We start from the raw sequence: 57,671 nt of genomic DNA on the forward strand, positions 1-57,671 counted from the left end.
CCTTGCCAGCAAAGGAAACAGCCGCCGAACGCCGCCGCCCAACTCGTAACTTCGGGCTAGCGGACGACCTCGTCCAGGCCCTGCAGCGCCTCCTCGAGGTAGCCGAGCAGCCGCTGCAGGTGCGGAACCGTCCGCCGGCAGCCGGTCAGGCCGACGTGCACCTGACCGGCGTAGCTGGTCAGCGTGATGTTCAGGGCCTGCCCGTCGAGGGGGATGGACAGCGGGTAGAGCCCCTGCAGCCGCGCGCCGTTCCAGTACAACGGCTCACGCGGACCCGGCACGTTGGAGATGATCAGGTTGAACGGCGGCGGGGCCACCTTGTGCAGCGCCAGTACCGAGTTGAGCAGCAGCGGCGCCATCACCAGCCCGGAGAGGGCGGTGACCTGCGTCGGGTTCAGCCGCGCCAGCGTCGCCTTGCCCTGCTGCATCGAGGCGCGTACGGCGACCAGCCGGGCGCCGGGGTGCGCGAGGTCGGTGCCCAGGTTGCACAGGATGGTGCCCACCGCGTTGCTCGTCTCCGGGCTGTCCTCGGTCCGCAACGACACCGGCGTCATCGCGACCAGCGGACTCGCCGGCAGGGCGTCCAGCTCGAGCAGGTAGGCCCGCAGCGCACCCGAGCACATGGCCAGGACGACGTCGTTGAGCGTGGCGTCGCCGGCCGTGGCGATCCTGCGGAGGCGCTCGATCGGCCAGGACTGCGCCGCGAACCGCCGGCTGCCGCTGATGCCGACGTTGAGCATCGTGCGGGGCGCCTGCAGCGGCAGCGCGGCGGCCTGATGCCTCAGCGCGTCGTTGGCCAGCGACGTCAGCGTCGGGACCAGCCCGACGACGTCGCCGATCAACTGCAGCGCCGCCCTCGGCAGCGCGAGCCGCGAGGAGGGCTTCTCCTCGCGCGGGGGGCCGGTCGGGGCGCGGCGCGCCCACGGGACGGGGACGTCGCGCGCGTCGGGGTCGGGCGACAGCGTCCGCTGCAGCAGCCGCAGGGCCGAGACGCCGTCCATCAACGCGTGGTGGAGCTTGGTGTAGACCGCGAAGCGGTCGCCCTCCAGGCCCTCGACGAGGTGCGCCTCCCACAGCGGACGCCTGCGGTCGAGCAACGTGCCGTGCAGCCGGGAGGTCAGGGCCAGCAGCTCGCGTACCCGGCCCGGCTCGGGCAGCGCGGAGTGCCGGACGTGGTGCTCGAGGTCGATCGCCTCGTCCTCACGCCATACCCACTGGCCAAGGGTCAGCGGGGAGCGGTGTGGCCGTCTGGTGAACAGCGGCGCGACGTCCTGCACCTGGATGCAGTCGCGGTAGAGCTCACCGAGGTAGTCCTTGCCGGCACCCGCCGGCAGGTCGAACAGCTGCAGGCCACCGACGTGCATCGGCTGCTCGCGCGATTCGGGAAGCAGGAAGACCGCGTCGGTGACGGGCATCAGGGCCACGCTTCCCACCTCTTCCTGTCCAAACCGGGAGCCTAGACGCGGCAGCTCAGCCAGCCCCGCCGGGCGCCGACACCGTCGCGAGCAACTGCCCGACGGCGACCTGGTCACCTACGCGGACCGGCAGCGCCTCCAGCACCCCGTCGAAGGGAGCACCCAGCGCGTGCTCCATCTTCATCGCCTCGACGACCAGCAGCACGTCCCCCTTCCCGACGGTGTCGCCGACCTCGGCCCCGACCGCGATGACGGCTCCCGGCATCGGGCTGCGGACCTCCCCGTCGTGCGTCCCCGCACCCGCGCCCACCCGTTCCGGCGGCACCTCGTGCAGGGCGTACGTCGCGCCGTCCAGGTGCAGCCAGGTCGTCGCTCCATGGACGGTCAGCAGGACGCGTCCGGTCCGGCCGTCCACCGTCAGCAGCAGGCCGTCCGGCAGTGCTGTGCCGGCAGCCTGCAGCGGCTCGCCGGCACCGACCCGGACGGTCGCGGCGTCGGTCGTCCCTGTGGCGGTGATGCGCAGCGGCAAGCCGTCCGGCCCGGCGACGGTCCAGCTGCTGGGCGCGGTGCCGGACAGCCGCCAGCCGCCGACGGCCTCCCACGGGTCCCCACCCGGCCGCTGCTGCAGGCGGCAGAGTGCGAACGCGGCGTATGCCGCCGGCGGGACCGCTGCGCCGACCAGCCCGGCGAGCTCCCGCTCGACCAGGCCGGTGTCCAGCCGGCCGGCCCGGACCTCGGGGTGCCCGAGCAGCGCCCGCAGGAAATCGGTGTTGGTGCCGACGCCGAGCACGACGTTGGCGGCCAGGGCGCGGTCCAGCCGGGCCAGTGCGGTGGCCCGGTCCGGTCCCCACGCGATCACCTTGCTGAGCATCGGGTCGTAGGTCGTACCGACCTCGGCGCCCTCGAGCAGCGAGCTGTCGACCCGCACGCCCTGCTCTGCCGGCTCACGGACGAGCAGCGCCGGGCCGCCGGTCGGCAGGAAGCCGCCAGCGGGATCCTCGGCATAGATGCGCGCCTCCACTGCGTGCCCCGTGAGCCGGACGTCGTCCTGGGTGAAGGCCAGCCGCTCGCCGGCGGCGACCCGCAGCTGCTGCTCGACCAGGTCGAGGCCGGTGACGAGTTCGGTGACCGGATGCTCGACCTGCAGCCGGGTGTTCATCTCCATGAAGAAGAACTCGTCGGGCGCGTCGGCCGAGACGATGAACTCGACCGTTCCGGCGCCCGTGTAGCCGATCGACCGGGCGGTGTCGACGGCCGCCGCGCCGATCCGCGTCCGGCCGGCCTGGTCGAGCAGCACCGACGGAGCCTCCTCGATGATCTTCTGGTGCCGGCGCTGCAGGCTGCACTCGCGCTCGCCGAGGTGCACGACCGAGCCGTGCGTGTCGGCCAGCACCTGCACCTCGAGGTGCCGGGGCAGCCGGACGAAGCGTTCGAGGAACAGCGTGTCGTCCCCGAAGCTGGACGCGGCCTCGCGGCGGGCACTGACCAGAGCCGCTGGCAGCTCGGCCTTCTCGCGTACCAGACGCATCCCCTTGCCACCGCCGCCGGCGGACGGCTTCACCAGGACGGGGTAGCCGACCTCGTCCGCTGCCGCGTGCAGGTCGGCGTCGGTCATCCCCGGATCGGTGCGGCCGGGGACGACCGGCACACCGGCCGCGCGCACCGTCTGCTTCGCGCGGATCTTGTCGCCCATGACCTCGACGGCTCCCGCCGGCGGGCCGACGAAGGCCAGTCCGGCGTCGGCGCAGGCGCGCGCGAAGGCGGAGTTCTCGGCGAGGAAGCCGTAGCCGGGGTGCACCGCCTGCGCCCCGGTCCGGGCGGCCGCCTCCAGCAGCCGTTCCACACTCAGGTAGGACTCCCGGGCCGGCGCCGGACCCAGCCGCACGGCGACGTCGGCCTCCCGCACGTGCCGCGCCCCGGCGTCCGCGTCGGAGTAGACGGCGACGGCCCGGATGCCGAGGCGGCGCAGCGTCCGGGTGATGCGGACGGCGATCTCGCCGCGGTTGGCGACCAGAACGGTGTCGAACATGTGGGTCACATCCGGAAGACGCCGTAGGAGACCGGAGCCAGCGGCGCGTTCGCGCAGGTGGACAGGGCCAGACCGACCGCGGTGCGCGTGTCGAGCGGGTCGATCACACCATCGTCCCAGAGCCGCGCGGTCGAGTAGTAGGGGTTCCCCTGCTCCTCGTACTGCTCGCGGATCGGCGCCTTGAACGCCTCTTCCTCCGCTGCGCTCCAGCCGTCGCCGAGCTGGTCACGGCGGACGGTGGCAAGCACGGAGGCGGCCTGGTCCCCGCCCATCACCGAGATCCGCGCGTTGGGCCACATCCACAGGAAGCGCGGCGAGTAGGCCCGGCCGCACATCGAGTAGTTGCCGGCGCCGAAGGACCCGCCGATGACGACGGTCAGCTTCGGGACCCGGGCGCAGGCGACGGCGGTGACCATCTTCGCGCCGTGCTTGGCGATGCCGCCCGCCTCGTACTCGCGCCCGACCATGAAGCCGGTGATGTTCTGCAGGAACAGCAGGGGGATCGAGCGCTTGTCGCACAGCTCGACGAAGTGCGCGCCCTTGAGGGCGCTCTCGCCGAACAGCACGCCGTTGTTGGCGACGATGCCGACCGGGTGCCCATGCACGTGCGCGAATCCGGTGACGAGGGTGGCGCCGTACTCTGCCTTGAACTCCGCGAAACGGCTGCCGTCCACCAGCCGCGCGACGACCTCGCGCACGTCGTACGGCGTCCTCGGGTCCGCGGGGACGACGCCGTAGAGTTCGGCGGGATCGACGGCCGGCTCCTCCGGATCGCGGGTCTCCCAAGGCTTCGCGGCGCGCGGCCCGAGAGTGGAGACGATCCGGCGGACGATGCGCAGCGCGTGCCGGTCGTCGTCGGCCAGGTGGTCGGTCACCCCGGAGGTCCGGCTGTGCAGCAGGCCGCCACCGAGGTCCTCGACAGTGACGACCTCACCGGTCGCGGCCTTCACCAGCGGGGGTCCACCGAGGAAGATGGTCCCCTGGTCCCGCACGATGACGGCCTCGTCGGCCATCGCCGGGACGTACGCGCCGCCGGCGGTGCAGCTGCCGAGCACGGCGGCGATCTGCGCGATGCCCTGGGCGCTCATCGTCGCCTGGTTGAAGAAGATCCGGCCGAAGTGCTCGCGGTCGGGGAACACCTCGTCCTGACGGGGGAGAAAGGCACCGCCGGAGTCGACGAGATAGACGCAGGGCAGCCGGTTGTGCAGAGCCACCTCCTGCGCCCGCAGGTGCTTCTTCACCGTCATCGGGTAGTAGGTGCCGCCCTTGACGGTCGCGTCGTTGGCCACGACCACGCACTCGCGGCCGGAGACCCGCCCGATCCCGGTGATCAGCCCGGCGCCCGGCGCCTCGTCGTCGTACATCCCGTCGGCCGCCAGCGCCGACAGCTCCAGGAAGGGGCTGCCCGGGTCGAGCAGCGTGTCGACCCGCTCGCGCGGGAGCAGCTTGCCCCTCGCGGTGTGCCGCTCCCGGCTCCTGGGCGGACCGCCGAGCCGCGCCTGCTCGACCCGGCTGCGCAGGTCGTCGGCGAGCCGTCGCAGGGTGTCGGCGTTCTGCGCGAAGCCGGCGCTGCCGGGATCCGCACAGCTCTGGAGCCTGGCCTCGTCCACGGGCGAAGGTTAGCCGTCAGGCAGCGCCGGAGGGCCGGACCGGACGTGCGGGTCGGGCGGCCGCGTCCCCGGTCCTACACCGGCGGCTCGGCGCTCTTCGACAGGTCACCGTAGGACGACGGCGCCCGGCGCTCGACGGTCACCGAGCGCTGGCCGAGGCCGCCGACGGTGATGTCGTCGACGGCCAGCAACGCGCCCACCTCGTCGAAGTGCAGGACCGACATCTGCAGCGGCAGCGCCTCGCCCTCGTCGAGCGTGCGCAGCCCGGCCCCACCGGAGGATCCCTGGGTCAGCTCGAGGGTTCCGGCTCCCGTGCGGTGCCGCCGCTCGTGCGTGTGGCCGTCCAGGATCAGCGGCACCCTGCCGAAGAGCGGCTCGGCCACCTTCGGGTTGTGCACCAGGACGACGTCGACCGGAGCCGGGTCGTCATCGATCGCCGCCAGCAGCCGCTCCCCCGCAGCGAGCAGCTTTGCCTCGTTGGCCTCCGCGTCACCCTTCTGTGCCTTGTTCGGCCGGAACAGCGGGTCGCCGATGCCGGCGAAACGGATCCCCGCCACCTCGACCACCTCACCGGCCTCGAGCGCGCGGGCGTTCGGCTGCTTCTCGATGAAGGCCTGCGTGACGATGCGCGAGTCGTGGTTGCCCCGGGCGTAGAGGTAGGGCACACCGAAGGTGCCGATGCGACTCAGCAGGCGGTTCTCGACCTCGCTGCCCACGTCGACGATGTCGCCGGTGTCGACGATCGCCGAGACGTCGAACTGCTCGAGAAGCTGGCTCATGACCGTGAAGCTCTGTGGATTGTTGTGGATGTCGGACACCCACAGCACCCGGGTGCTGTCCGCGGGCGGCGCGGCCGGCAGGGTCGCCAGACTGCCGTAGACCCCGGCGACGTTGGCCGTCAACTGCGCGAGGCGCTCGCTGTAGGCGTCGAAGTCCTGCACCCGGCCGATCAGCGCAGGCGCCTGGATGAGCAGACCGTCGAAGGTCGGCTCGTTCAGCGCCTCCGTGCGCAGCGTCGTGGCGGCGACGGTCGCCGACGCAGCGAGTGCGAGCGCGGCCATCGCCGTGCCGCCGAGGACGGCTCGGCGGCGACGGAACACCACCGCACAGGTGAGGGCCGCCGCGGCCAGGGCCACCAGCAGCGAGCGCGCCGCGGCGGCGGCCAGCGCGTCCTGGGAGTCCGCGGTGACTTGTGCCGTCACGGTGCGGCCGGGGTTGCTGGCCCCCAGCAGCGCGCGTGCCCGCGCCGGGTCGATGCCGGTGACGGTCGCACTGACCTGCAGCGGCCCCGCGTGTGTCGGCAGCTCCAGCCGCCCCAGCGGCGGCACACCGACCGTGATCCCGCCGGACAGCGAGGGTACGAGCGACAGCCGCGTCTCGAGCGGCCCGATGTCGTGCGAGATGGTTCCCCACGCGGTCATCGCCGCGGCCGCAGACAGCAGCCCGACCGCGGTGACCGCCGCCCGACCCTCCAGCCACGGCCTCAGGCGCGATCGGCACCCGCGCTCCTCCACGGCGTCACAGTAGCCGCGGTGGTGATCAGACGCCGACGGCGCTGAAGCCCCCGTCGACGTAGACGACGGTGCCGGTGGTGGCCGGGAACCAGTCGGACAGCAGGGCCACGCAGGTGCGCGCGACAGGCTCCGGGTCGCGTACGTCCCAGCCCAGTGGGGCGCGCTCGGCCCAGGCCTGCTCGAACTTCTCGAAGCCGGGGATGCTCTTGGCCGCCATCGTCTTCAGCGGCCCGGCCGCGACGAGGTTGGCCCGCACACCGTGCGGGCCCAGGTCCCGGGCGAGGTAGCGGTTCGCCGACTCCAGGCCGGCCTTGGCCACACCCATCCAGTCGTACGCCGGCCAGGCCACCCGCGCGTCGAAGTCCAGGCCGACGTACGACCCGCCGCGGGTGAGCATCGGCAGGCAGGCGCCGGCCAGGGCGGGGTAGGACCAGGTCGACACGTGCAGCGCGGTACCGACGTCGGCCCAGTCGGTCTGCAGCACACCCGAGCCGAGCGCCCCCGCCGGCGCGAAGCCGATCGCGTGCAGCACACCGTCCAGCCCGTCGACGTGCTCACCGACGCGCTTCGGCAGCATCTGCAGGTCGTCCGGCGAGGTGACGTCCAGCTCGACGACCGGCGGCTCACCGGGCAGCCGGCGGGCGATCCGGGTGGTCAGCGACATCGCCCGGCCGAAGCCGGTGAGCACGACGGTGGCGCCCTGCTCCGCAGCGGTACGCGCCACGGAGAAGGCGATGGACTGCTCGGTCAGCACACCGGTGACCAGCAGCCGTTTGCCCTCGAGCAGCCCGGTCATGCGGAGACCCGCTCACGGCGCGACAGCAGCCGTTCCACCCGGGAGTCCAGCTCGGCCAGCACCAGGGAGAGGTCCCCGCGCGCCTCCTCCGCCTCCGCCGGCAGCCCCTCGAGCTCGAAGATGTCCCAGTAGCGCAGCAGCGGTGCGACGACGTCGTCCCGGTGCACCTGCAGGTCATAGATGCCGGCCTTGGCCACGACAGCGGCCCGGCGGGTGAAGCCCGGGATGCCGGTGCCGGGCATCGTGAAGCCGGCCACCTCCTGGACGATCGCGCGCAGCGCCGCAGCCGGCTCGGCCTCGAGCGCCGCCTGCATCAGGTCGCGGTAGAGCACCATGTGCAGGTTCTCGTCCGTCGCCACCCGGGCCAGCAGCCGGTCGAGGCCGGGGTCGTCGGAGAGCCGGCCGGTGTTGCGGTGCGAGACCCGCGTGGCCAGCTCCTGGAAGGCGACGTACGCGATCGTGCGCAGCAGGTCCTTGTCCGGCGCGCGGAAGCCGCCGGAGACGGTCGCCATCCGGTCGACCTCGAGTGCGACCGGGTCGACGGCCCGAGTGACGACGAGGTAGTCGCGCAGCACGATGCCGTGCCGGCCCTCCTCGGCGGTCCACCGATCGAGCCAGGCCCGCCACGGCTCGGAATCGCCGTAGATGCGTACCAGCTCGCCGTGGTAGCCGGGCAGGTTGTCCTCGGTCAGCAGGTTGAGCGCGACGGCGGCGCGTACGGGTGCGGTCAGCCGGCTCTGCGTCTGCTCCCACGGCAGCTCGGCGTAGTCGCTGCCCTGCTCCCAGGGCACGTACTCGTGCGGGAGCCAGTCCTGGGCGATCGACAGGTGCCGGTCCATCGCCTGCTCGAGGCGGTCGGTGAGGTGCTCGGACAGCGTGCCATTCATGAGGCCTCCGAAAAATGTCGGGCCAGGGCGTCGGCGGCGTGCGCCGGCGCCGTCCAGAAGACGCCGCCGGCGGGGAGGGTGACCAGGGCGGCGTCGGGGAGTGCGGCGGTGAGCTCGACGGCGAGCTCGAGGGCGTGCAGCGGATCCTCCTCCTGCGCCACGACGAGGGCGGGCGCTCTGACGGTGGCCAGCACGGCCCGGTCGTGCACCGGCCGGTCCGGCCGGCGTGGCCGGGGGGCCGGCCGGGTGACCAGCCCGGCCGCACGGCGGCGCAGCAGCAAGGCCACTCCGCGCCGGGAGCGGACGTCGGGCGGCAGCTCGGCGAGCAGCAGCTCGGTGACGGCGTCGATGTCCTGATCGTCGATCGCCTGGCCCAGCCGGCGGATCGCCAGGGTGGCACCGTCGTCGCGGCCCTCGTCGATCGCCGCCGGCATCACCATCGCGATCCGCTCGAACCGCTTCGGGTCCCGGGACAGCACCCGCAGCAGCGCGCCGGAGCCGACGGACAGCCCGACAGCCTGGGTGGCGCCGCTGGCGTCGGCGACCGAGAGCAGATCCTCGGCGAGCAGGTCGTAGTCCCAACCGTCCTCCAGTGCGTCGCTCGCGCCGTGGCCGCGGAAGTCGAGCAGCACCCGGGTGCCGGGGACGCGTGCGGACAGCGGTCGCGTCTCGGCCGACGACCCGCCCAGCCCGTGCGCGAAGACGGTGACCGGGCCGCCGCTGCCGTGGACGGTGTAGGCGACGCCGCCGAGTGTGCCGGTGGTCGGGAGCAGGGTGGAGCTCACAGCGACGGGGGCCGGTGGTCGTTCCGGTGCCGGTTCTGCTGCCCGCCCGGCACCTCGTCGCGGCTGGTCATCGGGTGAGCACCAGCGAGACGTCGTGGCCCCCGAAACCGAAGGACGTGCTGAGCGCGACCTCGTGGGGGTGCCGGCGTCCGACGGTGCGGACGGCGTCCACGTCGGCAGCGTCGTCCAGGTCGTCGAGGTTGCGGATCGCCGGGACGACACCGGACTTCAGGGCCAGGACGGCGGCGATCGCCTCGACGGCGCCGGCTGCCCCGAGCAGATGCCCGGTGCAGGACTTCGGCGCGGTGACGGGCGGGCGGTGCGCGCCGAGGGCGATGTTGAGTGCCCGCGCCTCGGCCAGGTCGCCGAGCGGGGTGGAGGTGGCGTGCGCGTCGATGTGGCCGACCTCGTCCGGACCGACACCGGCGTCGCGCAGGGCGGCGGTGATGCTCCGGGCCGCGCCCGCCCCACTCGGATCCGGGGCGGTCACGTGGTGGGCGTCGCTGGCCAGGCCGGCGCCGGCCAGCCGGCCGTGCACGGTGGCTCCACGGGCCGCGGCGTGCGCCTCGGTCTCGAGCACCAGCACGCCGGCGCCCTCCCCGAGCACGAAGCCGTCGCGCCCCTTGTCGTACGGCCGGCTGGCGGCCTCGGGAGCGTCGTGCCGGGTGGACAGCGCGCGCATCTGCGCGAAGCCCGCCAGCGGCAGGGGGTGGACGCACGCCTCGGCGCCACCGGTCACGACGACGTCGGCACGACCCGAGCGCAGCAGCTCGAGCGCCACCGCGAGCGCCTCGGCGCCGGAGGCACAGGCACTCACCGGGCAGTGCACACCGCCGCGGGCGCCGATCTCGAGGCCGACCGTCGCCGCCGGTCCGTTGGGCATGAGCATCGGCACGAGGTGCGGGCTGACCCGGCGGGGGCCCTTCTCGCGAAGCACCTCGTTCTGTCCGAGGATCGTCAGCGCCCCGCCGATGCCGGATCCGATCACGACGGCGAGCCGCTCGGGAGCGACCTCGGGCGCGCCGGCGTCGGACCACGCCTCACGCGCCGCGACCAGCGCGACCTGCTGGACCCGGTCGAGCGTGCGCGCCTCGACCCGGTCGAGCCGGTCGGTCAGGTCGACGGTGGCAGCCAGCCGCGCCGGCAGATCAGCGAACTCCGGCCCGTCGAGCAGCCGCACCCCGGAGCGCCCGCTGAGCAGGCCCTCCTCGAGCGCATCGACGTCGGGACCGAGCGGCGTGAGCGCGCCCAGGCCCGTGATGGCGACCCCGCGGGTCGGTGTTGAGGTCACTTGTCCGCCCCGGAGATGTGGTCGACGGCGTCGCCGACGGTGCGCAGACCCTCGAGGGCCTCGTCCGGGATCCGGACCTCGAAGCGCTCCTCACAGGCCACGACGACCTCGACCATGGTGAGTGAGTCGATGTCGAGGTCGCCGTCGAAGGTGGCCGTCGGGACGACCTTGTCGGCCGGTGTGCCGGCGACCTCCTCGAGTACCTCGGCGAGTCCGGCGAGCAGCTCGGCCTTGGACATGGTGGAAGCGGTGGTCATGAGATCTCCTTGGTGTATGTGGGGTTCAGGGACATGTGTTCAGGGACAGTGGACGACGGAGCCGGCAGCGGTGAGCCCGGCGCCGAACCCGAGCAGCAGGACGGGGTCGCCGCGGCGCACCGCCCCCTCCTCGACGAGGCGGGTGAGGGCGAGCGGGATGGAGGCGGCGCTGGTGTTGCCGCTGTCCACCACGTCGCGGGCGACCACGACCGACGGCGGCAGGCCCAGGCTCTTGACGACCGACTCGGTGATACGCAGGTTGGCCTGGTGCGGGACGAAGGCCGCCAGCTCGGCCGGCTCGATGCCGACCTGCGCGCAGGCCCGGCGGGCCAGGCCGGGCAGGGCGGTGGTCGCCCAGCGGTAGATCGCCCGCCCGTCCATGCGCATCAGCAGTGGTGAGCCGTCGATGACCAGCCGGTCGGCCTGTCCCCCGTCGTTGGCCCACACGACCCGGCCGATGCCGTCCTGCTGCGTCGGCCCGACGACGGCCGCGCCGGCCCCGTCCCCGAACAGGAAGGCCGTCCCGCGGTCGTCGGGGTCGACCAGCGGGAGCAGCTTCTCGGAGCCGATGACGAGCACGTGGTCGGCGGTACCCACCCGTACCGCATCCGCCGCCAGGGCCAGGGCATAGGTGAAACCTGCACAGCCGGCGCCGATGTCGGAGCCGCCGGCGTGGTGGGCGCCCAGCCGGTAGGCGATCTCGGGGCTGCCGCCGGGCAGCGGCCCGGGCATCGAGCAGGTCGCGAGCAGGACCAGGTCGACGTCGGCCCCGGTCACACCGGCGGCGGCCAGTGCCTTGCCGCCGGCGGTGACGGCCATGTCGACCACCGACTCGTCCTCGCCCGCGACGCCGCGCGTGACGATGCCACTGCGCTCGCGGATCCACGCGTCGCTGGAGTCGATCCGCTCGGCGATGAGCACGTTGTCGACCCGCAGCGCCGGTCGGTGCGCCCCGACGCCGAGCAGACCGACGCCTCTCACGCCGTCACCAACAGGTCCTCGGGCGTACGCAGCGCGGTCACGGTCAGGTCCGGCCGGCCCCGCTTGACCAGCCCGGCGAGAACTCCGGCCGGGGCGAGCTCGACGGCCGGCCCGGTCGCCGCGGCCAGGCAGAGGTCGAAGCGGACCGGGCGGGTCAGCTGGCCCACCAACCGGTCGAGCAGCGCCCGCCCGTCCCGCAGCGCTGCGCCGTCGGCATTGGCCAGGACGTCGCACTGCGCCTCTCGCGGGTCAAGCTGGGCGACGAGGGCGGCGAAGTCGGGCACCGCCGGCGCCATGGCGGTGGTGTGGAAGGCGCCGGCGACGTCCAGGCGGCGCACCCGTGCGCCGCTGGGCGGCCTCCAGGCGTCGAGCGCCTCGACCGGACCCCCGACCACCAGCTGACCCGCGACGTTGACGGTGGCCAACTCGAGCCCGGCCTCGGCCAGCGCATCCTCGTCGAGCGAGCCACCGAGCACAGCCGCCATGCCGGTGGGCCGTGCCGCCGCGGCCTGGGCCATCAGCCGGCCACGACCGGCTGCCAGCACGACCGCCTCGTCGTCGGTCAGCACGCCGGCCAGCGCCAGCGCCGACAGCTCGCCGACGCTGTGGCCGCAGACCTGCGTGGGACGGTTCCCGCCGAGCAGCGCCCGGCCGCTCAGCAGGGCGAGGGCCGTCAGCAGCGGCTGGGCCACCTCGGTGCGGCGGACGACGTCGGCCGGCGCGGCGGTGCCGAGCTGGAGCAGGTCGAGGTCGCTGAGTTCGGACCAGCGACCGATCGAGGCGGCGGCATCGGGGAACTCGAGCCAGGCGCGCAGCATTCCGCTGGACTGGGCGCCCTGACCGGGCGAGAGAAGGAGAGGCACCCCTACAGACTGCCCGCCGTACGGCCGGAGGAACGCAGCCGGCCCAGACGGAGAACCGCGCCAGGGATTGTCCGTAACCTACAACGCCCGGACACGCCCGAGGAGCAGTGCGAGCCTGACGACCAGCCCGTCACGGGGAGTCGTGATGTCGTGACCGGTCACCTCGGCCAGCTTCCTGAGCCGGTAACGGACAGTGTTCGGGTGCAGGAAGAGCGTGCGCCCGGCGCCCTCGACCGAGCCCCCGCCCTCGAGGTAGGCGGCCGCGGTGGCCAGCAGGTCGCCGCCCGCACGTTCGAGTGGCCTGTAGACCTCCTCCAGCAGCCGGCGGCGGGCCGCCTCCTCGCCCAGAACGGCCCGCTCGGCCAGCAGCAGGTCCGAGGCGACGGGCCGGGGGGCCTGCGGCCAGGCCCGGACAGCCGCCAGGCCGGCCAGCGCCTCCTGCACCGACGGCGACGCGGTGGCGAGCTCGGACGCGAGCGGGCCCACGACGACCGGGTCCGCCGGGAGCGCCGCGGCGAGCTGCGCCACCGCGGACTCCACCGAGGTGGTACCGCCGACGACGAGCACCAGCGCCGCGGCGACCTCACCCGTCAGCAGGGACAGCCCGCTGTGCCGGGCGCCGGCCCGCAGCTGGGGCAGGTCGAGGTCGGGTGGCGCCGGCGCAGCGAGGGCGACCACCCAGTCCACCCGGCTCCAGCCGAGGGACGTCGCCCGCGAGAGGGTCAGCTCGCCGGCGTGGCCACGCACCAGCGCATCGACGATGCCGGCCTCGACCCGCGAGTCCCAGGCGCCGCGCGACTCGGCCGCCGCGGCGTAGACGTCGGCCGCGGCGAAGGCGATCTCGCGGGAGTAGCGGAGCACCGCCTCCGACAGGACCGCCTCGTCACCGGGAGCAGCCAGCGACGGCACCGCCTGCTCCACGACACCGACGACCACCCTGATCAGCTGGACGGTCTGCTTCAGGTTGACCGAGCGCGCGAGCTCGCGGGGTGCGGCGGCGAACACCTCCGGCCCGACCGGCAGCGGCTGGCCCGGCCGGCGCAACCACTGGGCAAAGGCCGACAACCCGGCCTGCACGACCAGCCCCACGTACGACCGCTGTTCGGCCGGCAGTGCCCCGAACCACGGCAGGTCCTCCATCGCCCGGACACAGGTGCTGCTGAGCGCGGACGACGAGCGCTGTACGCGCTGCCAGGTCGCCTGCGCCACGCCACCTCCTGATCGGTTCCGGTCGTGCCAGGACTGTGCCAGAGGCGCGGACGGAGCGTCCGGTCAGCTGCAATCAGGTGGTCCGGCGGCGGGCCGGGGTGCGTCCGGTGGGCTGGGCCGGCGGCGTCTCGCCGTTGGTCCGGTGCTCCAGTGGCCGGGTCACCGGGTCACCGGCCTTCAGCTCGAGCTCTTCGTCCAGGTGCCGGACGACCAGCAGCTCCTCGCCACGTAGCAGCTCGTAGCGGACCGACTGGGGCAGGACCTCGACGTGCAGCACGCCCGTGCCGCGGACCAGCCGGAACGCGAGCCGGTCCAGACCCTCCGGCAGGCCGGGATCGAAGAACAACATCCCTGCCTCGTCGCGCATCCCGCCGAAGCCGGCGACGAGCGCGGTCCAGCCGCCGGCGAGGGAGGCCATGTGCAGGCCGCCTGCCGTGTTGGCATGCAGGTCCCGCAGGTCCATAAGCAGCGCCTCGGCGGCGTAGTCGTAGGCCAGGCCGAGATAGCCCACCTCGGCGGCGAGCACCGCCTGCGTGCCCGACGAGAGCGAGGAGTCCCGCACCGTGAGGGGCTCGTAGTAGTCGACGTTGCGCCGCTTCTGCTCGGGGGTGAAGGCGTCCCCGCACAGCTGCATCGCGAGCACGAGGTCGGCCTGCTTGACGACCTGCTTGCGGTAGAGCTGGAAGTACGGGTGGTGCAGCATCAGCGGGTACTCCTGCGCGGTGGTCGCCGCGAAGTCCCACCGGGCGTGCGCGGTGAAGCCCTCCGACTGCGGGTGCACGCCCAGCACCTCGTCGTACGGCACATGCATCGCGGCCGCGGCGTCCCGCCAGGCCGCGACCTCCTCGGCGCCGACGCTCAGCAGCGCGGCGAGGTCGGGATGGCGGGCCGCGACGTCGGCGGCGGCGCGCAGGTTGCGGGCCGCCATGAGATTGGTGAACACGTTGTTGTCGGCGACCGCGCTGTACTCGTCCGGGCCCGTGACGCCGTCGATCCGGAACGCCCCGCTCATCGTCCGGTGGCCCAGCGACAGCCACAGCCGTGCGGTCTGCACGAGCAGGTCGACGCCGATCTCGCGTTCCAGCGCGATGTCTCCCGTTGCCGCGACGTGCCGGGCGAGCGCGACGGCGATGTCGGCATTCACATGGAAGGCCGCAGTGCCGGCCGGCCAGTAGCCCGAGCACTCCTCGCCGTTGATGGTGCGCCACGGGAAAGCAGCCCCGCGCAGCCCCAGCACGGCCGCCCGTTCGATCGCCAGGGGCATTGTCGAGTGCCGCCAGCGCAGGACGTCGGCAGCCGCACCGGGGGTGGTGTGGGTGAGCACCGGCAGCACGAACGTCTCGGTGTCCCAGAAGGCATGTCCGTCGTAGCCGGGACCGGTGAGGCCCTTGGCCGAGATGGGCCGGCGCTCGCCGCGCGCCCCTGCCTGAAGGACGTGGAAGAGTCCGAAACGGACCGCCTGCTGCAGCTCGGGGTCGCCGTCGACCTCGACGTCGGCGCGATCCCAGAAGGCATCGAGATACTCCCGCTGATCGGCCACCAGCGCGTCCCATCCGGTGGCGCAGGCAGCCGTCAACGCAGCAGCGACCTGGTCCCGGACCGCGGGCAGTGAGCGGTGCCCTGACCAGCCGTAGGTCACCAGTTTGATCACCCGGAGCCGCTGGCCGGGCTGGAGCCGGGCGGTGATGCTGGTCCGGGCCCAGTCCTCGACCGCGTCGGCGCCGATGTCGACCACCACCCCGTCGGGTGCCTGCACGACGTGCTCCATCGCCGCGGCCACGCGGATGCCACTCGACCGGGTGCGGTGCACGAGGTGCCCGCTGGTGCCGGCCGCCGAGAACTCCTCGGAGATCAGCGGGTGGGCCAGGGCGGCTGCCGCTCGAGGGTCGCCCTTGGCCAGCTCGACCAGCTCCTCGTCGGCCACCAGCTCCGACTGGATGACCACGCGCGCGGGGGCGCCGACCGGCTCGACCTCATAGCAGAGCGCGACCACGGCCCGCTGGGTCAGCGACACCATCCGGCGTGACCGGACGAGGACCTTTTGGCCCGCGGGTGAACTCCACTCCACCTGTCGGTCCAGCAGGCCGGCCCGGAAGTCCAGGCAGCGCTCGTGCCGGCGCAACTCGCCGTACCGCACGTCGAACGGCTCGTCGTCGACGAGCAGCCGGACCAGCTTGCCGTTGGTGACGTTGATGACCGCCTGACCCGACTCCGGGTAGCCGTAGCCGCCCTCGGCGTGCGGCAGCGGGCGGTGCTCCCAGACCGAGTTGAGATAGGTGCCCGGCAGCACATGCGGATCGCCTTCGTCGAGGTTGCCGCGCAGCCCCACGTGGCCGTTGGAGACGGTGAACAGCGACTCGGTGCGGGCGAGCCGTTCGAGGTCGAGCTGCGGCTCGCGCAGGCACCATGGCTCGACCGGGAAGCCTTGCCGGTTCATGCAACCTCCAGCAGCTCGTCGAGCTCGCGCACGACGCGGTGGGCGCCGGCGCGACGCAGCGCCTCCGCCTGGCCTGCGCGGTCCACGCCGACGACGTACGCGAATCCTCCCGCAGCGCCGGCCTGCACGCCGGCAAGCGCATCTTCGAAGACCGCCGCGTCGTGCGGCCCACCGCCGAGGCCGGCCGCTGCGGCCAGGAAGGTGTCCGGCGCCGGTTTGCCGGCCAGGCCCTGCTCGCGCGCGACCAGCGCATCCATGCGCAGGTCCAGCAGCGGGGCCAGACCGGTCACCTCCAGCACCTGCCCGGTGTTCGCGCTGGAGGAGACGACCGCCGTGCGCAGGCCGGCGGCGCGTACCGCCTCGAGGTAGCGGACCGAAGGCGCGAAGACCTCCACTCCGTCCCGGTCGATCAGCGCGAGCACCAGCTCGTTCTTGCGGGCACCGAGCCCGTGCACCGTCTCCCGGTGCGGGCCGTCGTCCGGGTGGCCGTCCGGCAGCGCGATGTCCCGCGACTGCAGGAAGGACCGGACGCCGTCGGCCCGCGGCTTCCCGTCCACATACCGCGTGTAGTCGCTGCCGGGATCGAAGGGGACGAAGGCCGGCCCGTCACGCTCCTGCAGGTAGGCGTCGAACATCGACGCCCACGCGACGGTGTGCACGGCGGCGGTGTCGGTGAGCACCCCGTCGAGGTCGAACAGGCACAGGCGCACACCCTGGGGAAGCCCCAGCTGGCGGAGGGGTTCTGTCGTCGGCACAACTCTCCTCGGTTCGGCAGGGTCTCCTCGGTTCGGTCGGGTCGACGCGGTCCGGTCAGGTGGGCCCGATGCGGTGGCGTCGGCTCGGTCCGGTCGAGCTCCCCGACTCGCTGGCGGCACTGCCCCGCCCTCCCCTCTATATGGCATCCGACACCAGACGCGGCACGGAGTCGCCGGAGTGCAGGTGGGGCAGGCTGCGGGACGTGAGCACTGACGACCAGACCGGGAACGATGTCATGCGCAGCGGCGCCGGGTCCGCACCGGCCGTCGCGTGCCCGTCCGGTGAAGGGAGCGAGACCTCCCTCCCACGCGAGGCGACCTCCCGCCCACGCGAGGCGACCTCCCACGCACGCGAGGCGGCCGCAGGTGCGGCATTCGCCCGGGCGGCGACCGCCAGCGGACGCTTCCTGCTCGTCGTGCTCGCGGTCCTCGTGCTCGGTTACCTGGCCGGCAAGCTCTGGGTCGTCCTGCTGCCCGTCCTGCTCGGGCTGCTGCTCGCCACCGTCCTGTGGCCCCCCGTACGCTTCCTGCGCCGACACCGAGTTCCCGCGGCCCTGTCGGCGCTCAGCGTCCTGCTCGCCGCGCTGCTGCTGCTCACGGGAGTGGTGGGCGGGCTCGCGCCACAGGTCACCGGGCAGGCGCAGGAGTTGGCAGATCAGGTGGCGGCCGGCCTGGGCGAGCTGCAGAAGGGACTGACAGGGCCGCCGTTCAACCTGGGTGAGGAGCAGATCGGCTCGACCGTCGACAACGTCATCCGGGAACTGCAGGCCAACGCCCGCAACATCGCCACCCGCATCCTGACCGGCGCGGCCGCGGCCGGTTCGGCGGTGCTGACCGGGCTGCTCGCCGTGGTGCTCTGTTTCTTCTATCTGAAGGACGGGCCGAAGTTCCTGCCCTGGCTGGGCACGCTGGTCGGCTCCCGCGCGGCGCCGCACGTCTGCGCAGTCGCCGAGCGCTCATGGGCCACGCTGTCCGGCTTCATCAAGGCACAGGCGGCGGTCGGCCTGGTCGACGCGGTCTTCATCGGGATAGGGCTCGTCGTGCTCGGGGTGCCGCTCGCGCTGCCGCTGGCGGTGCTGGTCTTCTTCGGCGCCTTCATCCCCATCATCGGGGCTGTGGTCAGCGGTGCCCTGGCGGCGCTGGTCGCCCTCGTCACCAACGGCCCGACCAGCGCGCTGATCGTGGTTGTCCTGGTGCTCGTCGTCCAGCAACTGGAAGGCAACGTCCTGCAGCCGATCCTGGTCGGACGAACCCTTGACCTACATCCGGCGGTCGTCATCCTGGCCGTCACCGCAGGTGCCACGCTGGCCGGCATCACCGGCGCCTTCCTGTCCGTGCCGGTCGTTGCGGTGGCCGCTGTAGGCATCCGTTACGCGCGCCAGCAGTTCGCGGAGGTGGAGCCCGGAGCCCCTCCGCCGCCGACTCCGTCCGCCCAGCCGGAGCCCGACGGGGCTGAGGAGATCACCACCGCAACCGGGCCGTCCTCGCATACTCGGCCTCAGCCGGGGCAGGAGAGGTGAACGCTTTCCCGAAAAGGAGCATATTCGTGACCAGGCCAGGAACTGCAGGAGAGAGCACCGACAAGTCGGCCGCCGAGAAGTCGGCCGAAGCCAGCACGTCGCCGCCGCCGAACAAGCCGGGAGCAGTCGACGCGGCACCGGCACGGAGCACGACCGACAAGGACACCGGCACGAAGGCCCGCACCGTCAGGTCCGGGGAGGACGAGCCTCCGGACGGGAACCCGCCGGTGAGAGGACGCAACCCCGAGAACGCGAAGAACTCCCCGCTGGGCTAGCAGCGACCGCATGCCACTCGGCCCGCTGCTCGGGTCGGAGGGCGGCTTCTGTCCCCCGACGTGCTGCAACGCCCGAGAGCCGCCGGCCTGTGTGACCAGGGCGGCGGCTACCCGGGCTTGTGCGGGACGCGGCGCTGCTCGCCGCGCAGGCGCAGGCCGTCCCAGTTGCCGAACTCGCTCTCCGGAAGCCACTGGCTGGCCCAGTAGAGAGCACCGTAACGCTTCTGCATCCCCGCGGCCCAGTCGCTGTCGAGCATCCGCGCCGCGTCCTGCGGTGTCCGCCAGACGCAGAGCAGGTAGCACGCCCCGCCGCTACCCAGCCCCACGACGCTGCGCAACAGCGCCGGGTCGGCGAACAGGCGCCGCCGGTACCGGGCGATGCGCAGCCAGGCGGCCGGGAACCGCCGCCGCGGCGTCTGCACGCTGAAAACGGCACCGCCGACGCCCTTCATCTGCTCACGTGCCCGCCGCGCCTCCGGTGACGAGTCGAAGCTGATCACGCCATCCGGACCGACGATCTCGCTCAGCACAGGGGGCAGCAGGTGACCGGCCGGTGGTGTCGGTGAGGGGGCCTGCGGGGCGAAGCTGACGCCGGCCCAGGTGCCGACCTCGTGGGCCGTCGGCCGCCAGCGGACCAGCCACAGCGAGCTGAGCAGCCGGGAGAAGCCCCACATGATGTCGCCGTGCGCGTCCGAGCGCATGAACTCCTGCATCTCGTGGCGGCTGCGCCAGGCCGTGATGGTCCAGAACTCCGTGGGGCTGGACACGACGCTCGCCCAGCGCACCACGCCCTCCGTGTGGCCCAGCTGCCGACGCACCCGCCGCGTCGCGATCATCATCGGCGGAAAGGAGAAGATGCTCCGCAGCCGCGATCGGGTGGTCACAATCAGCAGCTCGGTCACTCGCCGACCTTAAGCGCGTCGGCCCTGGCGCGAAAGCCGAAGCCAGCACGGCCGTCCCGCCGGTCGGTGCGGACTCAGGTCCCGGCAGCGGCCTAATCGGCCTGCGTCAGGTCGGGAGCGACGGTGAACGCTGCACCGGTGCTGTCCCGGACGTCCTGCAGCCGCACGCCGGGTGCCGTCTCACGCAGGACGAGGCCGTCCTCCGTCACGTCCAGGACACAGAGATCGGTGATGATCCGCTGCACCACGCGCCGGCCGGTGTAGGGCAGGGAGCATTCCTCGACGACCTTGGGCGCGCCGTCCTTGGCGACGTGCTCCATGAGGACGATGACCCGCTTCGCGCCGTGCACCAGGTCCATTGCTCCGCCCATGCCCTTGACCAGCTTGCCGGGCACCATCCAGTTCGCCAGGTCACCCCGCGCCGAGACCTGCATCGCCCCGAGCACGGCCGCGTCGATGTGCCCCCCGCGGATCATCGCGAAGGACGTCGGCGAGTCGAAGAAGGACGCTCCCGGCTGCGTCGTCACCGTCTCCTTGCCGGCATTGACGAGGTCGGGGTCGACCTCGTCCTCGTACGGGTAGCGGCCGGTGCCGAGGATGCCGTTCTCGCTCTGCAGGACGACGTGGACGTCCGGCGGCAGGTGGTTCGGGATGAGCGTCGGCAGCCCGATGCCCAGATTGACGTACTCCCCGTCGCGCAGCTCGCGCGCGGCCCGGGCGGCCATGTCGTCGCGTGTCCAGGCCATCAGGACCCGAGCTCCTCTCCGGCGCCGGCGGCCGGTGCGTCCGGCCGGACGCTGGTCGTCCGCTTCTCGATCCGCTTGTCGTCCGCCTGCTCCGGCGTCAACGCGACCACCCGCTGTACGAACACGCCCGGCAGGTGCACCTCGTCCGGCGGGATCTCCCCCGGCTCGACGATCCGCTCGGCCTCCAGCACCGTGAGCCGTCCCGCCATGGCGGCGGCGGGATTGAAGTTGCGGGCAGCGGCATGGAAGACGGCGTTGCCGTGCCGGTCGGCCACGGCCGCCCGGGCGAGGGCGACGTCGGTGACGATGCCCTCCTCGAGGACGTACTCGCGGCGGCGCCCGCCCAGCGAGAACTCCCGCACCTCCTTGGGCGGGGAGGACATGGCCACGCCGCCGTCCGGGTCGTACCTCCACGGCAGCCCGCCGTCCGCGACCATGGTCCCGACGCCCGTCGGTGTGAAGAAGGCGGCGATGCCGGCTCCCCCGGCCCGCATGCGTTCGGCGAGGGTCCCCTGCGGCGTCAGCTCGACCTGCAACTCGCCGCCGAGGAACTGCCGCGCGAATTCCTTGTTCTCGCCGATGTAGGAGGCGATGACGCGGTCGATACGTCCCTGGGCCAACAGCACCCCCAGACCGGCGCCGTCGACGCCGCAGTTGTTGGAGACGATGGTCAGCCGACTCGCGCCCTGCTCGAGCAGGGCCGCGATGAGCACCCATGGAATCCCGGAGAGCCCGAAGCCGCCGACCGCGATGCTCGCGCCGTGCGGGATGTCGGCCACCGCCTCGGCGGCGTTCGTGACGAGCTTGTCCAACGCTCAGTCCTCCTGTGGGGGGACGGCGGTAGCCGGGTCCGGGGCGAGCTGGCCGAGCACCTCCTGCGCGGCGGCGAAGGCGCTGTTGGCGGCTGGGACCCCTGCGTAGACGGCGCTGTGCAACAGCACCTCGGTGATCTCGGCCGGCGTCACCCCGTTGATGAGGGCGGCGCGGACGTGCATCGCCAGTTCGCGCTCGTGTCCGAGAGCGGTGAGCAGCGCAAGGGTGAGCAGACTGCGGGTCCGACGGTCGAGTCCCGGCCGGGACCACACGTCGCCCCAGGCGTGCCGCGTGATGAGGTCCTGGAAGGCCGCGGTGAAGCCCGTCGTACGCGCCACGGCGGCATCGACGTGCGCGTCCCCGAGGACGGCCCGTCGTACCCGCATGCCCGCGGCGTGCCGGCCGGCATCGGTCGCGCCTCCCGGAAGATGCGTGAGCAGAACGGCGTTCACCGCGACCGCCTGCTCCCAGCTGGCCAGGTGTGCGGCCTTCGGCAGCACGACGAGCCGACCGTCGGCGACGCCGTCGGCGACCGCTGCGAGGTGTTCCGGCGGAGTGGCCGGGTCGTCGGCACCGGCGAGCGCAAGGGTGGGGGCGCTGACGCGGGCGAGGTCGGTCCGCAGGTCCATCGTGGCGATCGCCTCGCAGCAGCCGGCATAGCCCTCCGCCGGCGTGCCGGCCACCATCTGCTCCATCCTGATGACGGTGGCCGCGTCCCGGGCGCGCAGGTCGTCGGTGAACCAGCGAGTCACGACCGTGGCGGCGACCGTGGACGTTCCCTCTGCGCGGACCAGCGCAGCCCGGTCGGTCCAGCTCTGGGCGGGCCCCAGTAGAGCCGAGCTGCACAGCACCGCGAGGCGGTCGACCCGGTGCGGCTCCCGGGCGGCCAGCCGCAGCGCGGTCATCCCGCCGAGCGACAGCCCGACCACACAGGCACTCTCGATCCCGAGCCGGTCCAGCAGCGCGACAGCGTCGTCGACCAGGTCGTCGAGCGAGTACGGGCCGGCTGGCACCGGCGAGCGGCCGTGCCCGCGCGCGTCGTACCGCACGACGCGGAAGCGTTCGGCCAGCGCAGCCACCTGTGGGTCCCACATCTCGAGCGTGCTGCCGAGCGAGCCGATCAGCAGCACGGCCGGAGCGTCGGCCGGCCCCTCCACGACGGCGTGCACGGCGACGGCGGTCATGGGCTGCTCCTCGGGGTCGGTGCGGCGAGCGCGGCCAGGGCAAGGTCGACGAGCCGCTGTGCCTCGCCGACGTGCTGCGCCGGGTCGAGCAGCGCGTCCAGCTGTGCCGCGTCGAGCCGGCCGCGGACTGCCGGGTCGGCGAGCAGCACGTCGCGCAGCGGCAGTGCCTGCGCCCGGGCACGGCTCACGGCCGCCGAGACCACGTCGTGGGCCCGGCTGCGCCCGAGGACCGGGTTGAGCGTGTCGGCGACCGCCTCGGCGGCGAGCTCGGCACCGGTGGCGTCGAGGTTCGCCCACATCCGGGCGGGGTTGACGACCAGGTGCTCGAGGCTGTCGCGCAGCCAGGCCGCGGCGCTGCCCGCGCAACGCAGCAGGTCCGACAGCGGCTCCCACTCGCTCTGCCACGTCCCGGCGCCGCGCTCGTGCTCCTGCTCCATCGCCGCGAGCAGCGTCGCCACGAGGGCAGGGGCACGGCGGGCGGCGGCCCGGGCCGACAGCGCCGCGACCGGGTTGCGCTTGTGGGGCATGGCCGAGGATCCTCCGCGGCCGGGCGTGCCCTCCGCCACCTCCGCGACCTCGGTCTGGGCCAGCAGGACGACATCGAGCGCGACCTTCGTCGTCACGCCCGCGCCCGTCCCCAGTGCACCGGCGAGGTCGGCGATCGGCAGCCGCGCGGTGTGCCACGGCAGGACCGGCGTCGCGAGCCCGAGCTCCCCGGCGAGTGCGGCCAGCACCTGGCCGCCCGCTCCGCCAAGTGCGGCGAGGGTGCCGGCAGCGCCCCCGAGCTGGGCCGGGAGACCTGCCTCGACGGCGGCCAGCCGCCGCTCCGCCCCGTGCAGGGCCAGCGCCCAGCCGGCGGCCTTCAGCCCGAACGTCGTGGGCACGGCCTGCTGCAGCAGGGTGCGACCGACCATCACGGTGTCGCCGTGCCGGCGCGCGAGCTCCGCCGCGGCCTCGGCGGCGGCCCGCAGGTCGGCGCGCAGCGGCTGCAACGCCCGCCGAGCCACGAGCATCGAGGCGGTGTCGAGGATGTCCTGACTGGTCGCACCCTGGTGCACGTGCGCCCCGGCCTCACCGGCGAGCCGTTCGATCGCACGCACCAGCGGGACCACGGGATTGGCGGCGTCCGCCGCCTGCCGGCCGAGGTCGGCGACGTCGTAGCGCTCCGCGTCGGCGCACGCGACGGTGATCGCCTGGGCGACGTCGACCGGGAACAGTCGGGCCTGCGCGCCGGCGCGGGCGAGGGCGGCCTCGGTGTCGAGCAACGCCCGCAGCCAGCCGGCGTCGCTCACCTCGGCCGCGGCACCGCCCCGGCCGAAGATGCCGCCGAACAGGCTTTCAGAGGGCGAAGAAGACGGACTCATCGCTCCCCTGCAACACGATGTCGAGGCGGTAGCCGTCACCGCAGGGCTGAGCGAGCAGGGTGTTGCGGGCGGCGTCGTCCGGCAGCCCGGCGAGCACCTGGTCGCGCGCGTTGGCCTCCGGTTCGTCCGCAAAGTAGAGCCTGGTCACGAGCCGGTCGAGCAGCCCGCGGGCGAACACCGACACGTCGACGTGCGGCGCCTGCAGGCCGCCGGCGGCGTCCGGCACCTGGCCGGGCTTGACCGTCAGGACGGCGTACTCCCCGTCGAGGGTCTCGGATCGCCCGAAGCCGCAAAAGCCGCTCCCACTGGCTCCACGCGGGTCGTCGGGGTGGTCGAACCGCCCCGCCGGATCGGCCTGCCACGTCTCCACCAGCGCATCCGGGACGACGTCACCGTTGCCGTCGAGGACACGCCCGCGCAGCCAGACCGCGCCCGGCGTCCCTGGCGCGACGACGTACGGCCCGTCCTCCCAGCGCAGGCCGATCGACAGGTAGGGGCCGACCGTCTGCGACGGCGTCAGCGGGAGCGGGCTCATGACTCATGCTCCTCGGCGGTCTCCCACGGAGTGGCCTCCGGACCGCGCAGGACGATGTCGAACCGGTAGCCCAGCGCCCACTGGGGCTGCGTGATGCCGTGATCGTAGGCGCTCACCAGCCGGCGCCGCGCCTGAGCGGGCACCGCATCCAGGATGGGGTCGATCTCGAGCAGCGGGTCGTCGGGGAAGTACATCTGCGTGACGAGCCGCTGCGTGAACGCGCGGCCGAACAGCGAGAAGTGGATGTGCGCCGGGCGCCACGCATTCTCATGGTTGCCCCAGGGGTAGGCACCCGGTCGCACCGTGACGAAGCGGTAGGCCCCGTCGTCGTCGGTGAGGGCGCGGCCGAGCCCGGTGAAGTTCGGGTCGAGCGCACCGGGCCAGCGGTCCCCGGCGTGCACGTAGCGGCCCGAGGCATTCGCCTGCCAGATCTCCACCAAGGTGCGCGGCACCGGCCGGCCGGCACCGTCCAGCACGCGGCCCTGGACGAGAATCCGCTGCCCGACCGGTTCGCCGTCGTGCTGTCGGGTCAGGTCGTGGTCGAACTCGCCGAGCCGGTCCTCCCCGAGCAGCGGCCCCGTCAGTTCGGTCAGGCCCTGCGGGAGCGGCACGGGCGGCCGCAGCGGTGCCCGGGTGCGGGTCGAGCCGTAACCGGCATGCAGCAGCGGGGGGTGCACCTCCGGCGGCGGCGCGGCGTAGCCGGCGAGCAGGGCCGACCTGTCGGTGTGGCGCACGACCTGCTTCATGGACACCTCCGCGATCGGGACGCTCCCCGGGGAGCGCCGGCTCCACCGTAGAGCGGACGGCCGGCACGGCCTATGCGGCTCTTCCGCTGAGCGGAAGCAGCGGCGGATTGCCCTCCGACTGCCGGAGCCCGGCGAGATATTTCAGTGATATGAGCACCTGTACCATCGCCGAACCTTTTCCAGCGCCAAGGAGTGAGCAGATGAAGGTGTGGGCGAGCGCAGACGCCACCTGGTTCCATCCGCCCGGCCACTACGGCGAGCTGCAAGTCTCCAACGTCGTCGACTGGGCGACCGGTCGCAACGTGCAGGTCCAGTGCAGCCAGCTGCCGCCCGGCAGCGGCAAGGAGCTGCACACGCACGAGGACGCGGCTCAGCTCTACGTCGTGCTCGCCGGCGAGTTCCGCTTCGACACCGGCGCGGAGCCGCTGCGCCTGCAGCCGCTGCAGGCGGTCCTGTTCGAGCCAGGCGATCCGCACGCCATCTGCAACGACGGTACCGAGCCGGGCACGGTCCTCGTCACGACCATCCGCTACGGACCCGCTGCGTGAACCTCGCCCGCCGGTGACCCCCGGCGGAGGCCGGAATCCACCGCCTCCGCCCGCGGGTCACTGCGGGGTGGCGCCCGCCGAGCCGGCCAGCCATTCCGCGTGGTTGCCCGGGACGACCTCGGTGTGCAGGGCGGTGTAGCAGCCCGGACAGTAGAACTGCCGGAAGACCACCGGTGCATCGATGTAGACCTGGGCGTCTGCGAAGACGTGCGGCCCGACGTCGGCGACCGGCCCCTCGTACCACGGCAGCCGCGTCAGATAGTCGCTCGCCGTACCCTCGAGCTGCTGCTGGCAGTGCGCGCAGGACAGCCTCTCGCCGGACCGGGCGACGTTGGCGTTGACGCGGGGTGAGGCACTGGTCATCGGGCTACCGCCTTCCGGGCTCGGTCACGCCGGATCTGCTTCATCTCCGCACGCAGCTGGTCGGTGGCGGCCGGGTCCGGCTGGCCGCTGGCGCCGTCGAGGGCCACCCCGTAGATCGCCCCGGCGGCCTCCGGACTGACCCGGAACTCCGCGACGTCGTGCGCAACGCGGTCCGGGTCCCGCAGCAGCGGGTCGCCATAGCCGCCGCCGGACTGCCACGACATGTAGTGCACGTCCCCCGGCGACAGCAGGGCCTCGTCCTCACAGGCCAGGATCTGTACGTCGCCGTCGATCTGCTCGAGCGAGGACGGGATGACGCCGGAGGAGAACAGCGCGTCGACGTTGGCCGCCCGGACAGCGATGTCGACCTGGGTACTCCCGGGGTAGCCGCCGGCCAGACCGACGTTCTGCGAGACGGCCTTCCCCGCGCCGGAGATGACCTGCATCATCGGCGCAGGCGTGTCGTGCGGGACGAAGCACAGCGACCCGGTCACGCCGCCGCGGAACTGTCCGGGGCCGCCGGTGTCGATCTCCTCGCGTCGCCACAGGTAGAGCATCGGGAGCATGAACTCGTTCATCTCCACGTCGGGCATCTTGCCCATCGGGATGAGCTGCAGCCCCCCGGTGTCGACGCCGTCATGATCGATGCCGGCGCCGAAGCCGCCACCCATCGAGTCGGTCAACATGGTCGCGAAGGGCTGCTCCCGCTGGTCCAGCCCGGCCATGACGCACAGCTGCCAGGTGCCGCAGCAGACCGACATCACCTGGTCCTTGAGCTCGACCGAGGTGTCCAGCATCTTCGACAGGCACTCCGTCGCGGCGTTCATGGTGGCCCAGGCCGAGGCGACGGAACCCTTGCCGACCGCGGCCGGGAAGGTCGCGTCGTTCAGGGTGCCCGGCTCGCTCTTCAGCGTGATGCACCGACGCAGACCACCTGCGGCCCAGGGGATGTCGCCGCACAGGATCGGCAGCACGGCCGACAGCACCCCGCCGTACAGGCCACTGAACGTGCAGTTGATCATGCCGGACTGCGGACCGGTTCCGGTGAAGTCGAACAGCAGCTCGCTGCCGGTCTTGGTGAGGGTGCAGACGATCGGGTGCAGGCCCCGGTCGTCCTTCATCGACTGCTCCTGGTAGTTGATCGCGGTCCAGGAGCCGTCCTCGATCTTCTCCAGCTTGACGCGCAGGCGGGACTCGGCGTCGTCGAGTTGCTTGGACATCGCCGCCTTGACGACGTCGGCGGTGTACTTCTCCACCAGCTCTCGGATCCGCTCGTGGCCCACAGCGTTCGCGCCGATCTTCGCGCGCAGGTCCAGCGCCACCATCTTGGGCACGCGGGAGCGGCGCAGGTAGACGTCCTCGACGTCCCGGCGGATCTCGCCGTTCTCCACGATCTTGACCGGCGGTGTCGGCAAGGACTCCCAGAAGATGTCCTCCGCACGCGGCGTCCAGCTGCCCGGCGAGACGCCGCCGAGGTCCGCCTGGTGCGCGACGGCGGCGGTCCAGGCGAAGAGCTTGCCGTCGTGGAAGAGCGGCGCCAGGACCGCCACGTCGTTCTGGTGCAGTCCACCACCGACCCAGGGGTCGTTGGTGAGGAACATGTCGCCTTCGCGGATGCCCGGGTTGACCGCCCGGTTCTCCAGGATCCACTTGATGGCCAGGTCGGTCGACGCGGCAAGCTCGGTGTTGTAGGGACCGACCTGGACGATGTCACCGAACTCGTCGGTGATCGCGACGTCGAAGTCGTTGCAGTCGGTGACCACCAGTGAGCCCGACATCCGCTTCATGGCCTGACCCATGAGGTCCGTGATGGCCCACAGCCGGTGCCGGATCACCTCGTAGGACAGCGCGTCGATGCTGTCCACGGACTCCACCGTGGCCTCGTGCATGGACAGGGTCTTCGGGATGCCCTGGGCGAGCTGCTCCCGGGTGCGGATCCGGCTCGAGAAGACCTCGGAGCCGGCGACCGGCATGAACGGCATGTGAGCTCCTACTGGTAGCGGAGGACGAGGTTGCCGAGGGAGTCGACGGCGGCCGAGGTCCCGGGCGGGACGACCACGGTCGTGGTGGGCGCTTCGACGATGGCCGGGCCGGTCAAGGTGCTGCCGCGTGTCAGGACCCGGTAGTCGTAGGCCGGCACGTCCTGCCATCCGACGCGCACGTCCAGCATCGCCCGGCGACGCTCCTTGACCGGTGGCTCACCCGGAGCACCGCTGTCGGGCATGCTCGGCAGGTCGGGCTTGAAGGGCAGCCGCCCGGTGCCGAACACCCGATACGTGATGACCTGCAGGCCGGCCTCACGAAAGCCGGTGCCCTTTCCGAACAAGCCCGCGTAGCGCTCCTCGAAGTCGTCGGCCAGCTTCGCGACAGCCGCGTCGTCGACAGGTCCGTCGGTGACAGGCGTGGCGACCTCGAAGATCTGCATCGTGTAGCGGACGTCGGCCTCGCGGACGATCGAGATGTCGTTGTACTCGACCCCCTGCGCCGCCAGGCGGCGCCGGACCTCCTCCTCGAGCTGTTGGAAGTTGGCCTGGACGGTCTCGGCCGCCAGCGGGAAGTTCGCCGGGTCCGACAGCTCCACCGACAGCACGACATCGGAGGTGGCAAGCCCGTAGGCAGAGAACACCGCCGCAGTCTGTCCGAGCGGGACGAGGATCTCCTTGACGCCCAGGTCCGCGCCGTACGCTGCACAGTGCACCGGCCCGGCGCCACCGAAGGCGTACATGACGAAGTCGCGCGGGTCGTGCCCGGCGCCAACGACAACGGTACGGACGAGGTCCGCGGTCTGCGAGTTCTGGATGGCATAGACGGCCGCGGCCGCCTCCTCCGCCGTGAGCCCGAGTGGGTCCCCGATCCTGGTCTGCAGGGCTTGCCTGGCGTGCTCGATGTCGAGCTTCTTGTCGCCGCCGAGAAAGAAGTCGGGGTTGAGGATGCCGAGCAGCAGGTTGGCGTCGGACACGGTGGGCTCGGTGCCGCCGAGGCCGTAGCAGGCCGGCCCGGGAAGCGCTCCGGCGCTGCGCGGCCCGACCCGCAGGTTGCCACCGTCGTCCAGCCAGGCGATCGCGCCACCGCCACTGCCGATCGTGGCAACCTTCATCATCGGGACGTTGAGCTGGTACTGGTTCAGCGTCGTCGTCGAGCTGAATACCGGCTCTCCGTCGACGATCAGCCCGACGAGGAACGTCGTGCCGCCGACGTCGGTAGAGATGATGTTGTCGTGTCCGAGCTGCCGGCCGAGCGTGCGGGCGCCGATGACACCCCCGGTGAGGACCGAGCCGATCGTCGTGATGCCGTAGGCAGGGGCCTCGGCAGCCGACACGGTGCCGCCGGAGCCCTGCATCACGAGCAGCGGCCCGCGCAGGCCGCGTTCGGTCAGGTCCTTCGACAGCGGCTCCAGGTAGTCCCGCAGTGGCGGCCCGATCTGTGTGCTCATCACCGTCGTCGCGCTGCGCGGGTACTCGCGGATGCGCGGGCTGATCTCACTGGACAGGCCGACGTACAGGTCCGGGGCGATCTCGTGCACCAGCTCCCGGACCCGCTGCTCGTGCTGCGGGTAGCGGAACGACCAGAGCAGCGACACGGCGACTGCCTCGACGCCGTCGGCGAGCAGCTCCTCGATGGCGCGTCGCGTCCCGGACTCGTCCAGTGGGACGATCACCGAGCCCTTGTAGTCGACCCGCTCGGCGACCTCCTTGACGCGCCGCTTCGGGATGAGCGGCGTCGGCTTGCGGGTCGCCGTGATGTTCTGGATCTCCTCGGGGCCCAGGCCGGCGTAGCGTCCCTCCAGGTTCATGATGTAGATCGAGTCGCGGTGACCCTGCGTGGTGATGAAGCCGACCTCGGCGACGTCGCCGGTGACCAGGGCGTTCAGCGCCGACGTCGTCCCGTGGCAGATGTAGGCGGTGTCACGGAGCAGGTCCGACACCTGGACGCCGACGTTCTCGGCGAGAGCGTCCAGGGAGCCGAGCACACCTCGCGAGAAGTCCGGCGGGCTCGACGGGACTTTCGCGGAGAAGATCTGGCCGTTGTCGTCGGCGGCGAACGCGTCGGTGAAGGTCCCTCCGACGTCGATTCCGATCACGTAGGACACGGGGTACTCCTCTGTCGGCGTGGATGATCAGATGCAGGACTGGCGGTGACACCGGACCGGTGTCGGGGGAGTCGGCGCCGCGCGGGGCTCAGGGCAGGATCACGGGCTTCATCTCGCGCGAGGACTCCATGGCGCCGAGGGCGTCCCCGACCTGATCGAGTGAATAGCGGGAGCCGAGCAGGTCCGCGAAGGAGAACCGGTCCTGGTGGTCGTGCAGGAAGCTCAGCGCGCGGTAGTAGTGCGAGACGTCTCCGCTCATCGTCCCGGCGACGGTGAGCTGTCGCAGGTTGAAGTAGGTGGGATGCACCGGGACGGGGCTCGGTTCCGAGGCGCCGATGACGAGGTAGCGGCCGCCGCGCCGGAGCATGTCCAGGCCCTCGGTGAAGGCGACGCCGGCCCCGCTGCACTCGACGACCAGATCGGCTCCGCGGCCCTCGGTGAGATCCAGGATCTGCTCGCGCCGGCCGACGACGTTGCTGTTCTGGACGTCGAACAGGACATCGGCTCCCCACTTCTTCGCGATGTCCAACCGGGCTGTGGGGGCACCCACCATGATGGTCTGCCGGGCACCGGACTGGATCGCGTAGGCCAGGGCATAGAGCCCGACAGGGCCGCTGCCCTGGATGACCACCGTGTCCGTTGTCTCGATCCGGCCGATCTTCTCGTAGCCGTGGATGATGGTGCGGAAGGCGCAGGTGGCCGAGGCCGCCACGGCCGGGTCGAGTCCCTCAGGAATCTTGACGATGCTGCACTGCGGCATGATGTAGGCATATTCGGAGTAGCCGCCGGTGATGTACGGCGGCTGGTCGGCCGGACCCCACCCGTACATCCGGGCGTTCTCGCACGCGGTCGGCTGCTTGGCGATCGTGCACCAGTAGCAGGTGCCGCACCAGGCGTAGGCCCAGGCGACCAGGTCGCCCTCGGCCAGCGGCCGGTTCAGGGCATCGACCTTGCGGTCCGAGCCGAGCGCGACGACCCGCCCGACGATCTCGTGACCGGGCACGAGCGGCAGCTTGGACAGGCCGGCCTTGGCGTAGTCCCCGTGGAAGATGTGCACGTCGGTACCGCACATCGTGCTCGCCGCGACCCGCACCAGCGCGGCCTTCGGCTCGAGGTCAGGGATCGGGAGCGTCCGGACCTCGAGCGGCTTGTCGTAGTCGACCAGGACGGCCGCACAGGTCTCCGCCGGCATGCTCATGCCTGGCCTCCAGTCGTCGCTTGGGAAGGGATCCGGATCAGCGGACGGTGATGTTCACCGTCTTGAGCTGGGTGTAGCTCTCCAGCTCCTGGATGCCTTCCTCGGAGTCGGTTCCGCTGTTCTTGTGACCCGAGAACGGCGCACCGAGGAAGTGGCTGCCCGAGCCGTTGACCCACACGTAGCCGGTGTCCAGCCGATCGGCCACCGTCAGTGCCGTCTCGATGTCCTTCGTCCACACCGATCCGGTCAACCCGAAGGGCAGGCAGTTGGCCTGCTCGATGACGTCGTCCAGGTCGCGCCACCGCAGCACCGACAGCACCGGACCGAAGATCTCCTCGCAGGCGATCCGCATGCTCATGTCGACGTCGGCGAAGACGGTCGGCTCGACGAAGAAGCCCTCCTGCAGTGCCGGATCCGCGGGTCGCCCGCCGCCGGTGACGAGCCGGGCGCCGTCCTGTCTGCCCGCCTCGATGTAGTGCATCACCTTGTCGAACTGCGCCTGTGAGACCAGGCAACCCATCTCGGTCGACGGCTCGAGGGGGTGACCGATCCTGATCTCGTGGAGTCGGGCGACCAAGCGGTCGAGGACCTCGTCGTGCACGTCCTCGTGCAGGAAGAGGCGGGTCGTGGAGCCGCAGGATTGCCCCTGGCACCAGTGGCAGTTCATCCCGAACGCCGCCCCTTCGACGACCGCGTCGAGATCGGCATCCGGACAGATGATCATCGGGTTCTTGCCGCCGAGCTCGAGACTGACGTGCTTGACGGCGACCTCGGCGGCCGCCTGCTGGATCCGCTGCCCGGTGGGGACGCTGCCGATGAGCGCGATGCGTTTGACGTCGGGGTGGCGGACCAGGGCATCGCCGGTGACGGCGCCGGTCCCGGTCACGATGTTGACGACGCCCGGGGGGAAGGCCTCCTGCACGAGATCAGCCATGTACAGCCCGGAAAGGGGGGCCTGGTCCGGCAGCTTCAGGACGAGCGTGTTCCCCATGACGACGGGGGCGCCGACCTTGCCGGCCGCGAACAGGATCGGGTGGTTGTAGGCGACGATGCGGCCGACGACTCCGTAGGGGTCGCGACGCGTCATCAACCAGCTGCGGCTCATCGACGGCAGCGTGGAGCCCTTCACCTCGAAGGCCACACCCGCCTGGTAGTCCAGCCAGCCGGCTGCCAGGGCGATGTCGCCGATCATCGCCGTCACCGGGTTGCCGACGTCGGCCGCGTCCAGCAGGCCGAGGGTCGGGGCGTGCTCGCGCAGCAGCGTCGCGAAGCGGCGCACCGCGGCCACACGCTGCGTCAGCGGCGTGTCGCGCCAGGCAGGGAAGGCCGCCTGCGCCGCCTGTACCGCTACGTCGACGTCCGCCGCTCCGGCCGACGGTACCTCGGCCAGCAGCTTCCCGTCGTAGGGCGAGTGGGTCTGCATCGTCTGGCCGTCGGCCGCCTCGACGAACTTCCCGCCGATCAGCATCCGCCAGTCGCGGGTGAGCAGCTTGTCCAGGTCCTCTGTGTAGCTGGCGAGCGAAGGTGCCAACGGAACCCCCCGGGTGCCTGCGTCCTCGGACTGATGTGGCGCAGGTTACAACTTTAGCGCTGGACTGTCCACGGCTAAAAGTAGTGTCGGGGAGCCTGGACCACGCTGGGGCGGCCGCCTCGGCGGGGTGTCGTTGGTCCCCGGCACGATCGGAAGACGTGGAGTCGTTCGCCCGGCCTCGCCACAGCCTCCGACCCGGCACGAGCGGTGGGCTAGATTTTGCCTGCCTACCGGCTCCCCGAACCGCTCGACACGAACGCGGAGCATGACGCGAGAGGAACACCAGGGCATGACCCCTCGAGAGCGGGTGGCGGAGTTCTTCTCGCGCGAGATCGTCCTGGACCCGGCACTGGTCGGCGAACGCGTCCGTCAGGCGTTGCAGGAAGACATCGGCTCGGGCGACCTGGCGACGGACACCCTGTTGCCCGTCGGCGTCGCCGGTGAGGCGGTCGTCGTGGCGAAGTCCCAGGGTGTCGTGGCCGGGCTGGACGTCGCAGCCGCGTGCTTCCACCACCAGGACGGCGACCTGTCCGTCAGCCTGCCGCGTGCCGAGGGATCCGCCGTGGCGCGTGGCGACCAGGTGCTGCGCGTGCGGGGCGACCTCCGCGCGATCCTGCAGGCAGAGCGCACGGCGCTCAACTTCCTGCGCCGAATGTCCGGCACCGCGACGGTGACCCGGGCAGTGGTGGACGAGGTCGCTCACACCGGGACCCGCGTGCTCGACACGCGCAAGACGACGCCGACGCTTCGGATGTTCGACAAGTCGGCCGTGCGCGCCGGAGGAGGCTGGTCCCACCGCACGGGGCTGCACGACATGTGCCTGGTCAAGGAGAACCACATCGCCGCGGCCGGTGGGCTGCCGGCCGCCCTGACGGTGCTGATGGGCGTGCTCGAGCGGCAGCTCGTGGAGGTCGAGGTCTCGACGGTCGAGGATGCCTTGGCGACCGCGCAGGCGGGCATCCCACTGATCCTGCTCGACAACATGTCCCTCGAGCAGATGCGCGAGGCGGCCACTGGGATCTCGCAGATGCCGGAGCAACGACGCCCTGCACTGGAGGCGAGCGGAAACATCACCTGGGAGAACGCGCAGGCCGTCGCCGACACCGGCGTCGACTACTTCTCCATGGGCGGGCTGACCCACTCCGTCCCGGACCTCGACCTGTCGCTGCTCGTGTCGCTCGAGAACGACCCGCAGGGCTGAACCCGATGGGAGAACCGCTCGATCCCTTCGAGGACCACTACTGGCGCGACATCGTCCCGCAGGAGACGCTGGACGTCTACCGCGTCTACCGCCGCGAGACGCACCTGGGGGCGGGACCGGTCGCGTTGCTCGCCGTCGACCTGTTCCGCGGCGTGTTCCCCGATGGTCCGACGCCTCTTGCCGAGGCCGTCCGCAGCAACCCGCGCTCCTGTGGCATCCACGCCTGGCGGGCCAAGCCCGTGCTGCGGGACCTGTTCGCGCTGCTGCGTGCGCACGGAAGCGACATCATCTACAGCACCCAAGCCACCGCCGACGCCGGAACGGCGGCGGCGGCGACACACCGGCCCGCCAGCGAGCGCGATGCGGGCGACGTCGCGCTCCACCCCGACTTCGCCCCCTCCTCCGAGGATCTCATCGTCCACAAGAGCCGCGCGAGCGTGTTCTTCGAGACGTCGCTGGCCGCGCACCTGCACGACAGGGGCATCGGCACCCTCGTGATCTGCGGCGAGACGACCAGCGGCTGCGTGCGCGCGACGGCCGTCGACGCGTTCTCGCACGGTTTCCATGTCGTCGTCGTCGAGGACGCGGTCTTCGACCGCAGCCCGCTGAGCCACGCGATGAGCCTGTTCGACCTGCACCACAAGTATGCCGATGTCATGCCACTCGCGGAGCTGGCGGCGAAGCTGCCGGGCGCACCCCTCGAGGCGACGCGCAGCCTGCGTACCGGCCTGTCGACAGGCTGAGGGTCAGCCGGCCTGGTCGATGGCCATGACCACCGCCTTCGGCTCGGTGAAGAACTCCCGGCTGAAGTTGCCGCCCTCGCGGCCGATGCCCGAGTCGCCGACGCCGCCGAAGGGCGCCCGCAGGTCGCGGACGAAGAAACAGTTGGTCCACACGGTGCCGGCCTCGAGCGCAGCAGAGACCCGGTGTGCCCGGGAGAGGTTCTCGGTGAACAGCATGGCGTTCAGGCCGTACGGCGTGTCGTTGGCCGCCGCGACGGCTTCGGCCTCGGTGTCGAACGGCTGCACCACGACAACTGGGCCGAAGACCTCCTCGCGGCAGACGCGGGCGGTCGTCGGGGCGTCGGCGACGATGGTCGGCCGGACCACCCATCCGTCGTCGAGCCCGCCGGCGACGATGCGGCCGCCGTCGGCCTCGATCCCGTCGACGTAGGAGCGCACCTTCTTGTAGTGCTCCTCCGACGCCAGCGGCCCGAGCTGGGTCGCCGGGTCCTTCGGGTCACCGAGGCGCAGCGCGCCGGCTGCCGTGACGAACCGCTCCAGGAACTCGTCGTAGACCCCGCGCTGCACGTAGAGCCGGCTGCCGGCCAGGCACACCTGGCCGGCGTTGGAGAAGATGGCCGCGACCGACCAGCGCACCGCGGTCTCGAGGTCGGCGTCAGCGAAGACCAGATTCGCGCCCTTGCCGCCCAGCTCCAGGCTGACCGGAGTCAGGTTCGCGGCCGCGGCTCGCGCGATGATCCGGCCGGTGCCGGACTCCCCGGTGAACGTGATCCGGTCGACCCGTGGGTCCTCCGTCAGCGCCTGGCCGGCCGAGTCCGGACCGAAGCCGTGCACAACGTTGAGCACGCCTGGCGGCATGCCCGCCTCGAGGGCCAGCCGGGCGAGCAGCGTGGCCGATGCCGGTGTGTCCTCTGCGGGCTTCAGCACCACGGTGTTGCCCCACGCCAGCGCCGGCGCGATCTTCCAGGTCTCCAGCATCAGCGGGAAGTTCCAGGGGGCGATCGCGGCCACGACCCCGGCCGCCTCGAACCGGGTGTAGGCGTGGTGGCCGCTGTCCATCGGCAGCGCCTCGCCCGCCGCGAGCCGGGCGTGGTCGGCGAAGAAGCGGAAGTTCATCGCCGAGCGCTGCACGTCCTTGCCGCGACTGTCGCTGATCGGCTTGCCCATGTCACGGGTGTCGGCCATGCCCAGCTCGTCGGCGTGCTCCACGATCAGGTCGGCAAGCCGGTGCAGCACGGCGCCGCGCCCGGCGTAGCCCATCCTCGGCCAGGGCCCCTCGTCGAAGGCACGCCGGGCCGCTGACACCGCCACTGCAGCCTCCTCGGCCCCGCCCAGGGCGACCTGCGCCCAGGCCTCACGCGTCCACGGGTCCACGGAGTCGAAGCGGGCGCCGCTCGCCGACTCGACGTCCTGCCCGTCGATGACGTGCGGGAGGAACGGCATGCTCATCGCTTCCTGCGCTCGGCGATCGTGACGTCTCCCGCGGCCCAGTGCGTTGCCGGGACCTCGCGGAGCACCACCCGCACGCTCTCCCGCCCGGCATCGAGGGAGGACTCGACGGCGTCGGTGAGCCTCGAGATCAGCGTGCGCAGCTGGTCGGGCGATCGGCCCTCGACCAGAGTGACTTCGACGAGTGGCACGGTCAGCCTCCGTTGACGACGAGCGAGCCGAGATGGGTGAAGTGGACGGCCACCCGGCAGCCCGGCTGCACGGGGACGGCGTCGGTCATGCCGCCGGTGAGGACGATCCAGCCGGGCTCGAGGGCCAGGCCGCGCACGGCCAGCGAGTTGGCCGCCAGCGCCAACGCCTCGGCCGGGTGACCCTGCACTGCTGCCCCCGTCGCGGAGTCGACGACGCGGCCGTCCACCTCCACCAGGCATCCCTCGAGCGAGAGGTCCAGGCCCTGCGGCGACACGCCGACGGGACCCGTGAGATAGCCGCCGGAGGAGGCGTTGTCGGCAACGACGTCCGGCAGCGTGAAGCGGAAGTCGGTGTACCGCGAGTCGATGATCTCGATGCCGCCGTAGACCGACTCCACCGCGCGCATCGCGGAGGCGGCCGTCACGCCCGGCCCGCTCAGCCGCTCCCCCAGCACGAAGACGATCTCGGGCTCGGCCCGTGGGTGGATCAGGCGGGACCTCGGTACCGGCGCGCCGGCCGGCAGCACCATCGCGTCGGTGAGCCACGCCGTCAGCGGCGAGGCGACGCCCATCCGCTCCTGCTTGGCCCGCGAGGTCAGGCCCAGCTTGACGCCGACCAGGGTTTCGCCCCGGGCGAGCCGGCGCGCGAGCGTCTCGTCCTGTATCCGGTAGGCGGTGGCCAGGTCGAGCTCCGGCCAGTCGTCCGTGATCGGCTCGCGTTCGGTGTGGGTGTCCTCCGCCTCGAGCAGTGCGCTCGCCGCCCGCGCGATGTCCCAGCCGCTCACCGTGCGCCCGCCGCGGCCGGCTGCCGCTCCTTCTCCTGGGCCAGCTGCAGCGCGATGTCGATGATCATGTCCTCCTGGCCGCCGACGTAGCCGGCCTCGCCCACCCGCTGCAGGATCTCGTGCGCCGGCACGCCGTAGCGTGCGGAGGCGCGCTCGGCGTGCAGCAGGAAGCTGGAGTAGACCCCGGCGTAGCCCTGCACGATCGACGCCCGGTCCATCCACGGCAGCCGTGGGATGTAGGGACGCACCACGTCCTCCGCCGCCGCCGCCGCTGCCTGCGCGTCCACGCCGGTGGCGACGCCGAGCCGGTCGAACACGGCAGCCAGCACCTCCGTCGGGGAGTTGCCGGCTCCGGCACCGAGGGCACACAGCGCGCCGTCGATCTGCTTGGCACCGGTCTCGTAGGCGAGCACGGAGTTGGCAATCCCGAGCGAGAGGTTCTGGTGCCCGTGGAAGCCGACCTGCACCTCGTCGCCGAGCTCGCGCACCAGCGCGGCGACCCGCGCCTGTGCGTCGCCCAGGACCAGGGCGCCGGCGGAGTCGACGACGTAGACGCACTGTGCCCCGGCGTCAGCCATGATCCGGGCCTGCCGCGCAAGGCTCTCGGGCGGGGTCCGGTGCGCCAGCATCAGGAAGCCGACCGTCTCCATGCCGAGCTCACGGGCGGCCGCGAAGTGCTGGATCGAGACATCGGCCTCGGTGCAGTGCGTCGCGACACGGGCGACCGAGGCACCCACTCCATGAGCCTGCTTCAGGTCCTCCACCGTGCCGAGCCCCGGAAGCAGCAGGACCGCGATACGCGCCTGCCGAGCCTCGTCCACCGCAGCGGCGATGAGCTCGATCTCGCTCTGCCGAGAGAAGCCGTAATTGAAGGACGAACCGCCGAGGCCGTCCCCGTGGGAGACCTCGACGACCTGCACCCCTGCGCCGTCGAGCGCGGCGACGGTCGCCCGCACCTGCTCCTCGGTGAACTGGTGGGCCATGGCGTGCGACCCGTCGCGCAGCGTGGAGTCGGTGATCCGCACGTCCGGCAGGACACCCTCCGTGCTGGCGGCGGTCATGCGCGCACCAGCTTCGCCTGGGCCAGCTGCTCACCGACGCGAGCGGCGGCGGCGGTCATGATGTCGAGGTTGCCGGCGTACTCCGGCAGGTAGTCGCCGTTGCCGCGCACCTCGAGGAAGACCGCGACCCGCGCGCGGTTGCCCCAGCTCTCGCGCGGCTCGTCGTACTGCGGTTCCGCCCGCAGCGAGTAGCCCGGGACGTACTGCTGCACGGACTCGACCATCTTCACGATCGAGGCGGTGACGGCGTCGTGGTCGGCATCGGCCGGAATGGCGCAGAAGACGGTGTCCCGCATGATCATCGGCGGCTCCACCGGGTTGAGGATGATGACCGCCTTGCCGCGCTCAGCCCCGCCGACCACCTCGATCGCGTGCGACGTGGTGTCGGTGAACTCGTCGATGTTGGCGCGGGTGCCCGGTCCGGCCGACCGCGAGGCGATGGACGCCACGATCTCGGCGTAGGAGACAGGCACCACGCGGGAGACGGCGTGCACGATCGGGATGGTCGCCTGGCCACCGCAGGTGATCATGTTGACGTTCGGTGCGTCCAGGTGCTCCTCGAGGTTGACCGGGGGGCAGACCAGCGGACCGATCATCGCGGGCGTGAGGTCGACGGCCTGGAGACCGGCCTCGGCGTATCGCGGCGCGTTGGCCAGGTGCGCCTTGGCGCTCGTGGCCTCGAAGACGATCTGCGGCAGGTCCGGGCGCGACAGCAGCCAGTCCACGCCGCCGGCCGACGCCTCGACGCCTTTTGCGCGGGCCTTCTCCAAGCCGTCCGAGGCCGGGTCGACACCGACCATGTAGGCCACCTCGACCCGCTCGGACCGCTGCAGCTTCGCCAGCAGATCGGTCCCGATGTTGCCTGGGCCGACGATCGCCGCCAAGACCTTGCTCATGCCGTGTTCCTCTCGAATCGTGCGGTCACCGTTCCGACGCCGCCGAAGGTTGCCGTCCAGGTGTCGCCCGCCGCCACCGGCTCGGCCGCCGTGACCGAGCCGGGCAGGACGACCTGCCCGGCCCGCAGGGACACGCCGTGCGCCCCGACGGTGTTCGCCAGCCAGGCCAGCGAGACCAGCGGCGAACCGAGTACCGCACCACCCGCACCGGTGGCGGCGAGGTCCCCGTTGCCGAACAGGTTGCAGCCGGCCAGTCTCAGGTCCACGTCACCGAGGCGCACGGGCCGGCTGCCGAGCACGAGCCCCCCGGAGGAGGCGTTGTCGGCGATCGTGTCGCCGATGCTGATGCGCCAGTCACGGATCCGCGAATCGATGATCTCGAGTGCCGGGAGCACGAAATCCACCGCGGCCGCGGCTGCGGCCAACGTCACACCAGGACCGGACAGGTCACGACGCAGGACGAAGGCGATCTCGGGCTCGACCCGCGGTGCAACGAACGCGGCCAGGTCGATCGGCGCGTGCTCGACGTAGAACATGTCGTCGCGCAGCACCCCGTAGTCGGGCTGGTCGACCTGCATCTGGCGCTGCATCGCCGCCGAGGTCAGGCCGACCTTGTGGCCCTGGAGCACCCGCCCGGCAGCGGTCCAGGCATCGACCTGCAGCTGCTGGATGGCGTAGGCGTCCTCGAGATCGAGCGCTGGGTAGGTCTCCGTCAGCGGCGGGACAGGCTGCCGGCTGCCGTAGACGGCGAGCAGCAGCTCGGCCGCGTCGTGGCGGTCCTGCACATCCATGAACACTCCCCGCTGGTTCGGAGGTTGCATGCTGGCACGGGTTGACCGAGGATGACGCACGATGCGTTCCATTCAGCGAGACGACGGGGAAAACTCGGTTCTCGGCCGGGCGCTGTCGCTGCTGCACGCCTTCACCCCGCACGATGCCGACCTGAGTCTGGCCGAGCTGTCCCGGCGCACCGGCATCCCCAAGGCGACGGTGCATCGCCTGGTCGGCGAGCTGGGTCGGTGGGGCATGGTCGAGCCGGGTCCTGCCGGGGTGCATCTGGGTATGCGGCTGTTCGAGCTGGGCCAGCTCGCGCCGCGTCAGCGCAGCCTGCGCGAGGCGGCGCTGCCGTACCTGAACGACCTGCACGAGGCCACCCACGAGACGGTGCATCTGGCAGTGCTGGAGGAGGTGGATGCACCCGAGGTCGTCTACCTGGAAAAGCTCACCGGCAAGGGTGGACCGGCCCTGCCGTCCCGGGTGGGTGGGCGGATGCCGACCTACTGCACCGCGGTGGGCAAGGCGCTGCTGGCGTTCTCACCTGTGTCCACGGTCGAGGCGGTGCTGTCCGGCGGGCTGACCCGCCTGACCCCGTACACCATCGCGCTGCCGGCGCTGCTGCACCGCGAGCTCGGCGACATCCGGCGCAGCGGTGTCGCCTTCGAGCGCGAGGAGTCGACGCCGGGGGTGGTGTGCGTCGCCTGCCCGGTGGTCGCGGCCGACGGAAGCGCACTCGCCGCTGTGTCGATCGCCGGCTGGTCGAACCGGCTCGACACCGGCCGGGTCGCCTCTGCCGTGCGGACCGCGAGTCTGGCGATCTCACGACAGCTGCGGGCACGTGGGAGCGGACCGGTCAGCTGAGGCAGCAGGAACCGGCCGCAGCTACAGGTCGAGGACGAGCCGCGAGGACTTCGAGCGGCCCACGCAGATCATCATCGTGTTGCCCTTCTCCTGCTCCTTCGGGGTCAGGATCGAGTCGTGGTGCTCCGGCACCCCCTCCAGCACCTTGGTCTCGCAGCTGCCGCAGAAGCCGTCCTCGCAGGAGAACAGCACGTCGGGCACCGCCTCGCGCACGACGTCCAGCAGCGTGCGGTCCGGCGGGACCGGCAGGACGGCCCCCGTACGCCGCAGCTCGACCTCGAACCCGCCGCTGACCGGCTCCGCGGGTCCGGCCGCCGCCGTCCTGGCCGTGCTCTTCGGCGCGCCGAACCGCTCGATCCGCAGGGCTCCGGCCGGCAGCAGTGCTGTGCAGTGCTCCTCGGCTGCGCGGATCATGCCCTCGGGGCCGCAGCAGTAGACGGCCGTGTCCTGTGGCGTGTCACGCAGGACCGCCTGGAGGTCAAGCAGTCCCTTCTCCTCCTGCGGCACCAGCTCGACGTTGCCGCCGCCGATGGCCTGCAGCTCATGCACGAAGGCCATCGAGGAGCGGTTGCGCCCGCCGTACACCAGCCGCCACGGCACCTCACGGCGGCTGACCTCACGCACCATCGCCAGGATCGGCGTGATGCCGATGCCGCCGGCGAGAAACAGGTAGCGCGGCGCGTCCTCCAGCGCGAAGTGGTTGCGCGGCCCGCGCACCCGGATCGTCCGGCCGACGAGCACGCTGTTGTGCAGCTCCCGCGACCCTCCCCGGCCCGGCTCGGCGAGCAGCACAGCGACGCTGTAGCTGCTGCGGTCCCTGGCGTCGCCGAACAGCGAGTACTGGCGCACCAGGCCGGAAGGCGTCTTCACGTTGAGGTGCGCGCCCGGACGCCAGGGGGGCAGATCGGCGCCACTGGGATCCACCAGCCGCAGCGAGATGACGTTGTGTGCCTCCCAACTCACCTGCTGGACCAGCAGGGTGAGTGCCTGGCCGAGCGGGTGCTCCACCGGATCCGTCACCGCGTCATCCTCTCTCTGGGATGGTGGGGGTCAGCGGTCGTGCGCCCGCCGCACGTGCGGCGTGCGCCACGACCTGTGGAAGCTCGGGCTGCGGCGGGAGGGGGACCTGGAGGGTCAGCGCGACCTCCTGCCGCTTCGCCGAGGAGGTGAGCAGCGCCTCGCAGACCTCGAGGTTCGCCAGCCCCCAGGCACCGTCGTGCGTCGCCGGAGCCGTACCGCGGACGGCGTCGACGAGTTCGGTGAGCAGCGCGTGCCGGCCGACCGGCAGGTCCGTGAGCGGGATCTGTTCGCGGCTGGCGTCGCCGTACACCAGGAGCCCGTCGGGTGCGACCCGCAGGTCCCCGCGCTCGCAGCTGACCAGGACGAGCCCGAAGAACGGCTGGTGCTCGCCACCGGACAGGATCTCGGCCTGGCGGCTGGCGCCACCGGCTCCCCGCTTGAGCGCGAGCTCCCCGTCGGCGTCGAGGCCGTCCAGACGCCGGCGCGCCACCGCGTACTCCGTTCCCATCGGCTGGCCGGTCTCGCCGAGGCCGAAGGTCAACTCGTGGCTCGGGAAGTGGTCGTAGCCGCTGTAGACGGCGGTGGCCGGGGTGCCGTCCTCGAACTCGAGATAGGCCGTGTAGGCGCCGTCCGCGCGACGGGACCGGTCCCAGCACCCGGTCCGACCGCGCAGGCCGACCAGCATTCCGCCGCCGAGATAGCGGACGATGTCCATGTGGTGGGCAGCCTGCCGGAAGGGCACCCCGCCGCCCTTGGACATGTCCAGCTCGTCCGGATGCCGGGGGCGGTACATCCAGTCGGTGAAGTACCAGCAGTTGATGCTGGTCAGCGCACCGAGGACACCTGACTCGACGACGGCGCGGATGGCGCGCACCGGCGCCTCGAAGCTCTGCGAGTGGCCGACGAGGATCAGCCGGTCGGCCTCCCTCGCCTGGTTCACCATCGCCTCGGCAGCCGCCAACGAGGGCGCCATCGGCTTCTCGACGACGACGTGCTTGCCGCCGGTCAGCGCCAGCCGGACGTGCTCGGGATGCAGCTCGGTCGGACTTGCAACGTAGACGGCCTCCACGTCCGGACACCGCACGAGTTCGTCGACAGTGCCGAACGCCGCTGGTCCGGTGCTGGCGAAGCGGGAGCGGGCCGCGGCATCCGGGTCGGCGCCCGCGACGATCACGATCTCGGGGTGCCGCTCCGCGAACGGCAGCACGGCCGCACCTGCCGCGCCGAGCCCGACGACGCCGAGCCTGACCGGCTGGCGTGCGGAAGCGGTCGTCACGCCCGCGCCACCCGTCCAGCCCGCACTAGTGGGCCGGCTCGTGCGTCGTCACGCGCTCGGTCGCCTCGATGTCGAAGACGTGCCCGCAGTCGTCGCACCAGACGTGGAAGCGGCGCGCGTCTGCCGTCCAGTACTCCTGTACGAAGGCCTGCACGTCCAGCGGCGCACCGCAGTACGGGCAGAAGCGGACCGGCGAGGTGTCGGCCTCGTCGGCCGTCGACGCCCGGGCCGCGCCGGATCCATCAGTCATGGCCTGTCCTCTGCCCGCGCTGCCGGTCAGACCGGTGCCGCATCCTGATCCGGGGCCGCCTCCGGCTGCTGGCTCTTCTCGGCCCGGTCGAACAGCGCGAAGACGTCCTCGATGATCGGGCTGTACCGGGCCTGACCCATCGTGAGGAACTCGTAACGGAAGCCCGCGCCGGTGCCGAACTTCTTCTTCTCCTGCGGCAGGGTGATGCAGACGTTCTCTGCCTCGTCCCGAACCGTGCCCAGCGGGTCCTGGCCCTCCTCGACCTTGTCCAGCTGCTCCTGGAACAGCCGGCGCAGCATGATGACACCGAGGTCGGAACGGCCCAGGTGTTCATTCGAGCGATCGGCGATGGAGCCCTGGCTGGCCCAGGCCATCACGTCCTGCCCGTCGACGAAGTCCACGAGGTGGTTGCCCTGTTCGTCGTACAGCGGCACCTCGAACAGCGGGATCGACTCCTGGGGCGACACGGTGTACTCGCCGTCCGGCTTGTAGACGTCGTACCAGAAGTGTGAGGTGGTGGTGTCGTCCACCGGGACACGGATCTGGAACTGGTAGTGCCCGCCGCCGCCGACACGCAGCGTCGCCGGGAAGACCAGCGGGTGGCCGATCTTCCAGTCGTCGTCCTCCTCGGTCATGCCCTCGAGGACGCGGCGCTTGATGATGCCGTAGTCGAAGACGTCGAAGGCGATCTTCTCGTGCTTGCGGGCCAGCACCTCGGCCTTCGCCTCGCCGCTGATGCCCCGGACGAAGTTCATGTAGTGACCGTGCAGCCACTCGACGTGGTGCGGGTCGACGGAGTTCTCCATGACCTGCAGCCAGTTCATCGGAAGCGTGGCGTGGCCGATGTCGCGCAGGCAGTTGTCCCAGACGAACAGGTCGAAGTGGGGCAGCAGCGGCGCCGGGTCGGGGCCCATGTAGATGAAGATGAGCCCGCCGAGCTCCTCCGCCCGGTAGGTGACGGCCTTGATGCGGTCCCTGAACGAGGTGTTGTCCGGCTCGGCCGGCTGCTCGAGGCACTGGCCGTCGGTTCCGTACAGCCAACCGTGGTAACCGCAGCGGATCCCGTCCGGCTCGACGATGGCGTAGCGCAGCGAGGCCCGGCGGTGCGGGCACTGCGCCTCGATGCAGGCCAGCTCACCGTTGCCGGTGCGGTAGATGACGATGTTCTCGCCCAGCAGTCGCCGCTGGATCGGCACCTGACCCAGCTCCGAACTCGCCGCGATGGGGTACCAGTACCGGCGCAGCAGCGTGCCCATCGGCGTACCGGGGCCGACTCGGGTGAGCCGCTCGTTCAACTCGCGTGTCAGCATCTGCTGGCCTCTTTTCTGTGAATTCCGGTGTTCCCCCACCGAGGGGATCACGCTGCGAAGAAACCGTCTACCTGCCGCTGGAAGTCCTGTGCCCGCTCGATCTGCGTCCAGTGCCCGCATCCCGAGAAAATCACCAGATCTGCTGTCGGCAGGAGCTTCAGCAGCCGCAGGCTGGTCACCTCGAGCGGGATGATCTGGTCGTCCCGACCGTGCACGAGCAGCGTCGGCGCATGGATCTGCGCCAGCTCGACCTCCGACAGCGCCATCGCGTCCAGGTGCCGCTGACGCGGAGCCGCGAACGCTTCCGCGTAGCGCTGCTGCACGTCGGGAACGGCACTGGCTTCGTACCGCAGAGTGATGAGCTCCTCGGTGATCAGCCCCTGATCGTAGGCGAACAGGCGCATGATCTCGCGCATGTTGTCGGGCGAGGGTGTGTAGCCCCACACCCGGTCCAATCCCGGCGTGATGGGGAAGCCGATGCCGACGCTGCCCATGAGCACCATCCGACGGACCCGCTCGGGGTGCCGCGATGCCAGGGCGAGCGCCAACGCGCCGCCCATCGAGTTGCCGATGACGTCGACGGTGTCCAGACCGGCGGCGTCCAGGAACCCCAGCAGGTGGCGCACCCGGTTCTCGTGCGAGAGCGCTGTCCCGGCGACCGCACGCGTGTCGCCGAAACCCAGCACGTCCGGCGCGACGAGCCGGTTCCGGTCGCGTACCGGCGAGCGCATCAGCCCCTGCCAGTTTGCTCGACCGGAGACACCCGGTCCCGAGCCGTGGATCAGCAGGACCGGTCGACCCGTGCCGGATTCCAGGTAGTGGGTGTCGAACCCGTCGTGCGCGATCCGGCCGGACGCGAGGTCGTCCGGCACCGGCGCCACGGCGGTGCTCTGCGTCACGAGCCCGCCTGATAGGTGGCGAACACCTTGTTGGAGTTGAAGATGCCGGTCTCGATGAACTCCGTCCACGTCGGCACCGGCCGGCCGAGCGCCTCCATGGCGCCCAGCAGCGGGAACCAGTTCAGCAGCTCCTGCTGCCCGGCCGACTCGACCTCCTCGAGCGGGGTCCGGCGCCACTGGTCCACATCGCCGCACGCCATCGCGTCGTAGAGCCGGCGGTCGCTGGGGGTGTCCGGGCGCAGCCGCCAGGTCTTGTCGCAGATGAAGGCGTGCGACCAGCTGGACGAGGACACCAGCGCGACCCGCCAGGGCGAGGCGGCGAGCACCTCTGCGACGGCGGCACCGACGTCCATGAGCCGGGCGGGGGTGGGCGACGGCGGGTCGAGCTCGCGCACATCGTCGAAGGGCGCCATGAATCCTTGGTAACTGATGACCCTGCGGCCGTAGCAGTTGATCGGAAACGGCAGGACCGGGTAGGGGAAGCCGGTGCGGTGGTAGTCGAGGTACAGCACCGCGTTGAGGAATGCGTGCGGCAGGCTCGGGTGGTGCAGCCGCTCGTACGCGTAGGCCACGTCCACACCCCGCTCGAGCAGCCCGCTCACCAGATGCTTGCCGATGTCGCGACGACCACGGATGGTGAAGCTCGTCTCCGCCGTCTCACCCCACACGTTCGGGCGGCCCTTCATGTCCGAGGAGTCCGCGGCGTGGGCCCACGGGCGCACCTCGATGTCCTCGTAGGCCAGGACGGCGTACGGCGGGATGATGTCCTCGCGGAAGTTTTCGTACTGATCGTCGCCCCAGATGAGCACGACGTCCGGGGCGAAGGCGTCGATCTCCTCGCGCGCACGCTCGAAGCCCTTGATCAGCGCGGCCCGGTGGCCGGCCGCGGCGGCGACACCCTCGTCGTCGGCCCACTCCCGGCGCGCGATCTCCGGCCAGTTCACCGGGTCCTTCTCGGCGGCCGGGATGGCCGGGTCGGCGAGGATCCGACGCATGATCCCGGCCATGTCGGCGTCCAGCCCGCTGAACGGCGGGTAGTGGGACAGCCCTACCCCGAGCACCTCGGCCATTCGTCCTCCTCCAGCGGCGGCAACAGCCCAAGACTAGGTTTGGTACTGAACTTTCGTCAAGCATGAATGTTTCGCTTCCCCTGGCCGTGGCCTACGCTCCAGGTGCGGTGCACGGTCGGAACCGCCGACGGCAGCACGCGCGGCGAGAGGACGGCGGAGTGGCGACTGACGCGAAAGTGCGCAACGGCACCGGAAGGGTCCGGAGCCAGGGCAGCCGGAAGCCGGACGAGACAAGCGTGCCGTGGCAGGTCTCGCGGGCCGCCGAGCAGCACGGCGCGGAGTTCGACCCGAGCCTGCTGGCCCTGACCCTGACGCTCTACCGCACCATGTGGGCCTTCGACAGGGTGAGCGCCGCGGAGCTTGCCCCGCACGGCTTCACCGTGAGCCAGTTCCACATCCTCGCCGTCCTGCACCGGGCCGAACACCCCCTCACCATGGGGGAGCTGGGGCGGGCGGTCTCGGTACGACCCGCCAACCTGACCGGGGTGGTCGACGCCCTCACCCGACGGTCGCTGATCGAACGCCAGGTGAACCCCACCGACCGTCGTTCCTTCCTGATCGCGAACACCGCAGCAGGCGAAGACTTCCTGGCGCAGTTCTTTCCCGGGCACTGGCGCTACCTGGAGACGATGATGTCCGGCTTGAGCCGCAAGGAGCGCGTGCAGCTGACGGAGCTGCTCGGACGCCTGCACACCTCCGTCGAGGCGGCCGGACTGGAGCCGCCCGGCGAACTCGAAGAGTGAGTCCGGCACAGCCAACGAGCGGGGCTACTCCGTCGGGTCGGATCGACATCCACACGCACGTCGTCCCGCCGACGCTGCCGCGGCTCGCCGAGCGCTTCGCGGGGCAGGCCTGGCCCGAGCTCGTCGCCACCGGCGCCTGCAGCGCAGACCTCACTCTCGGCGGCACGTTCTTCCGAACGCTGGACGACCGGTGCTGGAATCCGGAGCGCCGGATCGAGGAGATGGACGCCGAGGGCGTGGCCCTGCAGGTCGTCTCCCCGATCCCGGTCACCTTCAGCTATGCGCTCCCCGCGGCGGGTGTGGCCGAGTTGGCCCTGGCGCAGAACGAGTGGATCGCCGACCTGGTCCGCCGGCACCCCAGCCGGTTCGCCGGGCTGGGCACCCTTCCCCTGCAGGATCCCGACGTCGCAGCGCTGCTGGTCGTCGAAGCGGTACGCGACCTGGGACTCCAGGGCCTGGAGATCGGCACCAACGTCGACGGGCGCGCCCTCGACGACCCGTCGCTGGAAGCGGTCTACGCCGCCTGCGAGGAGGTCGACGCGCTGCTGTTCGTGCATCCGTGGCAGGTGCTGGGGGAGGACCGGCTGGGACAGCACGGGCTGCTCTACTCCGTCGGCATGCCGGCGGAGACCGCGGCGGCTGCTGCCACGCTGGTGCTGGGTGGGGTCCTGGACCGGCACCCCCGGCTCCGGGTCGTTCTCGCCCACGGCGGTGGCGCGCTCCTCCCGATGCTGCCGCGGATCGAGCGCTGCATCACGATGCTGCCGGGCCTGACTCCGCCGGACCGTCCGGTCCGCGACTACCTGCGCCGGTTCTGGTACGACTCGCTGGTCTACGACGCCGGGACGCTGCGCTCGCTCGTGCTCGCGGTGGGCGCGGACCGCGTCATGGTCGGAACTGACTATCCGTTCCCGATCGCCGAGCGTCCGGCCGGCGCGGCGGTGCTCGCGGCGGGCCTCGACGCGCGGGACGTCGATGCCGTTCTGAGCGGGACGGCCGAGGCCCTGCTCCGGCGCTGAGCGCCATCGCGCGCTGTCCCGGTACCGCCGAGGATGTCGTCGACCTACAGACCTCCGCTTCGTTGGTTGCTCGTCACGATTGTCCACCTCTAGAATTTTTTGAGAGCGACTGTTAATTTCCTCCCATGGTGAGCGGCCTGTGCCCGCGCCGCTCGCTCAGCTACTGACCTGAGAGCCGCTCGAACGCCATGCCCGTCGACGCTGACAGCACACCTGCGCGGGGCCCGCTCGCGGGCATCCGGGTCGTGGAGATCGCCAGCTTCATCGCCGGCCCCTATGCCGGGCAGCTGTTGGCCGATCTGGGCGCGGAGGTCGTCAAGGTGGAGTCCCCGTCGGGGGGTGACCCGTTCCGCAGCTTCGCCGGAGGCAGCTACGCGCCGCACTTCCTGGCCTACAACAGGAACAAGCGCAGCGTCGCGGTGGACCTGCGCAGCGAGCACGGCGCAGCGGTCGGCCGCGGGCTGGTGGAGCGGGCGGACGTCCTGCTGGAGAACTCCCGCCCCGGCGTCATGGACCGGCTCGGTCTGGGCTACGAGACGGTGCGCGGCTGGAATCCCCGCCTCGTCTACTGCTCGGTCTCCGGCTTCGGCCAGGAGGGCCCGGCGGCCGATCGGCCGGTCTACGACACCGTGGCGCAGGCTCTGGGCGGGATGCTCAGCCAGACGCTCGACCCGGACAAGCCGCGGATCACCGGCCCGGCGATGTCCGACGGCATCGCCGGACTCACCGCGGCCTACGCCGTTCTGGCCGCCCTCACGGCACGCGGCGCGGACGGGCCGGGGCAGCACGTCGACGTGTCGATGTTCGCCGCGACGGCGGCGTTCCTCACCTCGGAGGCGGCCATCTGGCACGCGACCGGCGACCGCGGGGGGCCGCACCGGCGGCCCAGCCTGAGCCAGTCGTATGCCTTCACGTGCAGCGACGACCGGGTCATCACGGTGCATCTGTCGTCGCCGGCGAAGTTCTGGACCTCCTTCGTCGCGGCCGTCGAGCGCGCCGACCTGCTCACCGATCCCCGCTTCGCCACCCGCGAAGCCCGGGTGGAGCACTTCGAGGACCTGCATGTCGAGCTGGCTCCGGTCTTCCGCAGGCGGCCGGTCGAGGCGTGGCGGGAGGCCTTCCTGCACCACGACGTGCCGCACGCGCAGGTCAACTCGATCGAGGACGTCTTCGCCGAGCCGCAGGCGCAGCACTGGGGGCTCGAGCTCCGCCTGCAGCACCCCACGCAGGGGGAGGTGGTCGGCGTCGCCCCGCCGGTGCGCTTCTCGCAGACGCCGTGCCAGCAGCTGGCGGCGCCACCGACGCTCGGCCAGGACACCGCGGCGGTCCTCGCCGAGCTGGGGCTGCCGGCGGCTCCGCCAGAGCCGGCCTGAGGGCCTGACGATCGCGCGGAGACCGGGGCGCGCGACCCGCTCAGATGCCGAACAGCCGGCGCGCGTTCTCGAGCAGCACCTTCGGCCGCACCTCGTCCTTGATCGGGAGCTCGGCGAACTCCGCCAGCCAGCGCTCCGGGGTGATGACCGGCCAGTCGGAGCCGAAGAGCACCCGGTCCTGCAGCATCGTGTTGACGTGCTGCACCAGCTGCGGCGGGAAGTACTTCGGAGCCCAGCCGGACAGGTCGAGGTAGACGTTGCCCTTGTGCCGGGCCATTGCCAGCTGCTCGTCCTGCCACGGCCATCCCGGGTGCGCCGAGATGATCGTGAGTCCCGGGTGGTCGGCGGCGATGTCGTCGAGGTAGGGAATGGGGGCGGTGTACTTCAGCTTGAAGCCCAGGCCGCCCCGCTGCCCCGCCCCGTTCCCCATCATGCCGGTGTGGAACAGGCAGATCAGGCCCAACTCGGCTGCCAGCTCCCACAGCGGCGCGAACCGCGGCGCGTTGGCCTCGAAATGCTGGCGACCCGGGTTGAACTTCAGGCCCCGCAGGCCGAGACCCTTGATCCGCCGGACTTCCTCGAGCGCCAGCCTGCCCATCCAGGGATCGACACCACCGAAGCCCAGGAACACGTCCGGGTGGTCACGGACCGCCCGTGCGACGTGGTCGTTCGGGACCGGCGGCAGGCCCGAGCTGGTGGAGTCGTCAGAGGCCAGCAGCACGCACATCATCCGCCGGCGCCGGTAATCCTCGGCAAGCGTGTCCAACGACACGGGGTCCATCTGCTTGCCGAAGTACGTCGACATGGCCTCGCGACGGCCGCCGCCCATCGAGGCGAGCGAGACGTCGTCCCACGGGTGGACGTGGCAGTCGATCGCGGTCAGGTCAGCCAGCATCCGGCAGCGTCCTCTCCATGACGATGTTGCCCCACTCGTCGATCCGTGCGCCCCAGCCGTCGTTCACGGCATAGGAGCTGTCTGCCGCCTCGATGATGGCCGGCCCGTCGAGCTCCGCCCCGCGCGCGAGTTCGGCCAGCTGGAACACCGGTGTCGGGACCGCCTCGACCGAGTCCTCCCAACGCACCGCACGCCGTTCCTTCGGCTCCGGCCGGGACGGCTCGACGGACGCGGCGACCGGCAGCCAGTGCGGGGTGGGCGCCCAGGCGCTCAGCGTGGCCCGCCCGTCGCGGGTGCCCGCCTCATAGCGGATGTCCGAGGCGGGAAAGCCCTCACCGCGCATGTCGACCTCGGCCTGGCGGCGGAGCGCGCCCGGGTCCTTGCCGGCGTACTCGTGCCGGACGTCTGCGGTGGACGACCCGAAGGCGCTGAACACCGAACCGAAGGGGAAGCCGACCACGCGCCGGATCCCGATCAGATCGGCCAGGCCACAGCCGTGCAAGGGGCCGCCGCCCCCGAAGGCGAACAGGGTGAAGCTGCCGGGGTCGTCCAGCCGGCTGCCGATCAGCCCGGCCATGCCCTCGTTCACCCGACTCCTGATGGCCATCGCGAGATCCTCGGTGGAGCCTTCCAGCTGCCGCCCGACGCGTCGGGCGATCGCCTGCTCGGCGCGGTCTCGGTTGAGCGCCATCCGCCCGCCGAGGAACCTGTCGGGGTCGATCAGGCCCAGGACGAGGTTCGCGTCGGTCACCGTCGGCTCGACACCGCCCTTGTCGTAGCAGGCGGGACCAGGTGCCGAGCCGGCGCTCTGCGGCCCGACCTGCAGCTGCCCGTCGACGACCTTGGCGATGCTGCCGCCCCCGGCACCCAGCGACTCGGTCTCGATCATGGGCACCGACAGGTGCAGGCCGGCCATCCACGGGTCGTCCACCACCGCAGGGCGGGCGCCCTGCAGGACGGCGACGTCGAGGCTGGTGCCCCCCATGTCGGCGGTGACGACGTTCTGCTCGCCGAGGAGCTCGGCCAGGGCCGCGACGCCGTTCACGGCCACGGCCGGCCCGCTGCTCAACGTCTGTACCGCGACCGTCTTGGCCACCCGCGCGCAGCCGCCGCTGGCGTGCACGACGAGCAGCGGCCGGGTCAGACCGTTGTCGCGGACGAGGTCGTCGGCCCGGAACAGCCCCCGCGCGAGCTCGCCGTGCAGGTAGGCGTTCAGCGCCACGGTGTTGGTCCGGGTGTGGGCATCGCTCGAGTAGCTGACCTCGTGGCTGAGCTGGAGGGGGATCGAGCGCAGGTAGTGGACCGGATAGCGCTCGAGCACGACCGCCCGCAGCGCCTGTTCGGCCTGGGCATCCCGCAGGCTGACCGCGATCATCCGGGCACCGAGGTTGACCAGTGTCCTGGCGGCCAGCAGCACCTCCTCGTCCTCGGGTGCCGAGCTGATGCCCACGACCATTCCGGGACGCAGGAAAAGGTCGCCGGCGGGAGCGGGTCCGTCCCCGTACAGGTCCTGCTCGTGGCCCCTCTCCACGATGAGGCCGAGGGTCGGGCCGCGGCGCTGGAGCAGCGTGTTGGTGCCGAGTGTCGTCGACAGACGTACGACGAGGCAGTCGCGCAGGAAGTCGCGCAAGGGCACGCCGAAGCGGGACGCGCCTTCGGACAGGCAGTTCAGGAAGCACTCGGTGAGGTCGTGCGGGGTGGTGAGCACCTTCCCTGTCCGGCTCTCGGCCCCGTCGGTGAAGAAGCCGTCCGTGAAGGTCCCGCCCACGTCCAGGTCCGCGGTGTACATCAGCTCAACTCCTTCAGCCACGCAGAGAGGTGCTCGGCCGGCAGGTCCTGCGGCACCTCTCCGTCGGTCACGACAGGCCTTCCACGCCAGCTGCGGTTCGGCTCCCGAGCCAGCTCGTCCAGGGGCAGCACCTGATCGCGGGGCAGCTCGTCCAGCACGATGACCTGTGCCCCGAAGTAGCCGGCCACGTTGAGCAGCGGGTTCAGGGAGACGTCCTGCTGCGATCCCACCCCCAGCACCGGGTCCTCCGCGACGATGAGCAGCCGGGCCCCGCGCTCGAGATAGGCCCGGGCGAGCACCGCGTACAGCTGGGTCAGCTCGGCGGCGTCCACCGGCAGCACGGACTGCAGGCTGCGAGGTCCCGACAGCACCCCGGCGACGGCCACGTCGTCCCGGAACTCGGTGCTCAGTCGCGCCGTCACCTCGAGTACCTGGGCCAGCGGCGTCGCGTCCAGCAGGTCCTGTCCGGCCGGGAGGGGAGCGGTCGCGGTCCCGCTCCCGGTGATGCTGCCCGTGGAGTCCCGCTCGACCCGCGCCCCGCACGCCTCACCCTCCACGCCGAGGCGGAAGTGCGAGACGACGACCGGCAGGCCGAACAGCTGCTGGGCGCTGCGCAGTGCGAAGGTCGACGAGGTCACGTCGTCGCTGAGCTCCTCCCAGGTGAGCTGCTCCAGCCGTCCCGCGAGGCGGTAGACGATGGGCAGGAAGCCGATGTCGTGAGGAGGCGCCGTCATTCGTACTGGCCCCAGTACGGCTTGTCGTAGCTCTCCAACCTCGGTTCGGGCCAGTTGCCGTAGTAGGTCAGCATGTCCTCGCGCGGACGCTGGGACAGCCACCCCTGGATGAACTCCCCGAACGGCTTGCCCCGCTCCCGGCGCTCGTCGCGCTCGGCGGCACGGGCTGCGGTGGTCGCCTGCTGATCCACCTGATCGGTGTGCGGGTCGACGACGACGTGGTAGACGTCCCGCGCGGTCTCGGCGGACAGCACCTCGGCCCGGACGTCCTCCAGTACGGCCTCCGGCTCGCGCTCGAGCACATCGCCGTAGCCCCCACCGGCACTGATGCTGTAGACGAAGATGTCACCGGCCTGGAAGTCCTCGGTCGCCGCCGAGGACGTCGCGAAGATGTACTCGCCCTCGATGGCCTGCTCCTTGGCCAGTGCGTACTGGCTGAACTTCAGGCGTGGGTCGCTGTCGGCCAACATCTCGAGCGCGTTGGTCCCGCGGATGACGAAGCGTGGGTTCGGCGGCCCGGCGTAGCCGCCGAACAGACCCGAGTTGTGACTGACCCGATCCGACCCGCCGCGGGAGGTCATCTGGCAGCCCCCCTGCGGCGCCATCGACACCTCCATCAGTGGCGTGCCACCACGGAACTTCCCGAAGCCGTGGAAGTCCTTGTCGATCATCCTGGCCAGCGTCACCGTCGGCAGTCGCATGTCCGACTCCTCGACCTCACCCGCGTCGGTGAAGGACGCCCAGTAGAAGCCGGCGGCGTGCTCGCCATCCAGGTCGAAGCGGGCCCCCTGGCCGGCCGCGTTCGCCGCGCCGGAGAAGTTGGCGGTGCGGTAGCCGTAGCTGTTCGTGCCCGCCTGGATGTAGAGGGTGACGTTGCGGGCGAAGGGCGCCGATACGCCGAGCCGATGCTCGCTGCCGAAGAGCATCTTCGAGCCCATGACATGGACGTTCTGCACCAGCATCGCCGAGATGGTGGTGCCTTCCCCGTGCGCGACATCGGCCGAGCAGTTCGCGATCGAGGGACCTTCCACGAGCACCTCGATGGGATCGAACAGACCCATGTTGGCCGGCAGTCCCCGGAAGAAGTAGGTGAACAGGTAGACCCCCATCGAGGCCTTCATCAGGTGCCAGGTCGAGTGCTGCGGACCCCTGTTGTTCTCCGGTGAGACGCCCTGGACGAGCACGGTGAGGGAGTCACCCTCCTTGATGACCGTGGTCGGCACGCGGACCAGCCCGGAGTCGTTGCCGACCCCGTCGTTGAACATCACGTTGCGGTAGATGCCGTCGTTCAGCTGCAGCAGGCGCTGGCGGGCCAGGTCCGCTGTCACCGACAGGATCTTGCGCAGCCCACCCGCCACCTGCTCCTTGCCACGCCGCTCGGCCTCCCGTATCACGCGGTCGCGGATGCGCTGGACGGTCGCCACCCGCGCCTTGAGGTCGGAGGCGAAGACGAAAGGGTTGCGCACGGAGTTGAGGAAGAAGTCCAGGATGTCACGGCGGAGCTCCCAGTTGTCCGCGATCCGCAGCGCGTGGACGTGCAGGCCCTCCTCCCAGCGGGTCGTGGCGGTCGGGCTGAACCCGCCCGGCGAGATCGAGCCGCACTCACCCTGGTGGCCGCCGACTTCGGCCCAGCCGATCAGTTCGCCCTCGAAGAAGATGGGCGCGAAGACAAACATGTCGAAGGTGTGGACGCCACCGCAGGTGGGGTCGTTGAAGAAGTAGACGTCGCCGTCCCGCAGGCCGACGGTCGGGTCGTCGCGGTAGTACTCCAGGACGTACTTGATCGGCCCGTAGTTGAGCAGGCTGTGGAAGAAGATGCCGGTGGCCACCACCGCGGGGTCGCCCTCGGGCGTGAAGACCGTGGCGTTCATGTCACCGGTGATGATCCCCTCGGAGATCGACAACGACATGTAGACGTCCCGGGCCTCCTCGACGATGGAGTTCATCTTGTGGCGGAAGACCTCCAGGTCGACCATCGAGATCGACTCCATCCCCGCGAGCTCGAGCGGCGACGGGGGCTCCGTCGACCGGATCAGCAACTCCGGGTCCCGCCCGGGCGCCTTGCCGTAGGCGTGCCGGTCGTAGATCAGGCCGTCGTGCAGTCGGATGCTGTCGCGCAGGCGTCCCATGAGAATCCCTAGCCTCGAGAGGAGATGGTGCGAGCGTTGGTGTCGGCGTCGCTGCTCTGCGACACGGCGTGCAGGGCGGCGCCGGCCGGCTGTCGGTGCATCCAGCCGGTGCGGTTCTCGTCCAGCCGGAAGGTCCAGTCAGGGGGGACGACGCCCACCGAGTCGTCCGAGTCGATGAGCGCGGGACCGGCAAACGCCGTGCCGGGGGCGAGGCTCTCCCACAGGTAGACGGGGGTCTGCAACGGGCCGTGTTCCGGCCCCCAGAAGGCGAGTCTCTCCCCGCGTTGCTCCGTCTGCGTCACGCTGCCACGATTGGCCGACAGGGGTGGGCTGGGTAGCGGTGCGCTGGCGTTCAGTCGCAGGCCGAGAATCTCGACACCGGCCTCGATGTAGACCGACCCTGGACCGTAGGCCTCCGCGTAGGCGGTGGCGAACTGCGAGACCAGCCGCTCCACGTCGCTGACGTCCTCCAGCTGGAGCTTGTCGGCATCCACGGGCAGGCTGTGGCGCTGCTGGCCGAAACGCAGAAGCACCTCGAGCGAGTAGCTGATCCCCTCCGCTTGGAAGCCCTCCTCGTCGATGTCCCGGTGCGCTTCCGCGAGCAACTCCTGGACCGCAGTGTTGAACGGGCCGATGACGTCCTCGGCGTAGCGCTGGGTCGTCGAGGAGTAGAGGATCGCCGAATGCGTCCGCTCGTAGGACTGCAGGACATCCAGGTGCAGCGTGCCGAACGCTCCCGCAACGCTGCCGAAGGCGAACATCGCTACGGTCGACACGTCGGCTGCGGCGGCGTAACCGGAGGCGTGCACCGGCCCGGCGCCGCCGAAGGCGAAGACGGTGAAGTCCCGGGGGTCGAGGCCGGAGGTGAGGGCCGCGATCCGGTAGATCTCCTGGCCCATCATGCCGTCGACCATCTGCTTGATGCTCCAGGCGGCGGTGTGTAGATCCATCCCCAGCGGCTCGGCGACGTGTTCGCGAACCGCAGCCCGCGCGCGCTCCGCGTCCAGCCTTATGCGCCCGCCGAGGAAGTAGTCGGGATCGATGTAGCCGAGGACGACGTCGGCGTCGGTGACGGTGGGGCGATCGCCGCCGCGGCCGTAGCAGGCGGGGCCGGGCAGCGCCTTGGCGCTCTGCGGGCCGACCCGGAGGATGCCCTCCTCCACTCGGGCGAGGCTGCCGCCCCCGGCGCCGATGGACCAGTGCGCGACCAGGGGCACCTGCACCCGCCACCGGTCGATGACCGGGTCGAAGTCGTGGATCCGCTCCCGGCCCTCGACGATGAGCCCGAGGTCGAAGCTCGTGCCGCCCATGTCGGTCATCAGGACGTTCTTCACCCCGTAGCTGCGGCCCACCTCGGCTGCGCCGACGATGCCGGCCACCGGGCCGCTGCCGAACATGTGGATGGGGCGGGTGCGGGACAGGGACGACGCACCGCCGGTGCACTTGGCGATGAGGAAGGGCTGCTCGTAACCCTTGTCGCGGCAATCGTCGGTGAGGCCGAGCAGGTGACTCTCCGCCTCGATCCGCAGGAACGCGTCGAGGACGCACGTCGTGGTCCGCCGGTACTCCCCCATCTGGGGGGACACGTCGCTGGACAGGAAGACCGGCATGTGACCGAGGTAGGACTCCGGGTACTGCTGCCGGATGAGTTCACGCACCCGCTGCTCGTGCTCTGGGTTGACGTAGGAGTAGAGAAAGACCACCACGAAGCCACGAACGCCCTGGTCGACCAGGTGCTGCACCTGCGCCAGGACGTCCTCGTCCTGGATCGGCATGAGCACATTGCCCTGGTTGTCCATGCGCTGCCGCACGCCACGGATGAGGTGCGGCGGGATGAGCGGCTCCGGTCGCTGCGCCCGCGCGCGGTCGTAGCGGGACTCGATCGGCAGCCCGTCCGCCCAGCTGCGGCCCCGGCCGATGAGCATCGTGTCCTCGTAACCCATCGTCGTGATGAGACCGAGCTTGGGCCCGCGGTGTTCGATGAGTGCATTCGTGCCGACCGTCGTGGAGTAGACGATTGATTCCGTCTCCGCAAGCAGCTCGTCGAGGGTCAACCCGAACTGCTCGCCGGCTGTCCTTACCGAGTTGAAGAATCCGACCCGCAGGTCGTACGCCGTCGAATCCGCCTTGGCTCGCGCTGCCTCACCGTCGCGCACCACGTACACGTCGGTGAAGGTCCCGCCGACGTCCACCCCGATGCGGGCCGTCACGCCGAGCCGCCCGTCTCGGCGACGGCGCCCGCCGCGTACCGGCGCGCGAGGTCGTCGAGATCCAGCTCGATGTCCCAGGTCAAGGGGTGGCCCGGCGGCAGGTACTCGTTCTCGATCAGAGTCGAGCAGCCCGGACAGTAGAACTCGATCAGGCGGACCCACGCCGGGTCGAACGAGAAGTTGTACTCCTTGTGCGGCGCCAGCACCGGGTGGACGTCCTGGGGGTTGCGGTCGGCGACCAGGCATCCCTCCTTGTAGGGCCGGTCGGCCGGGCCGATGTCGTGACCGCACCGGTTGCAGTACCAGTGGCGGTCGTCGAGCTCGATGTCCAGGTACTCGGTGATGC

At 71.4% G+C, this 57,671-nt stretch carries 53 protein-coding genes (1 of these 53 running past the window's edge); 9 read left to right on the forward strand and 44 right to left on the reverse strand.

The features are described 5' to 3' along the window. Positions 1-56 precede the first annotated feature (56 nt). From WD794_01160 to WD794_01225, 14 genes are all read right to left on the reverse strand, one after another. Entirely contained in the window at positions 57-1,415 is a 1,359-nt protein-coding gene (locus tag WD794_01160; protein ID MEX2288920.1) for a wax ester/triacylglycerol synthase family O-acyltransferase, read from the reverse strand. Between the two features lie 55 nt (positions 1,416-1,470). Continuing rightward, the gene (locus WD794_01165; protein MEX2288921.1) at positions 1,471-3,444 is read right to left on the reverse strand and encodes an acetyl/propionyl/methylcrotonyl-CoA carboxylase subunit alpha; all 1,974 of its coding nucleotides are present in this window, start codon (positions 3,442-3,444) and stop codon (positions 1,471-1,473) included. 5 nt (positions 3,445-3,449) lie between these two features. Continuing rightward, positions 3,450-5,054 (reverse strand): carboxyl transferase domain-containing protein, encoded by a 1,605-nt coding sequence (locus WD794_01170; GenBank protein ID MEX2288922.1) that lies wholly within the window; start codon positions 5,052-5,054, stop codon positions 3,450-3,452. Between the two features lie 74 nt (positions 5,055-5,128). Next, on the reverse strand, positions 5,129-6,568 hold the full coding sequence (locus WD794_01175; protein MEX2288923.1) for a metallophosphoesterase: 1,440 nt from the start codon (positions 6,566-6,568) through the stop codon (positions 5,129-5,131). A 25-nt stretch (positions 6,569-6,593) separates the two neighbouring features. After that, positions 6,594-7,364, reverse strand: a complete 771-nt coding sequence (gene fabI, locus WD794_01180) for an enoyl-ACP reductase FabI (GenBank protein MEX2288924.1) — start codon at positions 7,362-7,364, stop codon at positions 6,594-6,596. Further along, on the reverse strand, positions 7,361-8,251 hold the full coding sequence (locus WD794_01185; protein MEX2288925.1) for an acyl-ACP desaturase: 891 nt from the start codon (positions 8,249-8,251) through the stop codon (positions 7,361-7,363). Before WD794_01185 ends, fabI begins: the two co-directional genes overlap by 4 nt. Next, the gene (locus WD794_01190; GenBank protein ID MEX2288926.1) at positions 8,248-9,036 is read right to left on the reverse strand and encodes an alpha/beta hydrolase; all 789 of its coding nucleotides are present in this window, start codon (positions 9,034-9,036) and stop codon (positions 8,248-8,250) included. Before WD794_01190 ends, WD794_01185 begins: the two co-directional genes overlap by 4 nt. 67 nt (positions 9,037-9,103) lie before the next feature. Further along, complete coding sequence (locus tag WD794_01195) at positions 9,104-10,327, reverse strand: beta-ketoacyl-[acyl-carrier-protein] synthase family protein (GenBank protein ID MEX2288927.1); 1,224 nt, start codon at positions 10,325-10,327, stop codon at positions 9,104-9,106. Next, entirely contained in the window at positions 10,324-10,584 is a 261-nt protein-coding gene (locus WD794_01200; protein MEX2288928.1) for an acyl carrier protein, read from the reverse strand. The genes WD794_01195 and WD794_01200 overlap by 4 nt, the downstream gene beginning before the upstream one ends. 39 nt (positions 10,585-10,623) lie before the next feature. After that, positions 10,624-11,565 (reverse strand): beta-ketoacyl-ACP synthase 3, encoded by a 942-nt coding sequence (locus tag WD794_01205; protein MEX2288929.1) that lies wholly within the window; start codon positions 11,563-11,565, stop codon positions 10,624-10,626. Then, on the reverse strand, positions 11,562-12,428 hold the full coding sequence (locus WD794_01210) for an ACP S-malonyltransferase (protein ID MEX2288930.1): 867 nt from the start codon (positions 12,426-12,428) through the stop codon (positions 11,562-11,564). The genes WD794_01205 and WD794_01210 overlap by 4 nt, the downstream gene beginning before the upstream one ends. A gap of 78 nt (positions 12,429-12,506) precedes the next feature. Beyond that, positions 12,507-13,637, reverse strand: coding sequence for a helix-turn-helix domain-containing protein (locus WD794_01215; protein MEX2288931.1), 1,131 nt, complete (start codon positions 13,635-13,637; stop codon positions 12,507-12,509). A gap of 73 nt (positions 13,638-13,710) precedes the next feature. Next, positions 13,711-16,074 (reverse strand): glycosyl hydrolase family 65 protein, encoded by a 2,364-nt coding sequence (locus WD794_01220; protein MEX2288932.1) that lies wholly within the window; start codon positions 16,072-16,074, stop codon positions 13,711-13,713. Further along, entirely contained in the window at positions 16,071-16,829 is a 759-nt protein-coding gene (locus WD794_01225) for a beta-phosphoglucomutase family hydrolase (GenBank protein MEX2288933.1), read from the reverse strand. Before WD794_01225 ends, WD794_01220 begins: the two co-directional genes overlap by 4 nt. 203 nt (positions 16,830-17,032) lie before the next feature. Between WD794_01225 and WD794_01230 the strand changes: the two genes are divergently transcribed. Continuing rightward, positions 17,033-18,349 carry an AI-2E family transporter gene (locus WD794_01230; GenBank protein ID MEX2288934.1) on the forward strand — a complete coding sequence of 439 codons (1,317 nt, stop codon included), beginning with the start codon at positions 17,033-17,035 and terminating at the stop codon, positions 18,347-18,349. 26 nt (positions 18,350-18,375) lie between these two features. Beyond that, positions 18,376-18,624: a hypothetical protein gene (locus tag WD794_01235; GenBank protein ID MEX2288935.1), complete on the forward strand. Its 249-nt coding sequence runs from the start codon at positions 18,376-18,378 to the stop codon at positions 18,622-18,624. Between the two features lie 107 nt (positions 18,625-18,731). Here the strand turns inward: WD794_01235 and WD794_01240 are convergent, their stop codons facing one another. The 7 genes from WD794_01240 to pcaH form a co-directional block, all read right to left on the reverse strand. Then, the gene (locus WD794_01240) at positions 18,732-19,526 is read right to left on the reverse strand and encodes a hypothetical protein (protein ID MEX2288936.1); all 795 of its coding nucleotides are present in this window, start codon (positions 19,524-19,526) and stop codon (positions 18,732-18,734) included. 92 nt (positions 19,527-19,618) lie between these two features. Continuing rightward, positions 19,619-20,272: a CoA transferase subunit B gene (locus WD794_01245; GenBank protein ID MEX2288937.1), complete on the reverse strand. Its 654-nt coding sequence runs from the start codon at positions 20,270-20,272 to the stop codon at positions 19,619-19,621. Beyond that, positions 20,272-21,084 (reverse strand): CoA transferase subunit A, encoded by an 813-nt coding sequence (locus WD794_01250; protein ID MEX2288938.1) that lies wholly within the window; start codon positions 21,082-21,084, stop codon positions 20,272-20,274. Before WD794_01250 ends, WD794_01245 begins: the two co-directional genes overlap by 1 nt. Before the next feature lie 3 nt (positions 21,085-21,087). Next, positions 21,088-22,269, reverse strand: a complete 1,182-nt coding sequence (pcaD, locus tag WD794_01255; GenBank protein MEX2288939.1) for a 3-oxoadipate enol-lactonase — start codon at positions 22,267-22,269, stop codon at positions 21,088-21,090. Further along, positions 22,266-23,633, reverse strand: coding sequence for a 3-carboxy-cis,cis-muconate cycloisomerase (gene pcaB / locus WD794_01260; GenBank protein MEX2288940.1), 1,368 nt, complete (start codon positions 23,631-23,633; stop codon positions 22,266-22,268). Before pcaB ends, pcaD begins: the two co-directional genes overlap by 4 nt. After that, complete coding sequence (gene pcaG / locus WD794_01265) at positions 23,608-24,168, reverse strand: protocatechuate 3,4-dioxygenase subunit alpha (protein MEX2288941.1); 561 nt, start codon at positions 24,166-24,168, stop codon at positions 23,608-23,610. Before pcaG ends, pcaB begins: the two co-directional genes overlap by 26 nt. Then, positions 24,165-24,914, reverse strand: coding sequence for a protocatechuate 3,4-dioxygenase subunit beta (gene pcaH / locus WD794_01270; protein MEX2288942.1), 750 nt, complete (start codon positions 24,912-24,914; stop codon positions 24,165-24,167). The genes pcaG and pcaH overlap by 4 nt, the downstream gene beginning before the upstream one ends. 200 nt (positions 24,915-25,114) lie before the next feature. Between pcaH and WD794_01275 the strand changes: the two genes are divergently transcribed. After that, a complete protein-coding gene (locus tag WD794_01275; GenBank protein ID MEX2288943.1) occupies positions 25,115-25,462 on the forward strand; it encodes a cupin domain-containing protein in 348 nt (115 codons plus the stop codon). A gap of 57 nt (positions 25,463-25,519) precedes the next feature. On the opposite strand, the gene WD794_01280 is transcribed toward WD794_01275, so the two are convergent. From WD794_01280 to WD794_01300, 5 genes are all read right to left on the reverse strand, one after another. Further along, positions 25,520-25,825 (reverse strand): hypothetical protein, encoded by a 306-nt coding sequence (locus WD794_01280; GenBank protein ID MEX2288944.1) that lies wholly within the window; start codon positions 25,823-25,825, stop codon positions 25,520-25,522. Then, entirely contained in the window at positions 25,822-27,807 is a 1,986-nt protein-coding gene (locus WD794_01285) for a hydantoinase B/oxoprolinase family protein (GenBank protein ID MEX2288945.1), read from the reverse strand. The genes WD794_01280 and WD794_01285 overlap by 4 nt, the downstream gene beginning before the upstream one ends. Before the next feature lie 8 nt (positions 27,808-27,815). After that, a complete protein-coding gene (locus tag WD794_01290) occupies positions 27,816-29,915 on the reverse strand; it encodes a hydantoinase/oxoprolinase family protein (GenBank protein MEX2288946.1) in 2,100 nt (699 codons plus the stop codon). Between the two features lie 88 nt (positions 29,916-30,003). Then, positions 30,004-31,113 carry a zinc-binding dehydrogenase gene (locus tag WD794_01295; GenBank protein MEX2288947.1) on the reverse strand — a complete coding sequence of 370 codons (1,110 nt, stop codon included), beginning with the start codon at positions 31,111-31,113 and terminating at the stop codon, positions 30,004-30,006. Positions 31,114-31,150: 37 nt separating this feature from the next. After that, positions 31,151-32,644: an aldehyde dehydrogenase family protein gene (locus WD794_01300; GenBank protein MEX2288948.1), complete on the reverse strand. Its 1,494-nt coding sequence runs from the start codon at positions 32,642-32,644 to the stop codon at positions 31,151-31,153. Positions 32,645-32,933: 289 nt separating this feature from the next. On the opposite strand from WD794_01300, the gene nadC reads away from it, so the two are divergent. Together nadC and WD794_01310 are read left to right on the forward strand one after the other, a co-directional pair. Continuing rightward, positions 32,934-33,845: a carboxylating nicotinate-nucleotide diphosphorylase gene (gene nadC / locus WD794_01305; GenBank protein ID MEX2288949.1), complete on the forward strand. Its 912-nt coding sequence runs from the start codon at positions 32,934-32,936 to the stop codon at positions 33,843-33,845. Positions 33,846-33,850: 5 nt separating this feature from the next. Beyond that, a complete protein-coding gene (locus WD794_01310) occupies positions 33,851-34,588 on the forward strand; it encodes an isochorismatase family protein (GenBank protein ID MEX2288950.1) in 738 nt (245 codons plus the stop codon). A 3-nt stretch (positions 34,589-34,591) separates the two neighbouring features. Here WD794_01310 and WD794_01315 read toward each other — a convergent pair whose 3' ends face one another. The 6 genes from WD794_01315 to WD794_01340 are packed head-to-tail and all read right to left on the reverse strand — an operon-like array spanning position 34,592 to position 39,761. Continuing rightward, positions 34,592-36,037 (reverse strand): aldehyde dehydrogenase, encoded by a 1,446-nt coding sequence (locus tag WD794_01315; GenBank protein MEX2288951.1) that lies wholly within the window; start codon positions 36,035-36,037, stop codon positions 34,592-34,594. Then, complete coding sequence (locus WD794_01320; GenBank protein ID MEX2288952.1) at positions 36,034-36,228, reverse strand: tautomerase family protein; 195 nt, start codon at positions 36,226-36,228, stop codon at positions 36,034-36,036. Before WD794_01320 ends, WD794_01315 begins: the two co-directional genes overlap by 4 nt. A gap of 2 nt (positions 36,229-36,230) precedes the next feature. Continuing rightward, the gene (locus WD794_01325) at positions 36,231-37,013 is read right to left on the reverse strand and encodes a fumarylacetoacetate hydrolase family protein (protein MEX2288953.1); all 783 of its coding nucleotides are present in this window, start codon (positions 37,011-37,013) and stop codon (positions 36,231-36,233) included. After that, the gene (dmpG, locus tag WD794_01330) at positions 37,010-38,074 is read right to left on the reverse strand and encodes a 4-hydroxy-2-oxovalerate aldolase (protein ID MEX2288954.1); all 1,065 of its coding nucleotides are present in this window, start codon (positions 38,072-38,074) and stop codon (positions 37,010-37,012) included. Before dmpG ends, WD794_01325 begins: the two co-directional genes overlap by 4 nt. Continuing rightward, positions 38,071-38,970: an acetaldehyde dehydrogenase (acetylating) gene (locus tag WD794_01335; protein ID MEX2288955.1), complete on the reverse strand. Its 900-nt coding sequence runs from the start codon at positions 38,968-38,970 to the stop codon at positions 38,071-38,073. Before WD794_01335 ends, dmpG begins: the two co-directional genes overlap by 4 nt. Further along, positions 38,967-39,761 carry a 2-keto-4-pentenoate hydratase gene (locus tag WD794_01340; GenBank protein ID MEX2288956.1) on the reverse strand — a complete coding sequence of 265 codons (795 nt, stop codon included), beginning with the start codon at positions 39,759-39,761 and terminating at the stop codon, positions 38,967-38,969. Before WD794_01340 ends, WD794_01335 begins: the two co-directional genes overlap by 4 nt. Before the next feature lie 61 nt (positions 39,762-39,822). Between WD794_01340 and WD794_01345 the strand changes: the two genes are divergently transcribed. Next, entirely contained in the window at positions 39,823-40,608 is a 786-nt protein-coding gene (locus WD794_01345; protein MEX2288957.1) for an IclR family transcriptional regulator, read from the forward strand. A 21-nt stretch (positions 40,609-40,629) separates the two neighbouring features. On the opposite strand, the gene WD794_01350 is transcribed toward WD794_01345, so the two are convergent. The 6 genes from WD794_01350 to WD794_01375 are packed head-to-tail and all read right to left on the reverse strand — an operon-like array spanning position 40,630 to position 46,433. Next, the gene (locus WD794_01350; protein ID MEX2288958.1) at positions 40,630-41,628 is read right to left on the reverse strand and encodes a PDR/VanB family oxidoreductase; all 999 of its coding nucleotides are present in this window, start codon (positions 41,626-41,628) and stop codon (positions 40,630-40,632) included. Positions 41,629-41,632: 4 nt separating this feature from the next. Then, complete coding sequence (locus WD794_01355) at positions 41,633-42,904, reverse strand: Gfo/Idh/MocA family oxidoreductase (GenBank protein ID MEX2288959.1); 1,272 nt, start codon at positions 42,902-42,904, stop codon at positions 41,633-41,635. Between the two features lie 25 nt (positions 42,905-42,929). Beyond that, complete coding sequence (locus tag WD794_01360) at positions 42,930-43,154, reverse strand: hypothetical protein (protein MEX2288960.1); 225 nt, start codon at positions 43,152-43,154, stop codon at positions 42,930-42,932. A gap of 26 nt (positions 43,155-43,180) precedes the next feature. Continuing rightward, positions 43,181-44,464 carry an aromatic ring-hydroxylating dioxygenase subunit alpha gene (locus WD794_01365; protein ID MEX2288961.1) on the reverse strand — a complete coding sequence of 428 codons (1,284 nt, stop codon included), beginning with the start codon at positions 44,462-44,464 and terminating at the stop codon, positions 43,181-43,183. A 47-nt stretch (positions 44,465-44,511) separates the two neighbouring features. Further along, positions 44,512-45,363, reverse strand: a complete 852-nt coding sequence (locus WD794_01370; GenBank protein ID MEX2288962.1) for an alpha/beta hydrolase — start codon at positions 45,361-45,363, stop codon at positions 44,512-44,514. Continuing rightward, positions 45,360-46,433, reverse strand: a complete 1,074-nt coding sequence (locus WD794_01375) for an extradiol ring-cleavage dioxygenase (protein MEX2288963.1) — start codon at positions 46,431-46,433, stop codon at positions 45,360-45,362. The genes WD794_01370 and WD794_01375 overlap by 4 nt, the downstream gene beginning before the upstream one ends. A 236-nt stretch (positions 46,434-46,669) precedes the next feature. Here WD794_01375 and WD794_01380 point away from each other — a divergent pair, with 236 nt between their 5' ends. The 3 genes from WD794_01380 to WD794_01390 all read left to right on the forward strand — a co-directional run bounded on the left by WD794_01380 (position 46,670) and on the right by WD794_01390 (position 49,568). Next, on the forward strand, positions 46,670-47,176 hold the full coding sequence (locus tag WD794_01380; protein ID MEX2288964.1) for a MarR family transcriptional regulator: 507 nt from the start codon (positions 46,670-46,672) through the stop codon (positions 47,174-47,176). Next, on the forward strand, positions 47,173-48,195 hold the full coding sequence (locus WD794_01385) for an amidohydrolase family protein (GenBank protein ID MEX2288965.1): 1,023 nt from the start codon (positions 47,173-47,175) through the stop codon (positions 48,193-48,195). The genes WD794_01380 and WD794_01385 overlap by 4 nt, the downstream gene beginning before the upstream one ends. Before the next feature lie 188 nt (positions 48,196-48,383). After that, positions 48,384-49,568: a CaiB/BaiF CoA-transferase family protein gene (locus tag WD794_01390; protein ID MEX2288966.1), complete on the forward strand. Its 1,185-nt coding sequence runs from the start codon at positions 48,384-48,386 to the stop codon at positions 49,566-49,568. 40 nt (positions 49,569-49,608) lie between these two features. Here WD794_01390 and WD794_01395 read toward each other — a convergent pair whose 3' ends face one another. The 6 genes in view from WD794_01395 to WD794_01420 are tightly spaced (at most 8 nt apart) and all read right to left on the reverse strand, a layout consistent with a single transcriptional unit that may run on beyond the window. Beyond that, entirely contained in the window at positions 49,609-50,463 is an 855-nt protein-coding gene (locus WD794_01395) for an amidohydrolase family protein (protein MEX2288967.1), read from the reverse strand. Continuing rightward, the gene (locus WD794_01400; GenBank protein MEX2288968.1) at positions 50,453-52,252 is read right to left on the reverse strand and encodes a hydantoinase/oxoprolinase family protein; all 1,800 of its coding nucleotides are present in this window, start codon (positions 52,250-52,252) and stop codon (positions 50,453-50,455) included. The genes WD794_01395 and WD794_01400 overlap by 11 nt, the downstream gene beginning before the upstream one ends. Continuing rightward, positions 52,252-52,986, reverse strand: a complete 735-nt coding sequence (locus tag WD794_01405) for a hypothetical protein (GenBank protein MEX2288969.1) — start codon at positions 52,984-52,986, stop codon at positions 52,252-52,254. The genes WD794_01400 and WD794_01405 overlap by 1 nt, the downstream gene beginning before the upstream one ends. Further along, positions 52,983-55,115, reverse strand: coding sequence for a hydantoinase B/oxoprolinase family protein (locus tag WD794_01410; protein ID MEX2288970.1), 2,133 nt, complete (start codon positions 55,113-55,115; stop codon positions 52,983-52,985). Before WD794_01410 ends, WD794_01405 begins: the two co-directional genes overlap by 4 nt. 8 nt (positions 55,116-55,123) lie before the next feature. After that, positions 55,124-57,325, reverse strand: a complete 2,202-nt coding sequence (locus WD794_01415) for a hydantoinase/oxoprolinase family protein (GenBank protein MEX2288971.1) — start codon at positions 57,323-57,325, stop codon at positions 55,124-55,126. Continuing rightward, positions 57,322-57,671, reverse strand: partial view of an acetone carboxylase subunit gamma gene (locus WD794_01420; GenBank protein MEX2288972.1) — the 3' portion only. The gene runs 13 nt beyond the window's last position; only the last 350 of its 363 coding nucleotides appear in the window; its start codon lies off the right edge, out of view; its stop codon occupies positions 57,322-57,324. The genes WD794_01415 and WD794_01420 overlap by 4 nt, the downstream gene beginning before the upstream one ends.

This window comes from Mycobacteriales bacterium, assembly GCA_040902655.1.
Taxonomy (GTDB): Bacteria; Actinomycetota; Actinomycetes; order Mycobacteriales; family SCTD01; genus SCTD01.

Bases quoted from the DNA above. Each gene is read 5' to 3' on its own strand.
- WD794_01315 (MEX2288951.1), bottom strand. From the start codon at position 36,037: ATGAGCATGCCGTTCCTCCCGCACGTCATCGACGGGCAGGACGTCGAG.
- WD794_01185 (MEX2288925.1), bottom strand. From the start codon at position 8,251: ATGAATGGCACGCTGTCCGAGCACCTCACCGACCGCCTCGAGCAGGCG.
- WD794_01200 (MEX2288928.1), bottom strand. From the start codon at position 10,584: ATGACCACCGCTTCCACCATGTCCAAGGCCGAGCTGCTCGCCGGACTC.
- WD794_01295 (MEX2288947.1), bottom strand. From the start codon at position 31,113: ATGAGCATGCCGGCGGAGACCTGTGCGGCCGTCCTGGTCGACTACGAC.
- WD794_01220 (MEX2288932.1), bottom strand. From the start codon at position 16,074: ATGAACCGGCAAGGCTTCCCGGTCGAGCCATGGTGCCTGCGCGAGCCG.
- WD794_01410 (MEX2288970.1), bottom strand. From the start codon at position 55,115: ATGGGACGCCTGCGCGACAGCATCCGACTGCACGACGGCCTGATCTAC.
- WD794_01245 (MEX2288937.1), bottom strand. From the start codon at position 20,272: ATGGCCTGGACACGCGACGACATGGCCGCCCGGGCCGCGCGCGAGCTG.
- WD794_01395 (MEX2288967.1), bottom strand. From the start codon at position 50,463: ATGCTGGCTGACCTGACCGCGATCGACTGCCACGTCCACCCGTGGGAC.
- nadC (MEX2288949.1), top strand. From the start codon at position 32,934: ATGACCCCTCGAGAGCGGGTGGCGGAGTTCTTCTCGCGCGAGATCGTC.
- WD794_01165 (MEX2288921.1), bottom strand. From the start codon at position 3,444: ATGTTCGACACCGTTCTGGTCGCCAACCGCGGCGAGATCGCCGTCCGC.
- pcaD (MEX2288939.1), bottom strand. From the start codon at position 22,269: ATGACCGCCGTCGCCGTGCACGCCGTCGTGGAGGGGCCGGCCGACGCT.
- fabI (MEX2288924.1), bottom strand. From the start codon at position 7,364: ATGACCGGGCTGCTCGAGGGCAAACGGCTGCTGGTCACCGGTGTGCTG.
- WD794_01285 (MEX2288945.1), bottom strand. From the start codon at position 27,807: ATGCCGTTCATGCCGGTCGCCGGCTCCGAGGTCTTCTCGAGCCGGATC.
- WD794_01400 (MEX2288968.1), bottom strand. From the start codon at position 52,252: ATGTACACCGCGGACCTGGACGTGGGCGGGACCTTCACGGACGGCTTC.
- WD794_01160 (MEX2288920.1), bottom strand. From the start codon at position 1,415: ATGCCCGTCACCGACGCGGTCTTCCTGCTTCCCGAATCGCGCGAGCAG.
- WD794_01310 (MEX2288950.1), top strand. From the start codon at position 33,851: ATGGGAGAACCGCTCGATCCCTTCGAGGACCACTACTGGCGCGACATC.
- WD794_01345 (MEX2288957.1), top strand. From the start codon at position 39,823: ATGCGTTCCATTCAGCGAGACGACGGGGAAAACTCGGTTCTCGGCCGG.
- WD794_01335 (MEX2288955.1), bottom strand. From the start codon at position 38,970: ATGAGCAAGGTCTTGGCGGCGATCGTCGGCCCAGGCAACATCGGGACC.
- WD794_01375 (MEX2288963.1), bottom strand. From the start codon at position 46,433: ATGGCCGAGGTGCTCGGGGTAGGGCTGTCCCACTACCCGCCGTTCAGC.
- pcaH (MEX2288942.1), bottom strand. From the start codon at position 24,914: ATGAAGCAGGTCGTGCGCCACACCGACAGGTCGGCCCTGCTCGCCGGC.
- WD794_01275 (MEX2288943.1), top strand. From the start codon at position 25,115: ATGAAGGTGTGGGCGAGCGCAGACGCCACCTGGTTCCATCCGCCCGGC.
- pcaB (MEX2288940.1), bottom strand. From the start codon at position 23,633: ATGAGTCCGTCTTCTTCGCCCTCTGAAAGCCTGTTCGGCGGCATCTTC.
- WD794_01390 (MEX2288966.1), top strand. From the start codon at position 48,384: ATGCCCGTCGACGCTGACAGCACACCTGCGCGGGGCCCGCTCGCGGGC.
- WD794_01340 (MEX2288956.1), bottom strand. From the start codon at position 39,761: ATGGATGTGCAGGACCGCCACGACGCGGCCGAGCTGCTGCTCGCCGTC.
- WD794_01365 (MEX2288961.1), bottom strand. From the start codon at position 44,464: ATGCTGACACGCGAGTTGAACGAGCGGCTCACCCGAGTCGGCCCCGGT.
- dmpG (MEX2288954.1), bottom strand. From the start codon at position 38,074: ATGACCGCCGCCAGCACGGAGGGTGTCCTGCCGGACGTGCGGATCACC.
- WD794_01360 (MEX2288960.1), bottom strand. From the start codon at position 43,154: ATGACTGATGGATCCGGCGCGGCCCGGGCGTCGACGGCCGACGAGGCC.
- WD794_01280 (MEX2288944.1), bottom strand. From the start codon at position 25,825: ATGACCAGTGCCTCACCCCGCGTCAACGCCAACGTCGCCCGGTCCGGC.
- WD794_01405 (MEX2288969.1), bottom strand. From the start codon at position 52,986: ATGACGGCGCCTCCTCACGACATCGGCTTCCTGCCCATCGTCTACCGC.
- pcaG (MEX2288941.1), bottom strand. From the start codon at position 24,168: ATGAGCCCGCTCCCGCTGACGCCGTCGCAGACGGTCGGCCCCTACCTG.